Source organism: Bradyrhizobium centrolobii, from assembly GCF_001641635.1.
Taxonomy (GTDB): domain Bacteria; phylum Pseudomonadota; class Alphaproteobacteria; order Rhizobiales; family Xanthobacteraceae; genus Bradyrhizobium; species Bradyrhizobium centrolobii.
The window spans coordinates 47,242-104,025 of sequence record NZ_LUUB01000107.1; the positions used below are offsets into that span (position 1 = coordinate 47,242).

At 64.6% G+C, this 56,784-nt stretch carries 49 protein-coding genes and 1 pseudogene; 26 read left to right on the top strand and 24 right to left on the bottom strand.

What is annotated here, in order from left to right; genetic code table 11:
* Positions 1-415, bottom strand: a 415-nt coding sequence (gene ccmA, locus AYJ54_RS39360) for a heme ABC exporter ATP-binding protein CcmA (protein WP_245329242.1), incomplete at its 3' end; no start/stop codon positions are given.
* Positions 416-669: 254 nt separating this feature from the next.
* Between ccmA and acnA the strand changes: the two genes are divergently transcribed.
* The 3 genes from acnA to AYJ54_RS39375 all read left to right on the top strand — a co-directional run bounded on the left by acnA (position 670) and on the right by AYJ54_RS39375 (position 5,343).
* Positions 670-3,390 (top strand): aconitate hydratase AcnA, encoded by a 2,721-nt coding sequence (gene acnA / locus AYJ54_RS39365; protein ID WP_063707877.1) that lies wholly within the window; start codon positions 670-672, stop codon positions 3,388-3,390.
* A gap of 220 nt (positions 3,391-3,610) precedes the next feature.
* Positions 3,611-4,387 (top strand): DUF1223 domain-containing protein, encoded by a 777-nt coding sequence (locus AYJ54_RS39370; protein WP_063707878.1) that lies wholly within the window; start codon positions 3,611-3,613, stop codon positions 4,385-4,387.
* A 584-nt stretch (positions 4,388-4,971) separates the two neighbouring features.
* Entirely contained in the window at positions 4,972-5,343 is a 372-nt protein-coding gene (locus AYJ54_RS39375) for a DUF2794 domain-containing protein (protein ID WP_063707939.1), read from the top strand.
* 124 nt (positions 5,344-5,467) lie between these two features.
* Here AYJ54_RS39375 and AYJ54_RS39380 read toward each other — a convergent pair whose 3' ends face one another.
* The 4 genes from AYJ54_RS39380 to AYJ54_RS39395 all read right to left on the bottom strand — a co-directional run bounded on the left by AYJ54_RS39380 (position 5,468) and on the right by AYJ54_RS39395 (position 10,568).
* Positions 5,468-5,998 (bottom strand): GNAT family N-acetyltransferase, encoded by a 531-nt coding sequence (locus tag AYJ54_RS39380; RefSeq protein ID WP_063707879.1) that lies wholly within the window; start codon positions 5,996-5,998, stop codon positions 5,468-5,470.
* A gap of 217 nt (positions 5,999-6,215) precedes the next feature.
* Positions 6,216-7,007 (bottom strand): Bax inhibitor-1/YccA family protein, encoded by a 792-nt coding sequence (locus tag AYJ54_RS39385; RefSeq protein ID WP_063707940.1) that lies wholly within the window; start codon positions 7,005-7,007, stop codon positions 6,216-6,218.
* Between the two features lie 271 nt (positions 7,008-7,278).
* Entirely contained in the window at positions 7,279-9,849 is a 2,571-nt protein-coding gene (locus AYJ54_RS39390; protein WP_063707880.1) for an ABC transporter permease, read from the bottom strand.
* On the bottom strand, positions 9,846-10,568 hold the full coding sequence (locus AYJ54_RS39395) for an ABC transporter ATP-binding protein (RefSeq protein ID WP_063707881.1): 723 nt from the start codon (positions 10,566-10,568) through the stop codon (positions 9,846-9,848). Before AYJ54_RS39395 ends, AYJ54_RS39390 begins: the two co-directional genes overlap by 4 nt.
* A 55-nt stretch (positions 10,569-10,623) precedes the next feature.
* Between AYJ54_RS39395 and AYJ54_RS39400 the strand changes: the two genes are divergently transcribed.
* The 12 genes from AYJ54_RS39400 to AYJ54_RS39455 all read left to right on the top strand — a co-directional run bounded on the left by AYJ54_RS39400 (position 10,624) and on the right by AYJ54_RS39455 (position 24,702).
* Complete coding sequence (locus AYJ54_RS39400) at positions 10,624-11,268, top strand: arylesterase (protein WP_063707941.1); 645 nt, start codon at positions 10,624-10,626, stop codon at positions 11,266-11,268.
* A gap of 171 nt (positions 11,269-11,439) precedes the next feature.
* Positions 11,440-11,976 (top strand): RNA 2',3'-cyclic phosphodiesterase, encoded by a 537-nt coding sequence (gene thpR / locus AYJ54_RS39405; protein WP_063707882.1) that lies wholly within the window; start codon positions 11,440-11,442, stop codon positions 11,974-11,976.
* A gap of 106 nt (positions 11,977-12,082) precedes the next feature.
* On the top strand, positions 12,083-13,270 hold the full coding sequence (gene zapE, locus AYJ54_RS39410; protein ID WP_063707883.1) for a cell division protein ZapE: 1,188 nt from the start codon (positions 12,083-12,085) through the stop codon (positions 13,268-13,270).
* Between the two features lie 342 nt (positions 13,271-13,612).
* Positions 13,613-14,581: a malate dehydrogenase gene (mdh, locus tag AYJ54_RS39415; RefSeq protein WP_035702908.1), complete on the top strand. Its 969-nt coding sequence runs from the start codon at positions 13,613-13,615 to the stop codon at positions 14,579-14,581.
* A 213-nt stretch (positions 14,582-14,794) separates the two neighbouring features.
* Positions 14,795-15,991: an ADP-forming succinate--CoA ligase subunit beta gene (gene sucC / locus AYJ54_RS39420; protein ID WP_063707884.1), complete on the top strand. Its 1,197-nt coding sequence runs from the start codon at positions 14,795-14,797 to the stop codon at positions 15,989-15,991.
* A gap of 4 nt (positions 15,992-15,995) precedes the next feature.
* Positions 15,996-16,475 (top strand): DUF1579 family protein, encoded by a 480-nt coding sequence (locus AYJ54_RS39425; protein WP_063707885.1) that lies wholly within the window; start codon positions 15,996-15,998, stop codon positions 16,473-16,475.
* A 34-nt stretch (positions 16,476-16,509) separates the two neighbouring features.
* Positions 16,510-17,394, top strand: coding sequence for a succinate--CoA ligase subunit alpha (gene sucD, locus AYJ54_RS39430; protein WP_063707886.1), 885 nt, complete (start codon positions 16,510-16,512; stop codon positions 17,392-17,394).
* Between the two features lie 135 nt (positions 17,395-17,529).
* The gene (locus AYJ54_RS39435) at positions 17,530-20,484 is read left to right on the top strand and encodes a 2-oxoglutarate dehydrogenase E1 component (protein WP_063707887.1); all 2,955 of its coding nucleotides are present in this window, start codon (positions 17,530-17,532) and stop codon (positions 20,482-20,484) included.
* Between the two features lie 153 nt (positions 20,485-20,637).
* A complete protein-coding gene (gene odhB, locus AYJ54_RS39440) occupies positions 20,638-21,882 on the top strand; it encodes a 2-oxoglutarate dehydrogenase complex dihydrolipoyllysine-residue succinyltransferase (RefSeq protein WP_063707942.1) in 1,245 nt (414 codons plus the stop codon).
* A gap of 55 nt (positions 21,883-21,937) precedes the next feature.
* Positions 21,938-22,699, top strand: a complete 762-nt coding sequence (locus AYJ54_RS39445; RefSeq protein WP_136624245.1) for an SDR family oxidoreductase — start codon at positions 21,938-21,940, stop codon at positions 22,697-22,699.
* Positions 22,700-22,736: 37 nt separating this feature from the next.
* Entirely contained in the window at positions 22,737-24,137 is a 1,401-nt protein-coding gene (gene lpdA / locus AYJ54_RS39450; RefSeq protein ID WP_063707888.1) for a dihydrolipoyl dehydrogenase, read from the top strand.
* 34 nt (positions 24,138-24,171) lie between these two features.
* Entirely contained in the window at positions 24,172-24,702 is a 531-nt protein-coding gene (locus AYJ54_RS39455) for a hypothetical protein (RefSeq protein ID WP_063707889.1), read from the top strand.
* Positions 24,703-25,052: 350 nt separating this feature from the next.
* Here AYJ54_RS39455 and AYJ54_RS39460 read toward each other — a convergent pair whose 3' ends face one another.
* A complete protein-coding gene (locus AYJ54_RS39460) occupies positions 25,053-25,643 on the bottom strand; it encodes a DUF4337 domain-containing protein (protein WP_063707944.1) in 591 nt (196 codons plus the stop codon).
* Between the two features lie 82 nt (positions 25,644-25,725).
* Positions 25,726-26,691 carry a tyrosine recombinase XerC gene (locus AYJ54_RS39465; RefSeq protein WP_063707890.1) on the bottom strand — a complete coding sequence of 322 codons (966 nt, stop codon included), beginning with the start codon at positions 26,689-26,691 and terminating at the stop codon, positions 25,726-25,728.
* A gap of 110 nt (positions 26,692-26,801) precedes the next feature.
* Between AYJ54_RS39465 and AYJ54_RS39470 the strand changes: the two genes are divergently transcribed.
* A complete protein-coding gene (locus AYJ54_RS39470; protein ID WP_063707891.1) occupies positions 26,802-29,009 on the top strand; it encodes a primosomal protein N' in 2,208 nt (735 codons plus the stop codon).
* A 251-nt stretch (positions 29,010-29,260) separates the two neighbouring features.
* Here the strand turns inward: AYJ54_RS39470 and AYJ54_RS39475 are convergent, their stop codons facing one another.
* Positions 29,261-29,749: a septal ring lytic transglycosylase RlpA family protein gene (locus AYJ54_RS39475; RefSeq protein ID WP_063707892.1), complete on the bottom strand. Its 489-nt coding sequence runs from the start codon at positions 29,747-29,749 to the stop codon at positions 29,261-29,263.
* 637 nt (positions 29,750-30,386) lie between these two features.
* Between AYJ54_RS39475 and AYJ54_RS39480 the strand changes: the two genes are divergently transcribed.
* From AYJ54_RS39480 to AYJ54_RS39510, 7 genes and pseudogenes are all read left to right on the top strand, one after another.
* Positions 30,387-30,947, top strand: a complete 561-nt coding sequence (locus AYJ54_RS39480; protein ID WP_063707893.1) for a F0F1 ATP synthase subunit delta — start codon at positions 30,387-30,389, stop codon at positions 30,945-30,947.
* Positions 30,947-32,476, top strand: a complete 1,530-nt coding sequence (gene atpA / locus AYJ54_RS39485; RefSeq protein ID WP_063707894.1) for a F0F1 ATP synthase subunit alpha — start codon at positions 30,947-30,949, stop codon at positions 32,474-32,476. Before AYJ54_RS39480 ends, atpA begins: the two co-directional genes overlap by 1 nt.
* A 141-nt stretch (positions 32,477-32,617) precedes the next feature.
* Positions 32,618-33,493 (top strand): F0F1 ATP synthase subunit gamma, encoded by an 876-nt coding sequence (locus AYJ54_RS39490; RefSeq protein WP_063707895.1) that lies wholly within the window; start codon positions 32,618-32,620, stop codon positions 33,491-33,493.
* A gap of 15 nt (positions 33,494-33,508) precedes the next feature.
* A pseudogene (locus AYJ54_RS39495) lies at positions 33,509-33,884 on the top strand (Ohr family peroxiredoxin).
* Between the two features lie 28 nt (positions 33,885-33,912).
* A complete protein-coding gene (atpD, locus tag AYJ54_RS39500) occupies positions 33,913-35,355 on the top strand; it encodes a F0F1 ATP synthase subunit beta (RefSeq protein ID WP_063707896.1) in 1,443 nt (480 codons plus the stop codon).
* Positions 35,356-35,446: 91 nt separating this feature from the next.
* Positions 35,447-35,854: a F0F1 ATP synthase subunit epsilon gene (locus AYJ54_RS39505; RefSeq protein WP_063707897.1), complete on the top strand. Its 408-nt coding sequence runs from the start codon at positions 35,447-35,449 to the stop codon at positions 35,852-35,854.
* Positions 35,855-36,003: 149 nt separating this feature from the next.
* A complete protein-coding gene (locus AYJ54_RS39510) occupies positions 36,004-37,641 on the top strand; it encodes an adenylate/guanylate cyclase domain-containing protein (RefSeq protein ID WP_063707898.1) in 1,638 nt (545 codons plus the stop codon).
* Positions 37,642-37,653: 12 nt separating this feature from the next.
* Here the strand turns inward: AYJ54_RS39510 and AYJ54_RS39515 are convergent, their stop codons facing one another.
* From AYJ54_RS39515 to proB, 10 genes are all read right to left on the bottom strand, one after another.
* The gene (locus tag AYJ54_RS39515; protein ID WP_063707899.1) at positions 37,654-38,157 is read right to left on the bottom strand and encodes an RNA pyrophosphohydrolase; all 504 of its coding nucleotides are present in this window, start codon (positions 38,155-38,157) and stop codon (positions 37,654-37,656) included.
* Positions 38,158-38,268: 111 nt separating this feature from the next.
* On the bottom strand, positions 38,269-38,772 hold the full coding sequence (locus AYJ54_RS39520; protein WP_063707900.1) for an RNA pyrophosphohydrolase: 504 nt from the start codon (positions 38,770-38,772) through the stop codon (positions 38,269-38,271).
* 73 nt (positions 38,773-38,845) lie between these two features.
* Positions 38,846-40,045 carry a divergent polysaccharide deacetylase family protein gene (locus AYJ54_RS39525; protein WP_063707901.1) on the bottom strand — a complete coding sequence of 400 codons (1,200 nt, stop codon included), beginning with the start codon at positions 40,043-40,045 and terminating at the stop codon, positions 38,846-38,848.
* 146 nt (positions 40,046-40,191) lie between these two features.
* Positions 40,192-41,547, bottom strand: a complete 1,356-nt coding sequence (locus tag AYJ54_RS39530) for a S41 family peptidase (protein ID WP_063707902.1) — start codon at positions 41,545-41,547, stop codon at positions 40,192-40,194.
* Positions 41,544-42,854 carry a murein hydrolase activator EnvC family protein gene (locus AYJ54_RS39535; protein WP_063707945.1) on the bottom strand — a complete coding sequence of 437 codons (1,311 nt, stop codon included), beginning with the start codon at positions 42,852-42,854 and terminating at the stop codon, positions 41,544-41,546. The genes AYJ54_RS39530 and AYJ54_RS39535 overlap by 4 nt, the downstream gene beginning before the upstream one ends.
* A 32-nt stretch (positions 42,855-42,886) precedes the next feature.
* Entirely contained in the window at positions 42,887-43,369 is a 483-nt protein-coding gene (gene rlmH, locus AYJ54_RS39540; protein ID WP_063707903.1) for a 23S rRNA (pseudouridine(1915)-N(3))-methyltransferase RlmH, read from the bottom strand.
* Between the two features lie 97 nt (positions 43,370-43,466).
* Positions 43,467-43,823 carry a ribosome silencing factor gene (gene rsfS / locus AYJ54_RS39545; protein WP_063707904.1) on the bottom strand — a complete coding sequence of 119 codons (357 nt, stop codon included), beginning with the start codon at positions 43,821-43,823 and terminating at the stop codon, positions 43,467-43,469.
* 208 nt (positions 43,824-44,031) lie between these two features.
* Positions 44,032-44,676 carry a nicotinate-nucleotide adenylyltransferase gene (locus tag AYJ54_RS39550; RefSeq protein WP_063707905.1) on the bottom strand — a complete coding sequence of 215 codons (645 nt, stop codon included), beginning with the start codon at positions 44,674-44,676 and terminating at the stop codon, positions 44,032-44,034.
* Positions 44,677-44,692: 16 nt separating this feature from the next.
* Complete coding sequence (locus AYJ54_RS39555) at positions 44,693-45,988, bottom strand: glutamate-5-semialdehyde dehydrogenase (protein ID WP_063707906.1); 1,296 nt, start codon at positions 45,986-45,988, stop codon at positions 44,693-44,695.
* Positions 45,989-46,162: 174 nt separating this feature from the next.
* Positions 46,163-47,284, bottom strand: a complete 1,122-nt coding sequence (proB, locus tag AYJ54_RS39560) for a glutamate 5-kinase (protein ID WP_063707907.1) — start codon at positions 47,282-47,284, stop codon at positions 46,163-46,165.
* A 195-nt stretch (positions 47,285-47,479) separates the two neighbouring features.
* Between proB and AYJ54_RS39565 the strand changes: the two genes are divergently transcribed.
* A complete protein-coding gene (locus AYJ54_RS39565) occupies positions 47,480-48,445 on the top strand; it encodes a Bug family tripartite tricarboxylate transporter substrate binding protein (protein WP_063707908.1) in 966 nt (321 codons plus the stop codon).
* A gap of 170 nt (positions 48,446-48,615) precedes the next feature.
* Here AYJ54_RS39565 and AYJ54_RS39570 read toward each other — a convergent pair whose 3' ends face one another.
* The 3 genes from AYJ54_RS39570 to AYJ54_RS39580 all read right to left on the bottom strand — a co-directional run bounded on the left by AYJ54_RS39570 (position 48,616) and on the right by AYJ54_RS39580 (position 52,277).
* On the bottom strand, positions 48,616-50,250 hold the full coding sequence (locus AYJ54_RS39570; protein ID WP_063707909.1) for an alkaline phosphatase family protein: 1,635 nt from the start codon (positions 50,248-50,250) through the stop codon (positions 48,616-48,618).
* A gap of 249 nt (positions 50,251-50,499) precedes the next feature.
* The gene (obgE, locus tag AYJ54_RS39575; RefSeq protein ID WP_063707910.1) at positions 50,500-51,540 is read right to left on the bottom strand and encodes a GTPase ObgE; all 1,041 of its coding nucleotides are present in this window, start codon (positions 51,538-51,540) and stop codon (positions 50,500-50,502) included.
* A 257-nt stretch (positions 51,541-51,797) separates the two neighbouring features.
* The gene (locus AYJ54_RS39580; RefSeq protein ID WP_063707911.1) at positions 51,798-52,277 is read right to left on the bottom strand and encodes a MaoC family dehydratase; all 480 of its coding nucleotides are present in this window, start codon (positions 52,275-52,277) and stop codon (positions 51,798-51,800) included.
* A gap of 298 nt (positions 52,278-52,575) precedes the next feature.
* Here AYJ54_RS39580 and AYJ54_RS39585 point away from each other — a divergent pair, with 298 nt between their 5' ends.
* Positions 52,576-53,490 carry a DMT family transporter gene (locus AYJ54_RS39585; protein ID WP_063707912.1) on the top strand — a complete coding sequence of 305 codons (915 nt, stop codon included), beginning with the start codon at positions 52,576-52,578 and terminating at the stop codon, positions 53,488-53,490.
* Between the two features lie 209 nt (positions 53,491-53,699).
* Here the strand turns inward: AYJ54_RS39585 and AYJ54_RS39590 are convergent, their stop codons facing one another.
* The 3 genes from AYJ54_RS39590 to rplU form a co-directional block, all read right to left on the bottom strand.
* Complete coding sequence (locus AYJ54_RS39590) at positions 53,700-54,293, bottom strand: GNAT family N-acetyltransferase (RefSeq protein WP_063707946.1); 594 nt, start codon at positions 54,291-54,293, stop codon at positions 53,700-53,702.
* Between the two features lie 127 nt (positions 54,294-54,420).
* On the bottom strand, positions 54,421-54,690 hold the full coding sequence (rpmA, locus tag AYJ54_RS39595) for a 50S ribosomal protein L27 (protein ID WP_027523579.1): 270 nt from the start codon (positions 54,688-54,690) through the stop codon (positions 54,421-54,423).
* A 97-nt stretch (positions 54,691-54,787) separates the two neighbouring features.
* Positions 54,788-55,162, bottom strand: a complete 375-nt coding sequence (gene rplU / locus AYJ54_RS39600; RefSeq protein ID WP_063707913.1) for a 50S ribosomal protein L21 — start codon at positions 55,160-55,162, stop codon at positions 54,788-54,790.
* A 337-nt stretch (positions 55,163-55,499) separates the two neighbouring features.
* Between rplU and AYJ54_RS39605 the strand changes: the two genes are divergently transcribed.
* Positions 55,500-56,642 (top strand): ROK family protein, encoded by a 1,143-nt coding sequence (locus tag AYJ54_RS39605; RefSeq protein WP_063707914.1) that lies wholly within the window; start codon positions 55,500-55,502, stop codon positions 56,640-56,642.
* Positions 56,643-56,784 lie beyond the last annotated feature (142 nt).

A 56,784-nucleotide genomic window follows, 5' to 3' on the forward strand; every position in this document is an offset into this window, starting at 1 on the left:
GAGCCAGCGAGAGCCGGCGGCGCTGGCCGGCCGAGAGGAACGCGGCGGGCAGATGGGTGGCGTGGTCGAGGCCGACAGCGGCGAGGCTCTCGGAGGAGTCGAACCGCTCTCCGCCCAGGAAATCGGCCCAGAATGCCAGGTTTTCCGCCACGCTCAGCGCCGGCTTCAGAGCGTCGCGATGACCGAGATAGTGGCACTGCTCGGGGAGCGTCAGCTCGGCATCGCCGCCCTCCAACGCGATCGTTCCGCCCGCCGGAATCAGCAGGCCCGCGATCAACCGCAGCAGCGAGGTCTTGCCCGATCCGTTGCGGCCCACCACCGCCACCGCCTCGCGGGAGCCGGCTTCGAAATCGAGGCCGGCGAACACCTCGCGGCCGCCCCGCACGCATCTGAGCCCGCTGCCGGAGAGCCGCATCTCACCTCGTGTCGAAGCCCTCAACGGAGCCCCCAGGAAAACCCTAAGAAAATCTTGGGGTAGCGCATCAGAATTTTTGGCTCGCGAATTGCTGCGGTACGTTTGTGGCTGTGGCGGCGCGGTTAGAAAGCTTCTATAAGCCCCGAACTACTTGATGCAGCAACTCAACCTGCCCCTGCAAGCGACCCAGCCGGATTCGCTGACGGTGTTAAAATACCCCTTGCCGGGTATAACTAACAATTGGGATTTCCTACATGACCTCGCTCGACAGCTTCAAATGCAAAAAGACCCTCAAGGTCGGCGCCAAGACCTATGTCTATTACAGCCTGCCCACGGCCGAGAAGAATGGTCTGAAGGGAATTTCCAAACTTCCCTACTCGATGAAGGTCCTGCTCGAGAACCTGCTGCGCAATGAGGACGGCCGCTCGGTCAAGAAGGAGGACATCGTCGCGGTGTCCAAGTGGCTGCGCAAGAAGTCGCTGGAGCATGAGATCGCCTTCCGCCCGGCCCGCGTGCTGATGCAGGACTTCACCGGCGTGCCGGCGGTGGTCGACCTCGCCGCGATGCGCAACGCGATGCAGAAGCTCGGCGGCGATGCCGAGAAGATCAATCCGCTGGTGCCGGTCGATCTCGTCATCGACCACTCCGTGATCGTGAACTTCTTCGGCGACAACAAGGCCTTCGCCAAGAACGTGGTCGAGGAATACAAGCAGAACCAGGAGCGCTACGAGTTCCTGAAGTGGGGCCAGAAGGCTTTCTCGAACTTCTCGGTCGTGCCGCCCGGCACCGGCATCTGCCACCAGGTCAATCTCGAATATCTCGCCCAGACCGTCTGGACCAAGAAGGAGAAGATGACGGTCGGCAAGAAGACCGGCTCCTTCGAGGTCGCCTATCCCGACTCGCTGGTCGGCACCGACTCCCACACCACCATGGTCAACGGTCTCGCCGTGCTCGGCTGGGGCGTCGGCGGCATCGAGGCCGAAGCCTGCATGCTCGGCCAGCCGCTGTCGATGCTGCTGCCCAACGTCGTCGGCTTCAAGCTGAAGGGCTCGCTGAAGGAAGGCGTCACCGCGACCGATCTCGTGCTGACGGTCACGCAGATGCTGCGCAAGCTCGGCGTCGTCGGCAAGTTCGTCGAATTCTTCGGCCCCGGTCTCGATAACCTCTCGGTCGCCGACAAGGCCACGATCGGCAACATGGCGCCCGAATACGGCGCGACCTGCGGCTTCTTCCCCGTCGATGCCGCCGCGATCGACTACCTCAAGACCTCCGGCCGCGCCTCAGCGCGCGTCGCGCTGGTGCAGGCCTACGCCAAGGCGCAGGGGCTGTTCCGCACCGCCAAGTCGCCGGACCCGGTGTTCACCGAGACGCTGACGCTCGACCTCGGCGACGTCGTGCCGTCGATGGCCGGTCCGAAGCGTCCCGAAGGCCGCATCGCGCTGCCATCCGTGTCGGAAGGCTTCTCGCTGGCGATGACCAACGAGTACAAGAAGGGCGATGACGCAGAGAAGCGCTACGAGGTCGAGGGCAAGAAGTTCGATCTCGGTCATGGCGACGTCGTGATCGCGGCGATCACCTCCTGCACCAACACCTCCAACCCGAGCGTGCTGATCGGCGCCGGCCTGCTGGCGCGCAACGCGGCCAAGAAGGGCCTGAAGGCAAAACCCTGGGTGAAGACCTCGCTCGCACCGGGCAGCCAGGTCGTCGCCGAATATCTCGCCAATTCGGGCCTGCAGGCCGATCTCGACAAGGTCGGCTTCAACCTGGTCGGCTTCGGCTGCACCACCTGCATCGGCAATTCCGGCCCGCTGCCGGAGGAGATCTCGAAGTCGATCAACGACAACGGCATTGTCGCGGCCGCCGTGCTCTCCGGCAACCGTAACTTCGAAGGCCGCGTCTCGCCGGACGTGCAGGCGAACTATCTCGCCTCGCCGCCGCTCGTCGTCGCCCATGCGCTCGCGGGCAGCGTGACGAAGAACCTCGCCACCGAGCCGCTCGGCGAGGGCAAGGACGGCAAGCCGGTGTACCTGAAGGACATCTGGCCGACGACCAAGGAGATCAACGCCTTCATGAAGAAGTTCGTGACCGCGTCGATCTTCAAGAAGAAGTATGCCGACGTGTTCAAGGGCGACACCAACTGGCGCAAGATCAAGACGGTCGAGAGCGAGACCTATCGCTGGAACATGAGCTCGACCTATGTGCAGAACCCGCCCTACTTCGAAGGCATGAAGAAGGAGCCGGATCCGGTCACCGACATCGTCGAGGCGCGCATCCTCGCCATGTTCGGCGACAAGATCACCACCGACCACATCTCGCCGGCCGGCTCGATCAAGCTCACTTCGCCGGCGGGCAAATATCTCAGCGAGCACCAGGTGCGTCCCGCCGACTTCAACCAGTACGGCACGCGCCGCGGCAACCATGAAGTGATGATGCGCGGCACCTTCGCCAATATCCGCATCAAGAACTTCATGCTCAAGGGCGCCGACGGCAACATCCCGGAAGGCGGTCTGACCAAGCACTGGCCCGACGGCGAGCAGATGTCGATCTACGACGCCGCGATCAAGTACCAGCAGGAGAACGTGCCGCTGGTCGTGTTCGCCGGCGCCGAATACGGCAACGGCTCCTCGCGCGACTGGGCCGCGAAGGGCACGCGCCTGCTCGGCGTGCGCGCCGTGGTCTGCCAGAGCTTCGAGCGCATCCACCGCTCCAACCTGGTCGGCATGGGCGTGCTGCCGCTGACCTTCGAGGAAGGTACCTCGTGGCAGTCGCTCGGCTTGAAGGGCGACGAGAAGGTCACGCTGCGTGGCCTCGTCGGCGACCTCAAGCCGCGTCAGAAGCTTACCGCGGAGATCGTATCGGGCGACGGCTCGCTCCAGCGGGTCTCGCTGCTCTGCCGCATCGATACACTGGACGAGCTCGATTACTACCGGAACGGCGGCATCCTGCACTATGTGCTGCGCAAACTCGCGGCCTAAGCGCGGATTTGTGAACGATGGCTCACTGCGAAGTGAGTAGAAGGTTAAACGAAGGCGGCCTATCAAAAGGCCGCCTTCGCGCGTTGCGGCACGGTTCAGATGGGCCCGCCCGGCGGAAATCTCCGCTTTGGTCGGATAAATGTGCTGCGCCCCGTAAGACTACGGTGACCATCGAGCGATATGATTTTTCCCCCACGAACTAGGATGTGCGACGTTCGACATGACTGGAATGATGGCGACTAATCAGGTTTCACGCTGGTCTGGTGCATTCTGGTCGGGAGCACTCAGCGTCTGTGCCATCATCGCCATCATTCGTCCCGCCCACGCCGATCCCCGCGCCGTGGTCGAGCTCTTCACCTCGCAGGGCTGCTCCTCCTGCCCACCCGCGGACAAGATTATCGGCGAGCTTTCCAAGGATCCCTCGATCATCGCGATGAGCATGCCGATCGACTATTGGGATTATCTCGGCTGGAAGGACACGCTGGCCGACTCGCGCTTCTCGGCGCGGCAGCGCGCCTATTCGCGTATGCGCGGGGACCGCGAGGTCTATACGCCGCAGGTCGTGGTCAACGGCTCCGCGCACGTCATCGGCAGCGATCGCGACGGTATCGAAAGCGCGATCGGCAACACCATCAAGAATGAATCGGTCATGAGCGTGCCGGTGACGATGTCGCTCGCCGGCAAGCAGATCAACGTGTCGGTGGCCGCGAGCAAGGAGCCGGCCGTCTCGCATGGCGAGGTCTGGATCTGCTCGATCGCGAAGTCCGTGCCGATCTCGATCGCTCGCGGCGAGAATCGCGGACAGCAGATCACCTACCACAACGTGGTGCGCAACGTGCTCAAGGTCGGCGACTGGAACGGCCGTCCGGAAAGCTGGACGGTGCCGATCGAGAACTTGACCCGCGACGGCGTCGACGGGGCGGTGGTCTACGTCCAGGACGGCAACCGCGAGAAGCCCGGTCCGATGCTGGGCGCGGCGTACACGTCGCTGCACTGAAGCTCGCGCTTCGAATCTCCCAATAGTAGGCTGAACTTCTCAATCCTCATGGTGAGGAGCGCGCTTTTGCGCGCGTCTCGAACCATGCAGGCCCGGCCGATCCCGCGCGGCCTCGATCCGTCGAGACGCGCTTCGCGGCTCCTCAGGATGAGGAGAGAGCGTTCGTATTGATGTTCGGAAGGAGCGGGTTGTCGGACACGTCCCGACACCAACAAAAAAGGACCAACTCGCGTTGGCCCTCCTTGTCATGCGTACAGACCCGATCCTGACGACCCCGGGGGGCTGGGGGCTGAGGAATCCGGAACCGAAAGGACCGGGCCAACGCACATGATCCTTTTCGCAGTGCAGGGCGGCAGTCGCTGGGCGGAAAAGAGGCAAGACTAAGATTCCTGCTAACGATCCCGTGACGGTTTGCCGCTAAGGAGTTCCACCATTGCGTGTGCCTGATTCGGCTTCGATTTGAGGGGATTGGCCGGCAGGCCCTTGCAGTAGGGAACGGTTGGAGCAATCATGCAATTGTCATGATCCGCGGGTCCTGCGACGGTTTCGCGGAGGCGGTTATGCTGTGCGACAGGAGGCGCTCCATGAGTCTGATGCCGGAGGATGCCGATCCGAGCGAGCAGCGCGCAGTGGCGCGTGTCGCCGCTGCGAATGCCCAAGGGAGCCGGGTGACGTTCAACCGGCTTGAGCTGCATCGCATCCTCAATCTCTACGGCCGCATGGTCGCCGACGGCGAGTGGCGAGACTATGCCATCGACTTCCTCAAGGACCGCGCAGTGTTCTCGGTGTATCGCCGCGCCTCCGAAGTGCCGATCTATCGCATCGAGAAGGATCCGCGGCTGGCGCGCAAGCAGGGCATGTACAGCGTGATCTCGGCGACCGGCCTGATCCTGCGCCGCGGCCACGAGCTCGAGCGCGTGCTGCTGGTGATCGACCGCAAGCTGGCGGTGGTTTGACCCATCCTCCTCGTTCCGGGGCGCGCGTCAGCGCGAACCCGGAAGCCGGGTGTTGCGAGCGAACAATGCGGATCGAGATTCGGGGTTCGATGCTGCGCATCGCCCGGTATGACCGCGCGAAGGGTTACTTCCCCGGCACCGTGCTTGCGCCCTCGCCGAGGTCGCGCTGCATCATCACCGTGTCGAGCCAGCGGCCGAACTTCAGCCCGACGTTCGGGTGCGTGCCGATCATCTTGAAGCCGGTCCTGGTGTGGACGCCGATCGAGCCGGCATTGGCGGAATCGCCGATGACGGCGATCATCTGGCGGAAGCCGCGCGCCTCGCATTCGACGATCAGCCGCTCCAGCAGCAGCAGGCCGATGCCGCGGCGGTGGAAGGACGGATCGAGATAGATCGAGTTCTCGACCGTGAAGCGGTAGGCCGGTCGCGGCCGGTAGGCGCCGGCGTAGGCATAGCCCGCCACGCGTCCGCCGAGCGTGGCGACGAAATAGGGATAGCCTCCGTCCATCAGCGCGCGATAGCGGCGCGTCATCTCGGCGAGATCGGGTGGCTCTAGCTCGAACGTCGCGGTGCCCTCGCGGACGGCCTGCTGGTAGATGGCGGTGATGGCGGGAAGGTCGGCCTCGATTGCGGGCCTGATTTCAGGTGCGGACATGTGAGCAGCTTAGAGGCTTCCCACGGCGGCTGGAAGAGGTGCGGGCGCCTCCGCGGCGTCATTGCGAGCGCAGCGAAGCAATCCAGAAATGCATCCGCGGAGGGACTCTGGATTGCTTCGCTGCGCTCGCAATGACGATGCTTGTGGGGCCGACCACGCCCCAAACAAAAACCCCGGCCTTTCGGCCGGGGCTCGTGTCGTTCGCTCGGTCTATCGCTTAGTCGCGCTGGCCGAGGAGCTGCAGGAGCAGCGTGAACAGGTTGATGAAGTTCAGGTACAGCGACAGCGCACCGGTGATCGCCGCACGCTCGGCGATGTCACCGCCGGCTGACGCGTAGCCGTAGATGTAGTCGTTCTTCAGCCGCTGCGTATCCCAGGCGGTGAGGCCCGCGAACACCAGCACGCCCACCACCGACACGATGAACTGGAGCGCCGAGCTCGCCAGGAACAGGTTCACCAGGCTCGCGATGATGATGCCGATCAGGCCCATGAACAGGAACGAGCCCATCCCGGTCATGTCACGCTTGGTGGTGTAGCCGTAGAGGCTCAGCGCGCCGAACGTGGCCGCGGTGATGAAGAACACCCGCACGATCGATGTGTGCGTGAACACCAGGAAGATCGAGGACAGCGAGATGCCCATCAGCGCCGAGAACACCCAGAACAGGATCTGGGCGGTCGAGGGGGCCAGACGGTTGATGCCTGCCGAAATCACGAACACCATGGCGAGGGGCGCCAGCATGAACAGCCATTTCAGCGGGCTCACGAACATCGCGTAGCCGAATGGCGTCAGGAACAGCTTGCCGACGCGGACGGCTTCCGGCGTCGGAACGTCCGTCACGGCGGCCATGTAGACGCCGAGCGCGGCCAAGCCGGTGATGGCGAGGCCAATGCTCATGTAATTGTAGATGCGCAGCATGTAGGCGCGCAGACCGGCGTCGACCGTCGCGGCGTCAACACGCCCGGCGGCCCTGCCGAAAGGAGAAGCGTAGTTACGGTCTAGGTCCGACATGGTCGAATTCCCGTTGGTTGTCCGGTCCGGCACGAGGGTCTCCATGCCGCCGGTTCGTCAAAATCTATCTCGGATACCGATCTCTGCCGACATTAAATTTGGCTAACAATCGGGGATCCGAACCCGTTGGATATGTGGGAAACTAACACATTCGCTGCAACCGTCCACGCGCGGCTGAATGTCGCCCTCGGCGCGCAATCCCGGCGCGCAGACGTGGTTAATCGCAGGAATCGTGCGATTTGGCTACCGCGGGGCCGCCCGCTACATTTTGTCACAAATTCCGCAACACCGTGGCGGGCTTTTTGTTCAACGCCAACAGCGTTCCGGCGAGCCCGAGCCCGACCGTGACGACGAGGGCTGCCGCGACAACCGCGGCCGCGCTGCCGGCCTGCCAGACGAAACTCAGCGTCATCAACCGCGTCACGATCATCCAGGCGGCGATGCTTCCGGCGATCACGCCGAACACGGCGGTGGCGAGCCCGATCAGGAGGTATTCGAGCGCATAGGCGCCGAGCAGCCGCAGCCGCGTCGCCCCCAGCGTCTTCAGGATCACCGCATCGTAGACCCGGTGACGGTGGCCTGCGGCGAGCGCCCCGCCCAAGACCAGGATCGCCGAGATCAGGGTCACGGCGCTGGCGCCGCGGATCGCCAGCGCGAGATTGGTCACGACAGAGCCGACCGTCTCCATCACCTCGCGCACGCGCACGCTCGTCACCATCGGATAGGCATCCGCAACCTGCTTGATGATCTGACCATCGCCCGTGGCGTTGCCGCCCGCTTCCGTCAGCGTCGCGATATGGGTATGCGGCGCGCCCTTGAAGGCGTTCGGCGAGAACACGAGGACGAAATTGATGCCGAGCCCCTGCCAGTCGATGTTGCGCAGGTTGCTGATCTTGGCCGGGATGTCGCGCCCGAGCACGTTGACCACGACCTCGTCGCCGATCTTCAGGCCAAGCCCGTCGGCGATCTTCTTCTCCATCGAGACCAGCGGCGGGCCGGAATAGTCGGCGCCCCACCATGCGCCCTCGACCACCTTGGAGCCCTTCGGAAGTTCCCCGGTATAGGTCAGGCCGCGGTCGCTTTGCAGAACCCATTCCGAATCGGTCGTGGGCTTGAGGTCTTCGGCGCGGACGCCGCGCGCAGCGACGATACGTCCGCGCAGCATCGGCACGTCCTCGACCTTCGCGCCAGGCACGATCTGATGGAGATAGCCGTCGAACTGCGCCGCCTGCGTGCTCGGAATGTCGATGAAGTAGAAGGACGGCGCGCGATCGGGCAACGCCGCCAGAAACTGTCGGCGCAGATTGCCGTCGATCTGGGTGATGGTGACGAGAACGGCGAGCCCGAGCCCCAGCGACAGCACGACGGAGGGCGTCAGTGCGCCCGGCCGGTGGATGTTGGCGATCGCAAGCCGCAGCATCGGCAGCTGCGTGCGCGGCAGCCGTCGCGCGATCGCCATCAGCAGGGCGGCGATGGCGCGGAGCAGCGCGAACACGACCACGGAGGAGAGCACGAACACTGCGGCGATGCGCTTGTCGAAGGACAGGCCGATCACGACCGCGACGAGCAGCGCGATCACCGCGCCCATGAAGGCGAGATAGCGCCAGCGCGGCCGATGCCACTCTGCGCTGATGGTGTCGCGGAATAGCGCCGCGACCGGTACGTCATGCACGCGCCCGAGCGGCCACAGGCCGAAGGCGAGCGCTGTCAGGAGGCCATAGATGAAGGACAGCGCGAGCTCGTCGGCATGCACGGCCGGCACCACCGGCAGCGGGAGCAGCTTGCCGAACAGGCCGACGATCACGAAAGGCATCGCGGCGCCCAGCGCAAGTCCGATCACCGAGCCGATCCCGGCGAGCAGGATGACCTGCGCGAGATAGATGCCGAACACGTCGCGACCGGTGGCGCCGACGGCCTTGAAGGCCGCGATCACCTCGAGCCTGCGGTCGATATGACTCTTCACGGCATTGGCGACGCCGACGCCGCCGACGAGCAGTGCGGCAAGGCCGACCAGGGTGAGAAACTGTGTGAAGCGATTGATGTTGCGCTCGAGCTGCGGCGAGGCATTCGAGCGGCTGCGGATCTCCCAGCCCGCCTGCGGCGCGGCGTTGCGGGCATCGTCGATGAAGGCCTCGGTGGCGCGCTCGCTGTTGGCGGTGTCCGGCAACTTCACCCGATAGACCCAGCGCACCAGGCTGCCGGGCTGGATCAGGCCGGTCGCGCGCAGGGCCGCCTCGCTGACCAGGAAGCGTGGGCCGAAACCAATGCCGCCGGCGAGTTTGTCGGGCTCGGCTTCGACGGTGCTGCGGATCTGGAAGGTTGCCGCGCCAATGGTGACGCGGTCGCCGGTCTTGAGGGAGAGCCGCGCCAGCAGCGTCGGATCGGCGGCCGCGCCGAAGGCGCCGTCGCGTTCCGCGAGCAGATCGGACAGCGGCATCGGCGGCGCCAGCGTCAGCTGGCCGAGCATCGGATAGGTGTCGTCGACCGCCTTCATCTCGACCAGCGCGAGCTTGCCTTCGGCCGAGCGTGCCATGCCGCGCAGCGTGGCGGCGACGGAGACGGTGCCGCGTGAGCGCAGGAAGGCAACCTCCTCGGGGTTTGCCTCGCGCTGGAACAGCACGAAGGAAACGTCGCCGCCGAGCAGCGTGCGGCCTTCGCGCGCAAGACCGTCGCTGAGGCTTGCCGAGACCGAGCCGACGCCGGCGATCGCCATCACGCCAAGCGCGATGCAGGCGATGAAGACGTAGAAGCCGCGCAGGCCGCCGCGCAATTCACGCAGCGCGTAGCGCAGCGACAGCGCCGCCGGATTGGGCCGCGCGAACGGTTCGGTCGCGATGCTCATGCTTGCGAATGCTGCGTGTCGATGCGGCCCGAGCGCAGGCGGATCACACGATCGCAGCGATGCGCGAGCGAAGAGTCGTGCGTCACCAGCACCAGTGTCATGCCGCGCTCGGCATGCTTGGTAAAGAGCAGGTCGACGATCTGCTTTCCGGTGGCCTCGTCGAGATTGCCGGTCGGCTCATCGGCGACGAGGATCGCGGGATCGGGCGCCAGCGCGCGGGCGAGCGCGACGCGCTGCTGCTCGCCGCCCGAGAGCTGCGTCGGATAATGATGCAGGCGGTCGCCGAGTCCGACCGATTGCAGCTCTTGCTCTGCGCGCTTCGCGGCATCCGGATTGCCGGCGAGTTCGAGCGGCACCGCAACGTTCTCGAGCGCCGTCATGGTCGGGATCAGGTGGAAGGATTGGAAGACGATGCCGACCTGGCGGCCGCGGAAGCGCGCGAGCGAATCCTCGTCGAGGGCATTGAAAGGCGTGCCGTTGACCACCACCTCTCCACTATCAGGACGCTCCAACCCCGCCATCACCATCAGCAGCGTGGATTTGCCCGAGCCTGACGGGCCGATCAGGCCGATCGTCTCGCCCGAGGCGACGCGCAGGCTGATATCCTTGAGGATGTGAACGCGTGCCGCGCCCGTGCCCAATGAGAGATTGACGTTGGAGATGGCGATGGTGTCCGGCGCGGTGCCGGCGAGCGAAGAGGATTCGATGCGACTGTCCATGGTCCGGTCATATGGCAAGTCCGCCAGCCCGGTCGAGAGGCGTTACGGATTGTTCATGCACATAGCCGTGTTGATGTTCGCTTTGATGACGGCCGCCACGACGGCTTCGGCCGAGGGGCAAGCGGCGGCGAAACCGATCAAGCTCGTCGTGCTCGGGGATTCCTTGAGTGCCGGGCTTGGCCTTCCGGGCCAGGAGGCGTTCCCGGCGAAACTCCAAAAAGCGTTGCAGGACAAAGGGGTAGCCCTCGATATGACCAATGCCGGGGTGTCCGGCGATACCTCCTCCGGCGGCCGCGACCGGCTCGACTGGTCGGTGCCGGATGGAACCGACGGCGTGATCGTCGAGCTCGGCGCCAACGACGCGCTGCGCGGGATCGATCCTGATCTGACGCGGGCGGCGCTGAGCGACATCGTTGCGCGGCTCAAGGCGCGCAAGATCGCGGTGATGCTCTGCGGCATGCTGGCGCCGCCGAATTACGACGCCGACTACGCCGCGCGCTTCAATTCGATTTATCCGGATCTGGCGAAGAAATTCGACGTGCCGCTCTATCCGTTCTTCCTCGACGGTGTCGCGGCCGATACCAAGCTCAACCAGGCCGATGGCATCCATCCGACCGCGGCCGGCGTCGACATCATCATCAAGAACATCATGCCCACCGTGGAGGCATTTCTTGGCACGATAAGCGAGCAACGACGTTGAAAAGCAGGCAACGCTAACCCTAATTCCCAGGGTTTTCCCGGGGTGGGGCGCACCAAGCTTCGCAGAGTCACATAACTGCGATAGGAATCAGGTTACCGGTTGATTCGTCGCCGGCTCTAATTCGGATATGGTCCCGCTCAGGGGCTGTACCCAAGCATCGGGAGATGAACGATGCCGCGTTTGTTCACGGGTCTGGAAATCCCGGCCGAGGTCGGCCAAACGCTTTCCAACTTGCGGGGCGGCCTTCCCGGCGCCCGCTGGATCGATCCCGAAAATTATCACGTCACCTTGCGCTTCATCGGCGATATCGACGGCGCCTCCGCCAACGAGATCGCCTCGATGCTGTTTCGCGTCAACCGCAAGCCGTTCGAGGTAAAGGTGCGAGGCTTGACGAGCTTCGGCGGCCGCAAGCCGCGCGCAGTCGTCGCGGCGATCGAGCCGAGCAAGCCGCTGATCGAGCTGCAAGCCGAGCTCGAGCGGATGATGCAGCGGATCGGTCTCGATCCCGAGGGCCGCAAATTTATCCCGCATGTCACGCTGGCGCGGCTGCACGATGCGTCCGACCAGGACGTCGCCGACTATCTCTCATTGCGCGGCTACTTCCCGAGCAAGGTCTTCACCGCCGAGCGGTTCGTGCTGTTCTCCTCGCGCGCCTCGACCGGCGGTGGCCCGTACGTGGTCGAGGATTCCTACGACCTTTGCGCGTGATCTCTTAACCTCTCCCCGTAAGAACGGGGAGAGGGAGAAAAAGCGCATACCCCCTCGCACCAATTCTCGGCTTGCAATTTGCCGCCGTCTCTGGCGGTAAGATGGCATGCTCTCCACTCCCAGTTCCTCATTCCGCGCGGAATATCAGGCCGAGATCGCCTCCGGCGCGATCGAGCCGGATGCGGCGCAGGCCGAGGTCGCCGAGGCCTACGCGGCCTTGGACCAGCGGCTTGCAAACTACAAGCCGCAGCGCAAGCAGAGCCTGCTCGGCCGTCTCTTCAAAAACGGCGACAAGGACGAGGCGCCGCGCGGTCTCTACGTCCATGGCGAGGTCGGCCGCGGCAAGACCATGCTGATGGACCTGTTCTTCCAGCACTCCTCGGTCGAGCACAAGCGGCGCGCGCATTTCCACGAATTCATGGCCGACGTGCATGAGCGCATCTACGACTATCGGCAGAGTATTGCGCGCGACGAGATCGCCGATGGCGAGGTCATCGCGCTGACCGCGAATGCGATCTTCGAGGAGAGCTGGCTGCTCTGCTTCGACGAATTCCACGTCACCGACATCGCGGACGCGATGATCCTCGGCCGCCTGTTCGCAAAGCTGTTCGAGCTCGGCACCGTGGTGGTCGCGACCTCCAACGTCGCGCCCGATGATCTCTACAAGGGTGGTTTGAACCGCGCGCTGTTCCTGCCGTTCATCAAGCAGATCACCGACCATATGGACGTGCTGCGGCTGGATGCGCGTACCGACTTCCGGCTGGAAAAACTCCAGGGCGTGCCGATGTGGCTGACGCCGGCGGATGGCGACGCGGAGGCGGCGCTCGATCGGGCCTGGGCCAAAATGACCGGCGGCGCCAAATGCAAGTCGCGCGACATTTCGATCAAGGGGCGCACCCTGCACGTGCCGTGCTCGGCCCATGGCGTGGCGCGGTTCTCGTTCGCGGATCTCTGCGAGAAGCCGCTCGGCGCGTCCGACTATCTCAGGCTGGCGCACGACTATCACACCATCCTGGTCGACCATATTCCAGTGATGGAGTTCGCCCAGCGCAATGCCGCCAAGCGCTTCATCACGCTGATCGATACGCTCTATGACAATGCCGTGAAGCTGATGGCCTCGGCCGAGGCCAATCCGGTGTCGCTCTACCTCGCGGACGAAGGCAACGAAGCCAACGAGTTCAAGCGGACCGCATCGCGCTTGATCGAAATGAGCTCAAAATCCTACCTGGCACTGCCTCACGGCCGCAAGGATTCCACCGCCAGCGGCTCGACCAAGGGCCTGGTGGAGACTTAAGTCCTATTTCGCCATCCTCTCCGGCGTCATTCCGGGGCGTCGCGAAGCGACGAGCCCGGAATCCATACTCCCGGCGCGCTTGGCCCCTGGGCCATTCGCGCAAACGTAAGGGACTCGCGCCTTCTTCGATTTGCCGCGAATGCGGCAAGCCGCAAGCGCGGGCGTGGTTATCGATTCCGGGCTCGCGACTTCGTCGCGCCCCGGAATGACGGCAGTGACGTGATGGTTGCAATCTCGGCAAGCCCGACAATTGAGCATCCGGCGACTTGAACGGGGGAGGCGAAAGGGATAACCACCCGTCTCAGTTTTCCCCTCCTTCGGATGTCTAAAGGACAGGTTCACATGGCGCGCGACAAGATTGCTTTGATTGGCTCCGGCCAGATCGGCGGAACGTTGGCTCATCTCATCGGCCTGAAAGAGCTGGGCGACGTGGTGATGTTCGACATTGCCGAGGGCGTGCCGCAGGGCAAGGCGCTCGACATCGCGCAGTCCTCGCCGGTCGACGGCTTCGACGCACACTACTCCGGCGCCAACTCCTACGAGGCGCTCGACAACGCCAAGGTTTGCATCGTCACCGCCGGCGTGCCGCGCAAGCCCGGCATGAGCCGCGACGACCTCCTCTCCATCAACCTCAAGGTCATGGAGCAGGTCGGTGCCGGCATCAAGAAGTACGCCCCCGACGCCTTCGTCATCTGCATCACCAACCCGCTCGACGCGATGGTCTGGGCGCTGCAGAAGGCTTCCGGCCTGCCGCACAAGAAGGTCGTCGGCATGGCCGGCGTGCTGGATTCGGCGCGCTTCCGCTACTTCCTGGCCGATGAGTTCAACGTCTCGGTCGAAGATGTCACCGCCTTCGTGCTCGGCGGCCATGGCGACACCATGGTGCCGCTGGTGAAGTACTCCACCGTCGCCGGCATTCCGCTGCCCGACCTCGTCAAGATGGGCTGGACCTCGCAGGCGCGCCTCGACGAGATCGTCGACCGCACCCGCAACGGCGGCGCCGAGATCGTCAACCTGCTCAAGACCGGCTCGGCCTTCTATGCGCCGGCGGCTTCCGCGATCGCGATGGCCGAGAGCTATCTGCGCGACAAGAAGCGCGTGCTGCCCTCAGCTGCCTACCTCAACGGCGAATACGGCGTGAAGGACATGTATGTCGGCGTGCCCGTCGTGATCGGCTCCAAGGGCGTCGAGCGCGTGGTCGAGATCGAGCTCGCGGGCAAGGACCGCGAGGCCTTCGACAAGTCGGTCGGTGCGGTGCAGGGCCTGGTAGACGCCTGCAAGAAGATCGCCCCCGATCTTCTCGGCCGCTAAGCACGACAATTCCCGCCGAAGATCGAAAACCGGTCTTCGGCGGTTTCATTTCCGGGCCCGGCTGGCTAGCCGCCGGGCGGGTTCCGGGTCCGGCAGTCCAGAGATCTCGATGTCAAAGAATCCGGGTTGCAGTTCCTGTGGTATATGGTATGCCAGCCACAAGACTGAGGTGGGCCCATGGGGTCACCGCCCGCGGGTTCAGGGAGCGACCATATGAATATCCATGAGTACCAGGCCAAAGCGCTGCTGAATGAGTTCGGCGTGCCGATCTCCAAAGGCGTTCCGGTCCTGAAGGCCGCCGACGCCGAAGGCGCGGCCAAGACCCTGCCAGGCCCGGTCTGGGTGGTGAAGAGCCAGATCCATGCCGGCGGCCGCGGCAAGGGCAAGTTCAAGGAAGCCTCCGCCGGCGACAAGGGCGGCGTCCGCATCGCCAAGTCGACCGCTGAGGTTGCCGAGTTCGCCAGGCAGATGCTCGGAGCCACGCTCGTGACCGTGCAGACCGGCCCCGCCGGCAAGCAGGTCAACCGCCTCTACATCGAGGACGGCTCGGACATCGACAAGGAATTCTACCTCTCGATCCTGGTCGATCGCGAGACCTCGCGCGTCTCCTTCGTGGTGTCGACCGAAGGCGGCGTCAACATCGAGGACGTCGCGCACAACACGCCCGAGAAGATCGTCACCTTCTCGGTCGATCCGGCGACCGGCATCATGGCCCATCACGGCCGCACCGTTGCGAAAGCGCTGAACCTGTCCGGCGATCTCGCCAAGCAGGCCGAAAAGCTCACCGCGCAGCTCTACGCGGCCTTCGTCGCCAAGGACATGTCGATGCTGGAGATCAACCCGCTGGTCGTGACCAAGCAGGGCCAGCTCCGCGTGCTCGACGCTAAGGTGTCGTTCGACGACAACGCGCTGTTCCGTCATCCCGAGGTGCTCGCGCTGCGCGACGAGACCGAGGAAGATGCCAAGGAAATCGAGGCCTCGAAATACGACCTCAACTATGTCGCGCTCGACGGTAATATCGGCTGCATGGTCAACGGCGCCGGTCTCGCCATGGCGACCATGGACATCATCAAGCTCTACGGCATGGCGCCGGCGAACTTCCTCGACGTCGGCGGCAGCGCCAGCAAGGAGAAGGTCGCGGCCGCCTTCAAGATCATCACCGCCGACCCGAACGTGAAGGGCATCCTGGTCAACATATTCGGTGGTATCATGAAGTGCGACGTGATCGCCGAGGGCGTCACGGCCGCCGTGCGCGAGGTCGGCCTCAGCGTGCCGCTGGTGGTCCGCCTCGAAGGCACCAACGTCGAACTGGGCAAGAAGATCATCCGTGAATCCGGCCTGAACGTGGTGCCGGCCGACAATCTCGACGACGCCGCGCAGAAGATCGTGAAGGCCGTCAAGGGAGGCTAAGGCCATGACCCAAGACCATCTCGCCGCATCATCCCCGTTGCCGGAGCACGCGCGTCTTGCCGCGTTTGCCGGCGAATGGAATGGCGAGGAGATGGTCTTCCCGTCGCGCTGGACCGCCGGCGGGCCGGCCACCTCGCGCACCGTCGCACGCATGGATCTCAACGGCTTCTATCTGATCCAGGACAGTGTCCAGATGCGCGACGGCAAGGAGATCTTCGCCACCCACGGCATCTTCACCTACGATCGCGACGACCGGACCTACAAGCTGTTCTGGTACGACTCGCTCGGCTACACGCCGCCCTCGCCCGCCTCCGGCGGGTGGGTGGGCAAGACCCTGACGCTGGTGCGCGGCTCGCTGCGCGGCAACGCGCGCCACGTCTACGAGATCATCGACGACAATTCCTACTCGTTGAAGATCCAGTTCTCGCCGGACGCGGAAGGTTGGGCCGACGTGCTCACCGGCGTCTATCGCCGCATCCACTGACCTCTCACTCGTTAGTTTCGCGAAAGCAGACCTCATGTCCATCCTGATCGACAAGAACACCAAGGTCATCTGCCAGGGCTTCACCGGCAAGAACGGCACCTTCCACTCCGAAGCCGCGATGGCCTACGGCACCAAGATGGTCGGCGGCACCTCGCCGGGCAAAGGCGGCTCGACGCATCTGGGCCTGCCGGTGTTCGACACCGTGCGCGAGGCGCGTGAGAAGACCGGCGCGGATGCGTCCGTGATCTACGTGCCGCCGCCGGGCGCGGCCGATGCGATCTGCGAAGCCATCGACGCCGAGATCCCGCTGATCGTCTGCATCACCGAAGGCATTCCGGTCGTCGACATGGTCCGCGTGAAGCGTTCGCTGGCCGGCTCCAAGTCGCGCCTGATCGGGCCGAACTGCCCGGGCGTTATGACCGCCGGCGAGTGCAAGATCGGCATCATGCCGGCCAACATCTTCAAGACCGGCAGCGTCGGCATCGTCTCCCGCTCCGGCACGCTGACCTATGAGGCCGTGTTCCAGACCTCGCAGGAGGGTCTCGGCCAGACCACCGCGGTCGGCATCGGCGGCGACCCGGTCAAGGGCACCGAATTCATCGACGTCCTGGAAATGCTGCTCGCCGACCCCAAGACCGAATCGATCATCATGATCGGCGAGATCGGCGGTTCCGCCGAGGAGGACGCGGCCCAGTTCATCAAGGACGAGGCCAAGCGCGGCCGCAAGAAGCCGATGGTCGGCTTCATCGCCGGCGTCACCGCACCTCCCGGCCGCCGCATGGGCCATGCCGGCGCGATCATCTCCGGCGGCAAGGGCGACGCCAATTCCAAGACCGAAGCGATGAAATCGGCCGGAATCACCGTCTCGCCGTCGCCTGCACGCCTCGGGCATACGCTTGCCGAAAAATTGAAGGGCTAATTCACTCCTTCGTGCTTTTCCGGGCGAAGTTTCGCAGCAAATAGGGTAAATGGTGCCTGTCGCGCCGAGCCTCTGCCGGGAGCTCGGCGCCAGCGCCGTTTGTTATGCGCGAACCGAAATCGCCAGGAATCAAGTATGTCTCGCCAGGACGCGAACGCAGCCTTTGCCCTCTCATCCTTTTTGCAGGGCACCAACGCCACCTACATCGACGAAATCTACGCCCGCTACGAGAAGGATCCGTTCTCGGTCGACGCCGAGTGGCAGGAGTTCTTCAAGAGCCTGAAGGACCAGCCCGACGACGTTCGCAAGAACGCCGAAGGCCCGTCCTGGGAGCGCTCCAACTGGCCGCTGACGCCGCAGGACGACCTGACCTCCGCGCTGGACGGCAACTGGGCGGAAGTCGAGAAGGCGATCGGCGGCAAGATCGCCGCGAGGGCGCAGGCCAAGGGTGCCGATATCACCTCCGCCGACGTGCTCCAGGCGACGCGCGACTCCGTCCGCGCCTTGATGCTGATCCGCGCCTATCGCATGCGCGGCCATTTCCACGCCAAGCTCGATCCGCTCGGCATCGAGGCGCCGCGCAACCGCGAAGAGCTCGATCCGCGCACCTACGGCTTCAGCGAGGCTGATTTCGACCGCAAGATCTTCCTCGATCACGTGCTCGGCCTCGAATACGGCACGCTGCGCGAGATCGTCGCGATCTGCGAGCGCACCTACTGCCAGACGCTCGGCGTCGAATTCATGCATATCAGCAATGCAGCGCAGAAGGCCTGGATCCAGGAGCGCATCGAGGGGCCGGACAAGGAGATCTCGTTCACCCGCGAAGGTCGTCGCGCCATCCTGATGAAGCTGATTGAAACCGAAGGCTTCGAGAAGTTCTGCGACACCAAGTTCACCGGCACCAAGCGTTTCGGCCTGGACGGCGGCGAGTCGCTGATCCCCGCGCTCGAGCAGATCATCAAGCGCGGCGGCAATCTCGGCGTGAAGGAGATCGTGCTCGGCATGCCGCATCGCGGCCGCCTCAACGTGCTGACTCAGGTGATGGCCAAGTCGCACCGCGCCCTGTTCCACGAGTTCAAGGGTGGCTCGGCCAACCCCGAGGACGTCGAAGGCTCCGGCGACGTCAAGTACCACCTCGGCGCCTCCTCGGACCGCGAGTTCGACGGCAACTGCATCCATCTGTCGCTGACCGCAAACCCCTCGCATCTCGAGATCGTCGATCCCGTCGTGCTCGGCAAAGTCCGCGCCAAGCAGGACCAGCACGGCGATCCGCCGGACATGCGTATCTCGGTGATGCCGCTCTTGATGCACGGTGACGCGGCGTTCGCCGGCCAGGGCGTGGTCGCGGAATGCTTCAGCCTGTCGGACCTGAAGGGCTACCGCACCGGCGGCTCCGTGCACTTCATCGTCAACAACCAGATCGGCTTCACGACCTATCCGCGTTACTCGCGCTCCTCGCCCTATCCGTCGGACGTGGCGAAGATGATCGACGCGCCGATCTTCCACGTGAACGGCGACGATCCGGAAGCCGTCGTGTTCGCCGCCAAGGTCGCGACCGAATTCCGGCAGAAGTTCCACAAGCCCGTCGTCATCGACATGTTCTGCTACCGCAGGCATGGCCACAACGAGGGCGACGAGCCGGCCTTCACTCAGCCGGTGATGTACAAGAGGATCGCCGCGCATCCGTCGACGCTCGAGATCTACGCCCGCCGGCTCATCAGCGAAGGCGTGATCACTGAGGGCGAAGTCGACAAGGCCAAGGCCGACTGGCGCGCGCGGCTCGACGCCGAGTTCGAGGCCGGCGCCAGCTACAAGCCGAACAAGGCCGACTGGCTCGATGGCAAGTGGTCCGGCTTCAAGATCGCCGATCAGGAAGAGGACGCGCGGCGCGGTGTCACAGGCGTCGATCTGACGGTGCTGAAGGACATCGGCCGCAAGATCACCAAGGTGCCGGACGGCTTCCGCGTCCACCGCACCATCCAGCGTTTCCTCGAGAACCGCTCGAAGGCGATCGACGGCGGCAACGGCATCGACTGGGCGACCGGCGAGGCCTTGGCGTTCTGCTCGCTGCTGCTCGAAAACCACCATGTGCGCCTGTCGGGGCAGGACTCCGAGCGCGGCACCTTCTCGCAGCGCCATTCGGTGCTGATCGACCAGGAGGACGAGAGCCGCTACACGCCGTTCAACCATCTCGGCGCCGACCAGGGGCACTACGAGGTCATCAACTCGCTGCTCTCGGAAGAGGCGGTGCTCGGCTTCGAATACGGCTACTCGCTGGCCGAGCCCAACACGCTGACGCTGTGGGAAGCGCAGTTCGGCGACTTCGCCAACGGTGCGCAGGTCGTGTTCGACCAGTTCATCTCCTCGGGTGAACGCAAATGGCTGCGCATGTCCGGCCTCGTCTGCATGCTGCCGCATGGCTATGAGGGCCAGGGTCCGGAGCACTCCTCGGCGCGTCTTGAGCGTTACCTGCAGATGTGCGCCGAAGACAACATGCAGGTGGTCTATCCGACCACCCCGGCGAACTACTTCCACGTGCTGCGCCGCCAGCTCCACCGCGAGATACGCAAGCCGCTGATCCTGATGACGCCGAAGTCGCTGCTGCGTCACAAGCGCGCGGTGTCGCGTCTCGAAGAGCTCGCCAAGGGAACGACCTTCCACCGCATCCTCTACGATGACGCCCAGATGCTGCCGAACGAGGCCAAGCTCGTTCCGGACGAGAAGATCCGCCGCATCGTGCTCTGCTCCGGCAAGGTCTATTACGACCTCTACGAGGAACGCGAGAAGCGCGGCATCGACGACATCTATCTGATGCGCGTCGAGCAGCTCTATCCGGTGCCGCTGAAGGCGCTGGTCGCCGAGCTGTCGCGCTTCAAGAAGGCGGAAGTGGTCTGGTGCCAGGAAGAGCCGCGCAACATGGGTGCGTGGCACTTCATCGAGCCATATCTGGAATGGGTGCTGAACCAGGTGAACGGCGTGAGCCGGCGGCCGCGCTATGTCGGCCGCGCCGCCTCTGCCGCGACCGCCACCGGCCTGATGTCGAAGCATCAGGCGCAGCTGAAGGCGTTCCTGGACGAAGCATTGAGCTGAACTTTTTCGAACTGAGTCATGCCCCGCGCAAGCTGGGCATCCAGTACGCCGTGTCGTCGTGAATACGAACGTCCCGGCTCGCTGGATGGCCCGCTTTTTGCGGGCGATGACACCTACTTTATGACCGCACTGGCGATCCCTAAGGAAAAGACCATGACTGAAATTCGTGTGCCGACGCTCGGCGAATCCGTCACCGAGGCCACCATCGGCCGCTGGTTCAAGAAGGCCGGCGATCCCGTCGCCGTCGACGAGCCCCTGGTGGAGCTCGAGACCGACAAGGTCACCATCGAAGTCCCCGCGCCCTCCGCCGGCACGCTGAGCGAGATCATCGCCGCCGATGGTGCGACCGTTGCCGTTGGCGCACTGCTCGGACAAATCACCGACGGTGCTGGCGCCACGAAGCCGGCTGCCGCGCCTGCCAAGCCCGCGGCCGCTACCGCCGCAGCGGCTCCTGCTGCTGCACCGGCTCCAACCGCGCCCAAGGCGCCGCCGGCTGATGCGCCGCTCGCCCCGTCCGTGCGCAAGCTCTCCGCCGAGACCGGCATCGACGCCTCGACAGTTCCGGGCTCCGGCAAGGACGGCCGCGTCACCAAGGGCGACATGCTCGCCGCGATCGAGCGTGCGGCTTCCGCCCCGACTCCGGTCAACCAGCCGGCCGCTGCCGTGCAGGTGCGCGCACCGTCGCCGGCCGATGACGCCGCCCGCGAAGAGCGCGTCAAGATGACCCGCCTGCGCCAGACCATCGCGCGCCGCCTGAAGGACGTGCAGAACACCGCGGCCATGCTCACGACCTTCAACGAGGTCGACATGACCAACGTCATGGCGCTGCGTGCGCACTACAAGGACGCGTTCGAGAAGAAGCATGGCGCCAAGCTCGGCTTCATGGGCTTCTTCACCAAGGCCGTCGTCCAGGCGCTGAAGGACATCCCGGCGGTCAACGCCGAGATCGACGGCAGCGACCTGATCTACAAGAACTACTACCACATCGGCGTCGCCGTCGGCACCGACAAGGGCCTCGTCGTGCCGGTGGTGCGTGACTGTGACCACAAGTCGATCTCCGACATCGAGAAGAGCATCGCCGATTACGGTCGCCGCGCCCGCGACGGCCAGCTCAAGATCGACGAGATGCAGGGCGGCACCTTCACCGTCACGAATGGCGGCATCTACGGCTCGCTAATGTCGACGCCGATCCTGAATGCGCCGCAGTCCGGCATTCTGGGCATGCACAAGATCCAGGAGCGGCCGATGGTCGTCGGCGGCAAGATCGAAGTCCGCCCGATGATGTATCTGGCGCTGTCCTACGATCACCGCGTGATCGACGGCAAGGAAGCGGTCACCTTCCTGGTTCGCGTCAAGGAGAGCCTGGAAGATCCGGCGCGCCTCGTGCTCGATCTCTGATCCCTGATGCTTTGAAAACGCCGTCGCCTGCATGCGCGACGGCGTTTGTCGAAAGATGGAGACGAACGTGACGGACAAGGTTGCGATCATCACCGGCGGCAGCCGCGGCATCGGGCGGGCGACTGCAATCGCCGCGGCCGCGCGCGGTTTTCGCGTCGTTGTCGGCTATGCCAGCAACAAGAAGGCCGCCGACGAGGTGGTTGCCCAGATCGAGGCCTGCAATGGCAAGGCCATCGCGGTGAAATGCGATGTCGCCGAGGAAAGCGATATCCTTGCGCTGTTCAAGGCGGCGGACAAGTTCGGTACGCTCGGCGCCCTCGTCAACAATGGCGGCATTGTCGGCAAGAGCGGCGTGCGCGTCGACGAAATGTCGGCCGAGCGCATCCAGCGCGTGATGGCGGTCAATGTCACCGGCTCCATCCTCTGCGCGCGCGAGGCGGTGAAGCGGATGTCGACCAAGCATGGCGGCAAGGGCGGCGTCATCGTCAATTTGTCGTCGGTCGCTGCCAGGCTCGGCGCACCCAACACTTATGTCGATTACGCCGCCTCCAAGGGCGCGGTCGATTCCTTCACCGTCGGCCTCGGCTATGAGGTCGCGGGCGAAGGCATCCGCGTCGCAGCGATCCGTCCGGGCCTGATCGACACCGAAATCCACGCCGCCGGCGGCGAGCCCGACCGCGCCCATCGTCTGGCCCATATGGTGCCGATGAAGCGCGTCGGCACCGCCGAAGAAATCGCCAACGCCATCGTCTGGCTGATGTCGGACGAGGCCTCCTACGTCACCAGCGCCATTCTCGACGTGTCCGGCGGACGCTGACACGTCTCCTTACGCTCAACTTACGGGACTTCCTCTCATGGCTACCTACGATCTCGTCGTCATCGGCACCGGCCCGGGCGGTTATGTCTGCGCGGTGCGCGCAGCGCAGCTCGGCATGAAAGTCGCCGTGGTGGAAAAGAACCCCACCCTCGGCGGCACCTGCCTGAACGTCGGCTGCATGCCCTCCAAGGCGCTGCTGCACGCCTCCGAGATGTTCGAGGAAGCCGCGCACTCCTTCGCCAAGATGGGCGTGTCCGTCTCCGCGCCGAAGCTCGACCTGCCCTCGATGATGACCTTCAAGCAGCAGGGTATCGACGGCAACGTCAAGGGCGTCGACTTCCTGATGAAGAAGAACAAGATCGACGTCCTGAAGGGCACCGGCAAGATCCTCGGCACCGGCAAGGTGGAAGTGTCCGCCGACGGCAAGTCGCAGGTGGTCGAGACCAAGAACATCGTCATCGCCACCGGCTCGGACATCGCGCAGCTGAAGGGCATCGAAATCGACGAGAAGCGCATCGTGTCGTCAACCGGCGCGCTGTCGCTGGAGAAGGTGCCCGGCAGGTTGCTGGTCATCGGGGCCGGCGTGATCGGCCTCGAGCTCGGCTCGGTGTGGCGCCGACTCGGCTCCGAAGTCATGGTCGTCGAATTCCTGGACCGCATCCTGCCAGGCATGGACGGCGAGATCGCAAAGCAGTTCCAGCGCATCCTGGAAAAGCAGGGCTTTGCATTCAAGCTGGGCTCGAAGCTCACCGGCGTCGAAGCGAACAGCAAGGCACTGCTCGCGAAGATCGAGCCGGCCGCGGGCGGTGCGGCCGACACGATCGAAGCCGACGTCGTGCTGGTCTGCATCGGCCGCGTGCCCTACACGAATGGGCTGGGCCTGAAGGAAGCCGGCGTCGCGCTCGACAATCGCGGCCGCGTGCAGATCGATCCGCATTTCGCGACCAGCCTCAAGGGCGTCTATGCCATCGGTGACGTCGTCGCAGGTCCCATGCTCGCACACAAGGCCGAGGATGAAGGTGTTGCGGTCGCGGAGATCATCGCGGGCCAGGCTGGCCACGTGAACTACGACGTTATCCCAGGTGTCGTGTATACCACGCCGGAAGTGTCCTCCGTCGGAAAGACCGAGGAGGAGCTGAAGCACGCAGGCGTGGCTTATACGGTAGGTAAGTTTCCGTTCACCGCCAACGGCCGATCCAAGGTCAACCAGACCACGGACGGCTTTGTGAAGATTCTCGCAGATGCGAAGACCGATCGTGTGCTCGGCGTGCACATTGTCGGCCGCGAAGCCGGCGAAATGATCCATGAGGCGGCCGTTCTCATGGAGTTTGGTGGTAGCGCGGAAGATCTCGCCCGCACCTGCCACGCGCATCCGACTCGCTCGGAAGCGATCAAGGAAGCCGCGCTTGCGGTCGGCAAGCGGGCCATCCATATGTAGGCGACGCCCCGAGCCGAATCGGGCGGGACAACACATGCTGCGCCGCCTACTTCAACCGGTCTGGGTCCTGCTGGCGATCATCTTCCTGATCGAAGCCTGGCTGTGGGACCATCTCGAACCGATCGTCGCGCGGGTCGTCGCAGCCATCCCGCTCGCCCGGTTCAAGCAATGGCTGACCGAGCGCGTCGATGCGCTGTCGCCGGCCATGACGCTGATCGTGTTCGCCGTTCCCATCATTCCGCTGTTTCCGCTCAAGCTGGTCGGCCTGTGGCTGCTTACGCACGAGTACTGGTTCAGCGCGGCCTTCACGATCCTGTTCGCAAAACTGCTCGGTGTCGGCGTCACCGCCTTCGTCTTCGACGTGACGCGCGACAAGCTTTTGGAGATGGTCTGGTTCGAGCGACTCTATGAGCTGGTCTTGAGGCTGCGCGCCAAGGCCGCCGAGCTCGTCGACCCGATCAAGCGGCGCATCAAGGAGCTCATCACCGGCAACGGCGAAGGCTGGTCCTCCCGCACGCTGCGCCTGATCCAGCGCTTCCGCAAAAGCGTCCACGAGGCGCGCTGATTGTCGCCAGTAATGAACGCTGCGTAGCCCGGATGAGCGAAGCGACATCCGGGATTTGTCATCGCGGCACCCCGCATGTCGCTACGCTCATGCGGGCTACGAATCGGATCGCAGTCATTGCTACGAACGAATTCGCTTCCAACGGCAACGTTTGGCAGGGGCTCGCGCCAGATCCCCAGGCGTCGTCCCCGCGAAGGCGGGGACCCATAACCCCAAGAAGAAGTTTGGCGAAGGCTCGTCGTCCGGTACTCCTGCCATCCGCTACCGATAAATCACGCGGATGGGTCCCGGCCCCCGTGCGCAATTGCGCACTAGGCCGGGACGACGGTGGAGCAAGGTGCGTCAGCGCATCAATGCAGATGCAAGAGATGCGGCCACCACAGGCCGAGGCCGGTCATGACGAGGCCGGCGAGCGTCAGGATGCCGCTGACGTAAGCGAGCGCGATCATGCCGGTGATGATGGTGGCTGATGCCAGCACGATGCCGATCTGAAAGGCGGCGGACCCAAGCTCGAAGTGGTGGTATTTCGCAGTCGCCTCGTCGCGCTCATGCTCGGCGTGCTTGGCCTTCTCGGCGAGCTGCTCGGTGCCCTCTCCGGTCTCGGGTTCGGAGCGGTAGCGCGCCGCGGTCTTCTGCCATTCGTCGATCTGTTTCTGCACCGCCGCCTTGGTGGCGTCGTCGGTGGTCGATCCCAGCGTGAGCTTGCCCTGCTCGGCCGCGGTCTGCACCACGGTCCGGCGGATGCTCTTGGCCTGGAAGAAGGCCCAGAGGTTGGCCGATTCGACATTCTTGCTGATGGCTTCGGTCTGCGCGCCCTTGCCGAGGGTCTCCGAGATCGCCAGGAATAGCGCGAGCACCGCGATCAGCAGAGCGATCTTCCTGTTCTCGCCGGACGCGTGTTCGGCGTGCTCGGCGTGCTCCATGCTTTCATGTGCGCTCATATTTCCCTCCTGGAATCCGCCGGTACGATTGACCGAACCGCGGTCGCCGCGCAAGAGGCAAGCAAGTTATGACGTCAGTGTGTCACCGCCGCGGATGCGCGCTGGCGTAGACTTCGAGCAGCCGTTCGGAGTCGATGCCGGTGTAGACCTGCGTGGTCGAGAGCGAGGAATGGCCGAGCAATTCCTGGATCGCGCGCAGGTCGCCGCCGCGTGACAGAAGATGTGTGGCAAAGGAATGCCTGAGCGCGTGCGGCGTGGCGCTGTCGGGCAGGCCGAGCGCGCCGCGCAGCCGCTCCATCGCGAGCTGGATGATGCGCGGGCTCAAGGGGCCGCCGCGCGCGCCGACGAAGAGCGGCCCTTCGGCGGGAAGCGCATGCGGGCACATCGCGACATATTCGTCGATCAGCGCCAGCACGTTTTGCAGCACCGGCACCATGCGGGTCTTGTTGCCCTTGCCGGTGACGACCAGTACGTCGCCTTCGCCGGGCCGCGGCACCTCGCGGCGCTTCAGCCCCAACGCTTCGGAGATGCGCAGGCCCGAGCCGTAGAGCAGCGCCATCACCGCGGCATCGCGCACCAAAATCCAGGTCTCGCGCTCCTCGCCGGCGCGCTCGTCGGCATCGGCGAGCCGTTTTGCGGAGGCCATCGGCAGCGGTTTGGGCAGGCTTTTTGCGACCTTCGGCGCGCGGATCGCCGACAGCGCCCCGACCTTGCCTTTGCCTTCGCGTTCGAGGAAGCGGCCGAAGGAGCGCAGGCCCGCAAGCGCCCGCATCAGCGAGCGGCCGGCAATATCGTCGGCGCGGCGCATCGCCATGAAGGCGCGGATGTCGGTTGCTTCAAGCGCGGCGAAGCGCTTAAGCGTGACGCGCTCGCCCCAATGGGCGCAGAGGAAATCCAGGCACTGCCGCAAGTCGCGGCCATAGGCCTCCAGCGTCTTCGGCGACAGCCGCCGCTCGGCGCCGAGATGCGACAGCCAGCGCGCCATCTCCTGCGTGATCGTCGCGTCGGCGCTCGGAAGCTCGATCTGTGGGGCGGCGGCTTTCTTCATGGCTCTGGACGCAATGATTCCGCACAGTATATCGCATCACACCCGTTTATCGTTCGCTAAGGCCGGCCCATGGGGCTAGCCTTGATGTCCCAGGTTCCGATTCTCCGTCCATGGATCACACGCCGCGCACCTCATCCCAGGCCACGTCGACCCGCATGGTCGACGTGCTGGTGCCGGTCGCGCTCGACCAGACCTATTCCTACCGCGTGCCGCGCGGCATGGAGCTGAAGGCGGGCGATCTCGTCGGCGTGCCGCTCGGCCCGCGCGAGGTGCTCGCCGTTGTCTGGGCGGAGAACACCAATCCTGATCCACGCCTGCACAACCGCCTCAAGGACGTCAGCGAGAAGCTCGATATCCCGCCCTTGAAGCCCGAGCTGCGTTCGGTCGTCGACTGGGTTGCCAACTACACGCTGAGCCCGCGCGGCATGGTGCTGCGCATGTGCCTGCGCATGGGCGAGAACCTCGGCCCTGAACGGCTTCGCGCCGGCGTGCGCCTGATCGGCGATCCACCGCGGCGGCTGACGCCGGCGCGGCGCCGCCTCATCGAGGTGCTGTCGGACCGGCTGCTGCACGGCAAATCCGAGGCCGCCAAGGAAGCCGGTGTCTCGGCCGGCGTGATCGACGGCCTCGTCGACGAGGGCACGCTGGTGGTCGAGCCGCTGCCGCCGCCTCCACCGCCGCCGGCACCCGATCCGGCCTTTGGCCGGCCGGATTTCACGCCGCTCCAGCTTTCCGCAGTCGACGCGATGCGGGCGCTTGCCGCCAACGGCACCTTTCACGTCGCGCTGCTCGACGGCGTCACCGGCTCGGGCAAGACCGAGGTCTATTTCGAGGCCGTTGCGGAGGCCATCCGCCGCGGCAAGCAATCGCTGATCCTGATGCCGGAGATCGCGCTGACCGGCCAGTTCCTCGACCGCTTCGCGCAACGCTTTGGTGTGCGGCCGCTGGAATGGCATTCGGAGCTCACCCCGCGCACCCGCGCGCGCAACTGGGCGGCGATCTCCGAAGGCAGCGCGCCGGTCGTGGTCGGCGCGCGCTCGGCGCTGTTCCTGCCCTACGCCAATCTCGGGCTCATCGTGGTCGATGAGGAGCACGACCAGGCCTACAAGCAGGACGACGGCGTGCACTATCACGCCCGCGACATGGCGGTGGTGCGCGCACATATCGCAAAAATTCCGATCGTGCTGGCCTCCGCGACACCCTCGGTCGAATCCGAGGTGAACGCGCGCAAGAACCGCTATCAGCGCATCGCGCTGCCCTCGCGCTTTGGCGGCCAGCACATGCCGCATATCGAGGCGATCGATCTGCGCCGCGAGCCGCCCGCGCGCGGCCGCTTCATCTCGCCGCGTCTCGCCGGCGAGATCAGGACGGCCATCGAGCGGCGCGAGCAGGCGCTGCTGTTCCTCAATCGCCGCGGCTATGCACCGCTGACCCTGTGCCGCGCCTGCGGCCATCGCTTCGCCTGCACCATCTGTGACGCTTGGCTCGTCGATCACCGCTTCCGTCAGCGGCTGGTCTGTCATCACTGCGGCTTCTCGATGCCGCGCCCCCATATTTGCCCGAACTGTTCGGCGGAGGAATCGCTGGTCGCGGTCGGGCCCGGCGTCGAGCGCTTGCAGGAGGAGGCGGCCGCGCTGTTCCCGGAAGCGCGCACCATGGTGCTGTCGAGCGATCTCATCACCTCGATCGAGACGATGCGATCGGAACTCGCCGAGATCGCGGAAGGCCGCGTCGACATCATCATCGGCACCCAGCTCGTGGCCAAGGGCCATAATTTTCCGCGGCTCAATCTGGTCGGCGTGGTCGATGCGGATCTGGGCCTCAGCAATGGCGATCCGCGCGCGGCGGAACGCACCTGGCAGCTGCTCAACCAGGTGATCGGCCGCGCCGGGCGCGAGCAGGGCCGCGGCGTCGGCTATCTCCAGACCCACCAGCCCGACCATCCCGTGATGAAGGCTCTGATCGCCTGCGACCGCGAGGCCTTCTACGACAGTGAGATCGATCTGCGCGAGCGCACGCTCTATCCACCGTTCGGGCGGCTCGCGAGCCTGATCATTTCGGCGGGCGACCGGCCGAGCGCCGAAGGCTTTGGGCGGAGGCTCGTTGCACTCGCGCCGCGCGATGAGCGCGTGCAGGTGTTGGGGCCCGCGGAAGCCCCGCTCGCGGTGATCAAGGGCCGCTACCGCTTCCGCATCCTGGTGAAGTCGGCGCGCGGTTTTGACCTGTCGGACTATTTGCGCAACTGGCTCGCCGTCAGCCCGAAGCCGAAGGGTAACCTGAAACTCGAAGTGGACGTCGATCCGCAGAGCTTTTTGTAGAGCTGTAGCCCCATCCTCAACCGTCATTCCGGGACGCGCCGGTAGGCGCGGGCCCGGAATCCATTTCTCCGCAGACTTTGCGGCCCGATGGATTCCGGGCTCACGCTTCGCGTGCCCCGGAATGACGGAGAATAAGAAAAGCCCGCCGTCCCCCAAGACGGCGGGCTCGTTTCACGCGCGCATCAAGCTGCTCACGTCCTTGCGGACATTACCTGGTGCTGCGCTTGTGAGGAGAGGCGCTGGTAGCGCCGTTAGGAGACGACTTCAGCGGTGACGCGGCCGACGCCGGCGCCCGTGAGGCCGATGGCGCGGGCTGCGCCGGTGGAGAGGTCAAGGACACGGCCGCGAATGAACGGGCCACGGTCGTTGATGGTGACGATCACGCTACGGCCGCCATGGGTGACGCGCAGCTTGGTGCCGAATGGCAGCGAACGGTGCGCCGCGGTCAGGGCGTTCTGGTTGAAGCGCTGGCCCGACGCGGTCCGGCTGCCGGACTCATTGCCGTAGAAGGAGGCCATGCCGGAGAAGCTGTGTCCGGTGCCCGACGACGGCGTCATCGCCGCATTGGCGTTGCGCCAATCGGAATTGGTGTCGTTCTGGGCGTGGTGGCGGTGATGGTGGTGATGCCTCGATTTGGCGGAGGCCTCGGTGGCGGTTCCGCCGACGAGGAGAGTTGCGGCGACGAAAGCAATCGTCGTGCGAGGCCGGGTTACGCATCCCAGCATCTTCAATGACAGCATTTAGTGGTCCCTGCGCTAGTATTGCCACATATGTGGCTAGTGGAGCCCCCATCAGGTTGTGAGCGGGTTGGCGTTTCGTTTCGCATTGCGGCGTGAATTGGGCAGTAGTTCCGCTACGGCTGCGATTGAAACATCTTGTTACTCGAGCCGGTATTCGAGCGGAGTTCCGTAGTATTCCGATTTAACGATTTATTAACTGATCTAATACTTGCGAATACTGTAAAACGAAGTCATTTCGTCCGATGTTCGGAATTCAGTAAGTATTCGGCGAGTGGAACCGGCGTGGTCGATTTCACGCCTCTGCGAGCCGTGTTCATGGCCGCTATGCGCTGAGAGCAGGGAACGAATGGCGGGCGGGCGCGCCGCGCGCGCTGTCAATTCCGTGACATGGCAGGTCGGCGTCGCGGGATCGTGACATGCGACGAACTGGCGACGGAACGCGGTGCCTTTAATTTGGCGTCATGTTGCACCTGCGCGCCTGCCATGCTAGCAAAGCCGCGATTTTAACGAACCCGGCACTTCCTGTGTCGGTCGAAAATCGAAGTCCCGCTTGAATTCCAAGGGCTTGGATCGCTTGGCGCCGCTTCCGTGGCGACGGTTTTTCCCTTGCGAGTTTGACAGCTAAAAGAGCGCGTCTGTGGCTGCAGAAGATACGTCCGTTTCAGGTGTGTCCGGCCGTTATGCAACGGCCTTGTTTGAACTGGCCCGTGACCAAGAAGTGGTCGACGAGGTCAAAGCCGATCTCGATAAGTTCGATGCCTTGCTGAGCGAGAGTGCCGATCTGAAGCGCCTCGTCCGCAGCCCGGTATTCGCGGCCGATACCCAGTCCAAGGCCCTCTCGGCCGTGCTGGACAAGGCCGGTATCGCCGGCATCTCCGCCAATTTCCTGAAGGTTTTGACCGCCAACCGCCGCCTGTTTGCGGTGGCTGACGTCATCCGCGCCTACCGCGCCCTCGTCGCCAAGTTCAAGGGCGAGGCAAGCGCCGATGTTACGGTGGCGGAGGCGCTCTCGGACAAGAATCTCGACGCCCTCAAGGTTGCCCTGAAGTCGGTGACCGGCAAGGACGTCGCGCTGAACGTGAAAGTCGATCCCTCGATCATCGGTGGCCTCGTGGTCAAGCTGGGCAGCCGCATGGTCGATAGTTCGCTTCGCACCAAACTCAATTCGATCAAGCACGCGATGAAAGAGGCAGGCTGATGGACATCCGCGCCGCGGAAATTTCCGCGATCCTCAAGGACCAGATCAAAAATTTCGGCCAGGAAGCTGAAGTCTCCGAAGTTGGACAGGTGCTGTCTGTCGGTGACGGCATCGCCCGCGTCTACGGTCTGGACAACGTCCAGGCCGGTGAAATGGTCGAGTTCGAGAACGGCACCCGCGGCATGGCGCTGAACCTCGAAACCGACAACGTCGGCGTCGTTATTTTCGGCACCGACCGCGAGATCAAGGAAGGCCAGACCGTCAAGCGCACCCGCGCCATTGTGGACGCGCCGGTCGGCAAGGGCCTGCTCGGCCGCGTCGTCGATGCGCTCGGCAACCCGATCGACGGCAAGGGTCCGATCCAGGCCGACAAGCGCATGCGCGTCGACGTCAAGGCGCCCGGCATCATTCCGCGCAAATCGGTGAACGAGCCGATGGCGACCGGCCTCAAGGCGATCGACGCCCTGATCCCGATCGGCCGCGGCCAGCGCGAGCTGATCATCGGCGACCGCCAGACCGGCAAGACCGCGATCGCGCTCGACACCATCCTGAACCAGAAGCCGCTCAACGCGCAGACCGACGAGAACATCAAGCTGTATTGCGTCTACGTCGCGATCGGCCAGAAGCGTTCGACCGTCGCCCAGTTCGTGAAGGTGCTGGAAGAGCAGGGCGCGCTTGAGTATTCGATCGTGGTCGCGGCCACCGCGTCCGATCCGGCGCCGATGCAGTACCTCGCGCCGTTTACGGGCTGCACCATGGGCGAGTACTTCCGCGACAACGGCATGCACGCGGTCATCATCTATGACGACTTGTCCAAGCAGGCCGTCGCCTACCGCCAGATGTCGCTGCTGCTGCGCCGCCCGCCGGGCCGCGAAGCCTATCCGGGCGACGTGTTCTACCTGCACTCCCGCCTGCTCGAGCGTGCGGCGAAGCTCAGCAAGGATCACGGCTCGGGCTCGCTGACCGCGCTGCCGGTCATCGAAACCCAGGCCAACGACGTGTCGGCCTACATTCCGACCAATGTCATCTCGATCACCGACGGCCAGATCTTCCTGGAGACCGATCTGTTCTTCCAGGGCATCCGTCCCGCGGTGAACGTCGGTCTGTCGGTGTCGCGCGTGGGTTCCTCGGCGCAGACCAAGGCCACCAAGAAGGTCGCCGGCAAGATCAAGGGCGAGCTCGCGCAGTACCGCGAAATGGCGGCGTTCGCGCAGTTCGGCTCCGACCTCGACGCCTCGACCCAGCGCCTGCTCAACCGCGGCTCGCGCCTGACTGAGCTTCTGAAGCAGCCGCAGTTCTCGCCGCTGAAGATGGAAGAGCAGGTTTGCGTGATCTGGGCCGGCACCAACGGCTATCTCGATCCGCTGGCGCTCAACAAGGTGCGCGCGTTCGAGGACGGTCTGTTGTCGCTCCTGCGCGGCAAGAACGTCGAGATCCTCAACGCGATCCGCGACAGCCGCGATCTGTCCGACGACACCGCCGCCAAGCTGAAGTCGGTGGTCGAAGGCTTCGCCAAGACCTTCGCCTGATGCTGCATGGCCGGGTCCTCCGGCCATGACCGCGTCGCGAGAGGCAAAACAATAACAGGCATGCCCGGCGCCCGGCCGGGCATTGCGATAGGGATAGGCTAGCGGTCCGACGTCCAGTCGGGCTGTCGGGGTGAACGAAGAATGGCGTCACTTAAAGACATGCGGGTCCGCATCGCCTCCACCAAGGCGACGCAAAAGATCACGAAGGCCATGCAGATGGTGGCGGCCTCGAAGCTGCGCCGCGCGCAGACCGCTGCGGAAGCTGCTCGTCCCTATGCGGACAAGATGGCCGCCGTGATCGCCAATATCGCCAGTGCCGCGGCGGGTTCTCCCGGAGCGCCTGCGCTGCTCACGGGCACCGGCAGGGATCAGGTGCACCTGCTCCTGGTCTGTACCGGCGAGCGCGGCCTTTCGGGCGCGTTCAACTCCTCGATCGTGCGCCTTGCGCGCGAGCGCGCACTGGCGCTGATGAACGAGGGCAAGGAAGTCAAATTCTTCTGCGTCGGTCGCAAGGGCTATGAGCAGCTCCGCCGCCTGTTCGAAAAGCAGATCGTCGAGCACATCGATCTGCGCAGCGTTCGCCTGCTCGGCTTCGTCAACGCCGAGGATATCGCCAAGAAGATCCTCGCTCGCTTCGATGCCGGCGAATTCGACGTCTGCACGCTGTTCTACTCGCGCTTCCGCTCGGTCATTGCCCAGATCCCGACGGCGCAGCAGGTGATCCCGCTGGTTGTCGAGGAGACGGCGGCCGGTGCAAGCACGACGTCCTACGAATACGAGCCGGAAGAGGACGAGATCCTCGCGCGTCTCCTGCCGCGGAATCTCGCTGTTCAGATCTTCCGTGCGCTGCTCGAGAACAACGCCTCGTTCTACGGCGCGCAGATGAGCGCGATGGACAACGCGACACGCAACGCCGGTGAAATGATCCGCAAGCAGACGCTGATCTACAACCGAACCCGCCAGGCGATGATCACCAAGGAACTGATCGAAATCATCTCCGGCGCCGAGGCGGTCTAACCGAGGGAGCGCGACATGGCATACGTCACATCGGCGACCACCAAGGGCGGGCGGAACGGTCGGGCTCAGCTCGACAATGGCGGCCTCGCGCTCGCAATGGCGCTGCCGAAGGAGCTTGGCGGCGCCGGCGACGGCCACAATCCCGGCCTGCTTTGGACAAGCGATCCTCGTCATCGCCAAGAAGCACGGCATCGATGGCCAGGCCGCCAAGGTCACCGCGGACGTCACGCTCAACACCGACGACGGCTTCTCGCTGGCGGTCGAGCTGAAAGTTTCCGTTCCCGGAGCCGACAGGGACAAGGTCCAGGCGCTGGTCGAAGAAGCTCACACGGTGTGCCCCTATTCCAAGGCCACCAAAGGCAACATCCCGGTCAAGCTGACCGTGGTCTAAGAATTTCGGATCGAAGGAGATAGAGTTCATGGCTACAGCAGCCAACCAGATCGGTCGCGTCACCCAGGTCATGGGCGCCGTTGTTGACGTGCAGTTCGAAGGCCACCTCCCGGCCATTCTCAACTCGCTCGAGACCAAGAACGGCGGCAACCGCCTGGTGCTCGAAGTCGCCCAGCACCTCGGCGAATCCACCGTCCGCACGATTGCGATGGATGCCACGGAAGGTCTGGTTCGCGGACAGGAAGTCACCGACACTGGCGAGCCGATCCGCGTTCCCGTCGGTGAAGGCACGCTCGGCCGCATCATCAACGTCGTCGGCGAGCCGATCGACGAGGCCGGTCCGATCAAGGCCGAAGGCCTGCGCGCGATCCACCAGGAAGCGCCGACCTACACCGACCAGTCGACCGAGGCTGAAATTCTCGTCACCGGCATCAAGGTCGTCGACCTGCTCGCGCCCTACGCCAAGGGCGGCAAGATCGGCCTGTTCGGCGGCGCCGGCGTCGGCAAGACCGTGCTGATTCAGGAGCTGATCAACAACGTCGCGAAGGCGCATGGCGGTTACTCCGTGTTCGCCGGCGTCGGCGAGCGTACCCGCGAGGGCAACGACCTCTATCACGAGTTCATCGAGTCCAAGGTCAATGCTGATCCGCACAATCCGGATCCGAGCGTGAAGTCGAAGTGCGCGCTGGTGTTCGGCCAGATGAACGAGCCGCCGGGCGCCCGCGCCCGCGTCGGCCTCACCGGTCTCACCGTCGCCGAGCACTTCCGCGACCAGGGTCAGGACGTGCTGTTCTTCGTCGACAACATCTTCCGCTTCACGCAAGCGGGCTCGGAAGTGTCGGCGCTGCTCGGCCGTATTCCTTCGGCGGTGGGTTATCAGCCGACGCTCGCCACCGACATGGGCGCGCTCCAGGAGCGCATCACCACCACGCAGAAGGGCTCGATCACCTCGGTGCAGGCGATCTACGTGCCGGCGGACGACTTGACCGACCCGGCGCCCGCGACCTCCTTCGCGCACTTGGACGCCACCACCGTGCTGTCGCGCGCGATCTCGGAAAAGGGCATCTATCCGGCGGTGGACCCGCTCGACTCGACCTCGCGCATGCTCTCGCCGCTCGTCGTCGGTGAGGAGCACTATCAGACCGCGCGTATGGTCCAGCAGGTGCTCCAGCGCTACAAGTCGCTCCAGGACATCATCGCCATTCTCGGCATGGACGAGCTTTCGGAAGAGGACAAGCTGACGGTGGCCCGCGCCCGCAAGATCGAGCGCTTCCTGTCGCAGCCGTTCCACGTCGCCGAAGTCTTCACCGGCTCGCCCGGCAAGTTCGTCGAGCTCGCAGACACCATCAAGGGCTTCCGCGGCCTCTGCGAAGGCAAGTATGACCACCTCCCGGAAGCCGCCTTCTACATGGTCGGCACCATCGAAGAGGCGGTCGAGAAGGGCAAGAAGCTGGCTGCGGAAGCGGCCTAAGCTAGCGAATAGCGAATAGGGAGTAGCGAATAGCCGCTCCCTATCCTCGCTACCCGCCATTCGCTACTCATCATTCGCAGGTTTCCTTTCCATGGCCACCTTCCACTTCGATCTCGTCTCTCCCGAAAAGCTCGCATTCTCGGGCGAGGTCGATCAGGTCGACATTCCCGGCGCCGAAGGTGATTTCGGCGTGCTCGCGGGTCACGCGCCGGTCGTGGCTGCGGTTCGCCCCGGTATCCTGACCATCACCACCGGCGGCGCGCATCAGAAGATGATCGTGCTCGGCGGGCTCGCCGAAGTTTCGGAGAACCGCCTCACGGTGCTCGCCGACGTCGCCACCTCGATCCAGGAGATCGATCGCGCGCAGTTCGCCGAGACGATTGCCGAGATGGAAGCAAAGCTCGCCGAGAAGGAAGGGTCGGAACTCGATCACGCGATCGAGCGGCTTGACCACTTCAAGAGCATCCAGGGTGTGCTCAACACCACGGCCATGCATTAAGCCCCGGGGTACCGCTCCGGGGCTCAAACAAGAGATCTCTGAATAAGTTCAGCGCTCGTCACCACCGTGGCGGGCGCTGAAACTTTGTTGCACCGCGTCGCCGATAACGGCATTCTGCGCCCGCGAATTTTGTTCCGGGGCTGGTGCAGATGAAACGCAAGATCGCAGCGATTTTCGCGGCCGATATTGCCGGGTACTCAAGGCTGGTCGCGGAAGACGAGGAAGAGACGCTGCGGCGTCTGGCGTCCTATCGCGAGGTCGTCGACGACTTCATTGCGAAAGCGGGCGGGCGCATCTTCAACACGGCGGGCGATGCTGTGCTCGCGGAATTCCCGAGCGCGGTGGATGCGGTGCGCTGCGCGATCGACATCCAGGAGTCCTTGCGAACCCGCAACATGGCCTATCCGCCGAGCCGGCAGATGTCGTTCCGCATCGGCATCACCATCGGCGACGTGGTCGAGCGCGACGGCGATCTGCTGGGCGACGGCGTCAACATCGCGGCGCGGCTGGAGGGCCTGGCCGAGGTCGGCGGCATCTGCGTCTCCCGCGCCGTCCACGAGCAGGTCGCCAACAAGCTCTCGGTGCAGTTCGCCGACATCGGAGCGCAGGAGGTCAAGAACATCCCGACGCCCGTGCATGCCTACATGGTGGCGATGCGGCGCGAGGACGGCACCTACGCCACGCCGCAGGTGAAGAAGGTGGCCAAGGCTGTGCCCGCGCCGAACTGGATGTGGCCGCTGGTGGTCGGCGTCGTCTCCGTCGTCGCCATTGGCGTCGGTGGCTTTCTCTATTTCACCAAGCTCGAGACCACCAAGGTACCGTCAGCCGTCGCTGCGACCACGCCGACCCCGGCGTCGAGTGCGGTGGCGCCCAGCCCGACGCCCACGATGGCTGCGAAGGCGCCGATGCCGACGCAGAGCGCCATGGCCGCGGCGACCCCAGCGCCGACGCCGGCCGCCGCCGGCGGCAAATTCCCGGCCGACATGGTGCCCTTCATCGGCGAGCGTGTGCGTGCCTATCTCTCCAACGAATACTCCGTTGCCGGCGACTACAAGGCCTTCGCCCTCAACATCGGTGGCTTCGTCGGCTACGGCCTCAATCAGCCGAACGAGGAGGCCGCGCGCAACACGGCGCTCGACCAGTGCCAGAAGCGCGCGGATGCCGCGCAGTCGCCGCGGCGCTGCGAGCTCTACGCGGTCGGCGACACGGTCGTTTACTCGCATGGCAAGCCGCCGATGCCGCCGCAGCCATGGGTTCGGCATGACGCCATGACCGAGCGGCCGTTCGCGTCGAAGGACTTTCCGATCGTGCGCGATCCCGCCAAGGTCCGGCTCGAGAACCTGTATGCGCCGGCCGCGAAGTCCCGCTCGGTCGCGCTCGGCCCTGGCGGTCAGTATTTCATGGTGATGGGGGCATCGTCCGTCGACGAATCGGCGCGGCGCTCGCTGGAATCCTGCGGCGCGATTGCCGGCGTTGTCTGCATGATCGTCGCGGTTGACGACAATTTCGTCGTGCCGATCCCGACCCTGCTCAGGATCACCGGCTTTTTCCACGCCGCCTCCAACGCCTCGATCGTGGCCGACGCGCGCGACGAGGTTGTGCGCAAGCTTGGCGATGGCATGGGCTGGAATGCGGTCGCCGTCGGCACCACTGGTCGCCCGGGTCTCGGCCTGAAAGCCGCTGACGAGCAAACGGCCGTCAATTCGGCACTAGCCGACTGCGCCAGGCGCGACAGCGATTGCCACGTGATTGCGATCGGACCCTTTACGGTGGGGCCGACGAACTAAGGTTGTTTCTGCCTAACGTGCGAACACCGAGAACTGCTGCGCGACGGCGCGGTAGACGTCGCGGCGGAACGGCACCACGAGATCGGCAACGCGATCGAGATTCTCCCAGCGCCACGCATCGAACTCCGCGGGCTGGTCGTTGCGTGGCGTCAGCGGGTCGATCTCCTCCTCGCGCCCCGTGAAGCGCAGCGCGAACCATTTCTGGCGCTGGCCGCGGAATTTTGCGAGGCGATGCGTCTGCGGCCCGTCATAGGGCGGAAATTCGTAGGTGAGCCAATCGGTCTCGCCGAGATAATCGGCGCTGGTGACGCTGGTCTCCTCCCAGAGCTCGCGCATCGCCGCATCGCGAAGGTTTTCGCCCTCGTCGACGCCGCCCTGTGGCATCTGCCAGTCGAGGCCGGGCAGGATGATCTCGGGTCCATCGCCCTTAAAACGGTGGCCGATCAGAACGCGGCCGTCGGCGTTGAAGAGCGCGATCCCGACATTGGGGCGGTAGGGCTTGTTGTTGCTCGACATCCTCTCACTTGCCCGATCGTCATTCCGGGATGGTCCGAACGATCAGACCCGGAATCTCGAGATTCCACAATTCGCAATTGCGAATTGGGGTCCCCGGGATGACGATGCAAGTCATTCATCCGCCAGCGCGGAAAATTCCTTGACCACGCGCTCATAGACCGGGCGCTTGAACGGAATGATCAGCTCGGGGAGGTTCTTCATCGGTTCCCAGCGCCAGTTTACGAACTCGGCCTTGTGGCCGCCGCCGGGATGCTCGACGTTGATCTCGCTGTCCTTGCCGGTGAAGCGCACCGCGTACCATTTCTGGCGCTGACCGCGGTAGCGGCCCTTCCAGGCACGGCCGGCGACCGTGCGCGGAATGTCGTAGATCAGCCAGTCCGGAACCTCGCCGAGCCGTTCCACCGAGCGTACGCTGGTCTCCTCGTAGAGCTCGCGCTTGGCGGCCTCCCAGGTGTCCTCGCCGGGATCAACGCCGCCCTGCGGCATCTGCCAGACATGGCTCTCGTCGACCTGATCGATGCCGCCGGCGCGGCGGCCGATGAACACCAGCCCCTTCTTGTTGATCAGCATCACGCCGACGCAGGTTCGGTAGGGCAGATCCTCGTAACGCGCCATTCCGCCAAACCTCTCGCATCCTGCCGGCAGGCACACCGGACCGCTGAGACCCGTGCCGAACCAATCCGTTGATTTAGCTGGATTTTGATTTCAGCATCGCGGTTGTCAATGGCACCAAAAGGATACCCCGGTCACCCAGCGTCTTGATCCAGGTGCCGATCCGCTCGATCGAGACGGGAAGCGCCGAGGCGGTGCCGACGGCGACGCCGCGTTCGCGCGCGACCGATTCGAGCTTGCTCAGGGCGCGGTCGATCTCGGTCGGGGTCGGCACCGCGTCGAGCGCGATGTCGCCCTTGCCGAACGGCATCGACTGGCCGCCTGCGACCTGCGAGGCAATGCTGCGGGGTGAGGAGCCATCGTCGAAGAAGCCGAGCCCGCGCTTGGCCGCCTCGCGGATGATCGGCTGCATCGCAGCGTCGGTCGCGACGAATCGCGCCCCCATGAAATTGGTGATGCCGGCGTAGCCCTGCATCCGGCTCAGATGCCAGTACAGGCGATCCATGTTTTGATCCTGGCTAAGGGACGTCAGCAGCGTCTGGGGCCCCGGATCGTTGTCGGGGAAGTCGTAGGGTTCCATCGGGATCTGAAGGAAGATCTCGTGACGCTGGGCGCGGGCGCGCTCGGCGAGCTTGCCGGGATCCGCGCCATAGGGCGTGAACGCCAGCGTCACCGCCGGCGGCAGCTTCATGATCGCATCGGTGGTCTTGGCGGCGCCGACGCCGAGACCGCCGATCACGATCGCGACCACCGGCATCTTGGCGGCCTTGGCGCGGTCGGCATCCGCCGCATAGACGTTGAACGGCTTCACCCCGTCCGCGACCACGGGAATCATGCCGTAGCGCGACTTCTCCAGGAGCTTCTGATCGATCCCGGCCATGACGGGCGGCGCGGCGGACGCCGCCTCGTTCTTGTCGCCTGCCTCGCCGCCGCCGATCACCACGTCGTGGCGTGCGCCGGTCGAGCCGTCGATCATGGTGACGGTCTTCTGTTCGCCGGGGGCGGCCTGCTTCGGCGCTTCCTTGGTCTCGTGGCCGGCGGCGGCGGGCGCCGGCTTGTCCTCGGTGGCCCTCGGCTCGCGAATCGCGATCCGGGTTATCGGTTCGCCGCCGAGCGGGTCCTTGTTGAAGATGGCAAAGCCGGCAAAGGTGACGAGGAACAGTCCGAGCATGACGGCCAGGGCCTGCATGCCGGTGAACGGCAGCCGCAGCCGGCGTTTGCGGCGCGGCGTGTCCCGTCCGAGCGGGGCGCTCAGATCATCGGCCGTCTCAGTCATGCGCGATCCCGAATCACTCGGCAATGACGATACCACGCCGTGGTCAAGCCGCGGCAGGCCGGGATTGGCCGGGGGTGAGGTGCCGATGCCGCAAACAAAAAGGGCGGCTCCGGGAGCCGCCCTTTTCGACAGGTATCGTGCTGCGCTTAGTTTGCCGCTTTGGGCTTGTCGGCCGCGGCCTTGTCGGCGCCCGGCGTCGGCGCTGCGGAGGCACTGTTCTTGATGCCGTGAAGCAGGTCGTCGGCCATCTTGAGCGCCTTGTCGTCCTTGGCATCCGGCGGGACGTAGGACTGCGAGCCGGTCTTCTCGTCGCCGTCGTTCTTCAGGTGGCCGCGCAGCGAGGCCTCGCCCTTGGTGTCGGTGCGCGACTTCAGCTCGTCCGGCACGTCCTGCAGCACTTCGATGTCGGGCACGATGCCCTTGGCCTGGATCGACTTACCCGACGGCGTGTAGTAGCGCGCCGTGGTCAGCCGCAGCGCGCCGTTGCCCGAGCCGAGCGGAATGATGGTCTGCACCGAGCCCTTGCCGAAGGAGCGCGTGCCGACGATGGTCGCGCGCTTGTGGTCCTGCAGCGCGCCGGCGACGATTTCCGACGCCGAGGCCGAGCCGCCGTTGATCAGCACGATCACCGGCTTGCCCTTGGTCAGGTCGCCCGCATGGGCGGTGCGGCGCTGGGTTTCCTCAGCATTGCGGCCGCGGGTCGACACGATCTCGCCCTTCTCCAGGAACGAGTCGGACACGGTCACTGCTTCTTCCAGCAGGCCGCCCGGATTGTTTCTGAGGTCGATGATGAAGCCCTTGAGCTTGTCGCCGATCTGGTTGGAGAGGTTCGCGACCTCCTTCTTCAGGCCTTCGGTGGTCTGCTCGTTGAAGGTGGTGATGCGGATATAGCCGATGTCGTCGGCCTCGACGCGCGCGCGCACCGAGCGGACGCGGATGTTGTCGCGCACCAGCGTGACGTCGATCGGATTGTCCTGTCCCTTGCGGATGATCTTGAGCTTGATCTTGGTGTTGACCGGACCGCGCATCTTCTCGACCGCCTGGTTCAGGGTCAGGCCCTGCACCGCCTCGTCGTCGAGATTGGTGATGATGTCGTTGGCCATGATGCCGGCGCGCGAGGCCGGGGTGTCGTCGATCGGCGAGACCACCTTGATCAGGCCGTCTTCCATGGTGACCTCGATGCCGAGGCCGCCGAACTCACCGCGGGTCTGCACCTGCATGTCGCGGAAGCTCTTGGCGTCCATGTAGCTCGAATGCGGATCGAGGCCGGAGAGCATGCCGCTGATGGCGGATTCGATCAGCTTGGTGTCGTCGGGCTTCTCGACATAGTCGGAGCGCACGCGCTCGAAGACATCGCCGAACAGATTGAGCTGGCGATAGGTATCCGCGGTCGCGGCCCGTGCGCTCGAGCCCATGAACACCGCGCGCGGCTGGGTCACGAACAGCGTCAGCGCCGCACCGGTGGCCGCGCTGAGAAGAATTACTGAAGTCTTGCGCATCATCCGCGAACCTTCTCGCCTTCATTTGCGGCCCACCATGGGCCTGGATCGATTGGAGTGCCGTCCTTGCGGAACTCGACATACAGCACAGGTTGACTCGCATTGGTGGCGAGAATGGAGGCGACTTGCGATGTCGACCCCATCGTCGCGACAGGCTCCCCCGTGAGCACAAACTGTCCGATATTGACCGAAATGCGCTCCATCCCGGCGATCAGGACATGATACCCGCCACCGGCGTTGAGGATCAAGAGTTGTCCATAGCTGCGGAAGGGGCCGGCATAGACGACCCAGCCGTCACACGGCGTTGTGACCTGGGAGCCAGGCCGACTTGCCAAAGAAATACCCTTTTGGATGCCGCCGACGCCGTCGGAACCGCCGAAATCCCTGATCTTGTTACCGTTAACGGGTAAAGGCAGCAGGCCTTTGGCCGATGCGAAGGCGATCGCGGGGCTGGTCCGGGAGCGGTCTTTGAAAGCGGCCGGGCCGGACTTGGCGCTGGCGGTCGCCGCGGCCTGCTTTGCGGCCTCAGCCGCCTTGGCGGCGCTTTGCAGGTCCTGCTCCATCTTGGCGATCAGGCCCTGGAGGTCACCCACCTGCCTGGAGAGCGCGATGGCGCGCGTCTTCTCGGCGTCGAGATCCTTTTCCCGCGACGCCTGCTGGCGCTGCCGCTCGTTGACCAGGGCTGTGAGCCGGGTCTCGTCATTGCGGATCTTGTCGCGGTCGGCGGCGAGCTGGTCGCGCTCGGCGGCGATGTTCCTGCGCAGATTGACGAGCTCGCCGAGCTCGCTCGCGATCTTCTCGGCGCGGCCGCGCAATTCCGGCACCACGGCGCCGAGCAGCATGGCGGTGCGCAGCGACTGAAGCGCGTCCTCGGGGCGCACCAGGAGCGCCGGCGGCGTGCGCCGGCCGGCGCGTTGCAGCGCGGCCAGCACCTCGACGATGTCGGCGCGACGCGAATCAAGCGAGGTGCGCATTTCCCGCTCGCGGCCGTTGAGGGTTTGCAGCCGGGTCTCGGCTTCGCCGACCTTGGTCTCGACCGTGCGCACGTTGGCGGCGGTGTCGATCAACTGCTGATTGAGCTGAGTGCGGTCCTGGCCGAGCGCGGTGATCTCGGCCTTGAGCTTGGCCTGCGCCTCTTCCGCGCTCTTCTGTTGCGCGCGGGCGGCTTCCAGCTCCTGCTCGCGCTGCTTGATCGCGTCGGACGAGAGTGCCGCTGCCTGCGGTGCCGGCGTCGCCGTCTGGGCTTGCGCGAGGCTTGCGCCGGCGAAGCCCGCAATCAGCAACAGGTTGAGAAACGGCGCGCGCTGCATCGATCGATAGAAACGTTTCGTCCGGGCGCGGATCACGCGCGATGATAGGGATGGCCGGCCAGGATGGTTGCGGCCCGATAAAGCTGTTCCAGAATCATGATGCGGACCATTTGATGCGGCCAGGTCGCCGAGCCGAACGCGATCGCGAGCTTGGCCTTACGGCGCAATTCGGGCGAAAGTCCGTCCGCCCCTCCGATCACGAAGACAGTATGGCCGACGCCCTCGTCGCGCCAGCGCCCGAGATTCCGCGCGAATACGGTGGAATCGACATTCTGTCCGCGCTCGTCCAGCGCCACCAGGATCGACTTGTCCGGAATGTGCGCAGCGATCGCCGCGGCCTCTTCGGCCATTCGCGTCGCTGCATCGCGCGCGCGGCTTTCGGAAATCTCGTGGACAGTGAGCTCGCGGAAACCGAGCTTGCGACCGATTTCGTCGAACCGCGCGAAATAGCGGTCGGCAAGCTCCCGTTCGGGGCCCTGCTTCAGCCGGCCCACCGCAATGACAGCAACACGCATGACGTCTTCAGGGTCGCGTTTTCAAGACCGCGCGCATCTCGCGCGCGCACGACGCTAGCATGCGCGTCAGCCGATTCGAAATCGGCTCGTTCCGCCTCTAGATCGCCTTCGCCGCCCCAGGGCCCTGCGTGTACAATCTCTCGAGATTGTAGAACTCACGGACCTCGGGTCTGAACACGTGCACGATCACATCGCCGGAATCGATCAGCACCCAGTCGCAATTGGGCAAGCCCTCGACATGGATGTTCTTGATGCCGGTTTCCTTGAGGCCCTTCGTGACGTTGTCCGCGATCGCGCCAACATGCCGGTTAACCCGGCCGGTGGTGACGATCATGTAGTCGGAGTATGCGGATTTGCCGCGAAGGTCGATGGTGACCGTCTCTTCCGCCTTCATATCCTCGAGGCGGGAGAGGATCAGGCTCAGCGTCTTGTCGGCGTCGGGTTGCGCCTTCAAGGCCGCAGCTTGGGTCGATGTTTTACGCGTCGGTTTCGCTACCTTGGGTAAAACAGACTTGGACAATACAGACGTGGCCAGGGACCATTCCTTTCACTGTATCGCGAACGCCGAATCCGACGCTCACCGGTTACACTACATCATGTGGGGTTAAGGGTTTCAATATGCCAGGGAGCCCTAAATCCGCACACTCCGTCTCAACTGCGCCTCACTTCGTACCTTTCCAGCTTCCGTCCGGGTTCCGCAGGCCGGTTGAGGAGAGGTGCAGCTTCAACCCTGTGAGGAAGACCCAGGCCGGCGCCGGCCGATCCGCAAGCAACGCTGCCTCTGCCTCGGGCACACGGTAGCGTGCAAGTGCCTTTGCGGCGGGCGAGGCGAGGGCGCGAAAGCTCTGCGGCGGGCGATCGATGACTGCAATCGGCACCTGCGCGGCGATGCGCCGCCAGTCCTGCCAACGATGGAATTGAGCGAGGTTGTCGGCGCCCATAATCCAGACAAAGCGCAAGCCACTGAGGCGGCGGCGCAAGGTGTTGATCGTGTCGATAGTGTAGCGCGTACGGATGACGGATTCGAGACAGCTCACCTCGATCCGCGGATCGTTCGCGACGTCGCGCGCCGCCTGCATGCGTGCGCCGAGCTCATGCAGCGTGCCGTTCTCCTTGAGCGGATTGCCCGGCGTCACCAGCCACCAAACGCGATCGAGCTGCAGGCGCGTCAGCGCGAACCGGCTGATCGCGCGATGCGCCTGATGCGGCGGATTGAACGACCCGCCGAGCAGGCCGATGCGCATGCCCTCGGTGTAGGGCGGGATCGCTTGCGCCACGAAACGCGGCACGACGAATTTGTTGCTCAATGCCCGCCCTGCGACGTTACGGCCGCGTCTGCCCGGTGCCGTGGACGCGATACTTGAAACTCGTCAACTGCTCGGCGCCGACCGGACCGCGGGCATGAAAGCGGCCGGTGGCGATGCCGATCTCGGCGCCGAACCCGAATTCGCCGCCATCGGCAAACTGCGTCGAGGCGTTGTGCAGCACGATCGCGGAGTCGACCTCGCTCAGGAATTTCTTCGCGGCGGTCTCATCCTGGCTCACGATCGCATCGGTGTGATGCGAGCCGTGGTTCTGGATGTGCGCGATCGCGCCGTCGACGCCGTCGACTACCTTCGCTGCGATGATCGCATCGAGATATTCGGTGTTCCAGTCGTCCTCGCCCGCAGGTTTTACACGCGGATCCGTGCCTTGCACTGCCTCGTCGCCGCGCACTTCGCAGCCGGCGTCGATCAACATCTCCACCAGCGGCTTCAGACTCTTTGCAGCGCCCGCGCGATCGACCAGCAGCGTCTCGGCCGCGCCGCACACGCCGGTGCGGCGCATCTTGGCGTTGAGCACGATCGACTTCGCCATGGCGAGATCGGCGCTGGCATCGATGTAGACGTGATTGACGCCTTCGAGATGCGCGAACACCGGCACGCGCGCTTCCGCCTCGACGCGCGCGACGAGGCTCTTTCCCCCGCGCGGCACGATCACGTCGATCGCGCCGTTCAATCCGGACAGCATCATGCCGACCGCCGTGCGGTCGCGCGTCGGCACCAGCGTGATCGCGGCTTCCGGCAGGCCCGCTTCGCGCAGGCCCTGCACCATGCATTCATGGATCGCGCGGCAGGAGCGGAAACTGTCGGAGCCGCCGCGCAGGATCACGGCATTGCCCGACTTCAGGCATAGCACGCCAGCGTCCGCCGCGACGTTGGGCCGGCTCTCGAAGATCACGCCGACGACGCCGAGCGGGACGCGCACGCGCTCGATGGTCATGCCGTTCGGCCGCTGCCAGCTCTCGGTGACGACGCCGATCGGATCGGCGATGCCGCGCACGATGGCAACGCCCTCGGCCATCGCATCGACGCGCGCCTGCGTCAGCGTCAGGCGGTCGATGAAAGAGGAGCTCATATTGCTGGACGCGCGGGCCTCCGCCACGTCCTCGGCATTGGCGGCAAGAATGGCCGCCGCATTCTGGCGGATCGCCCGCTCCATGGCCTCCAGCGCCCGGTTCTTCTGTTCCGGCGGCGCCAGCGCCAGCACGCGCGCGGCAGCGCGGGCTTTGGCGGCGAGATCGGACATCAGCGCCTGGAGATCGGCATTGCCGTCGACGGCTTTGAGGGGGGCGGCCATGGTGGTTCAACCTTCTGCTAAGGGCGTGTCCTAGCACGGAAATCCCGCGGCTGCGAAGGGCGGGGAGGGTATGGCTGGTCTCCCCATGCGCGCCGGCTAGGTCGGTGGCCTAGTTCTCCGGGGCGTCACGGTCGGGACAAGCCCGGGCATGACGGCCTGGATAACGTCCCGGCCTTACCCACCCACCACCAGATCGTCGCGGTGGATCATCTCGGACCTCCCGCTGATGCCGAGGATGGCCATCACGTCCGGGGACGAGCGGCCCTTGATCCGTTCGGCATCCTCGGCGTCGTAGGCAATCAGGCCGCGGCCGACCTCGCTGGTGTCGGGGCCGCGCACGATCACGGCATCGCCGCGGGCGAACTGGCCCTCGACCTTGATCACGCCGGCCGGCAACAGGCTGGCGCCGGCGCGCAGCGCCGCGACCGCGCCGGCATCGATCGTAATCGTGCCCTTCGGCTCCAGCGAGCCCGCGATCCAGCGCTTACGCGAGGTGATGGGATTGGCTGGTGTCAGGAACCAGGTGCAGCGGCCGCCATCGGCGATCGCCTGCAAAGGATGCTCGATCTTGCCCGAGGCGATCAGCATGTGCGTGCCGCCTGTGGTGGCGATCTTGGCCGCCTCGACCTTGGTGCGCATGCCGCCGCGCGACAATTCGGACCCGGCGTCTCCCGCCACTGCCTCGATCTCGGAGGAGATGCTGTCGACGACCGGAATCAGCTTTGCGTTCGGATTGTTCTTGGGCGGGGCGTCGTAGAGCCCGTCAATGTCGGACAGCAGCACCAGGAGGTCGGCGCTCGCCATGGTGGCGACGCGCGCGGCGAGGCGATCATTGTCGCCATAACGAATCTCGTTGGTCGCGACCGTGTCGTTCTCGTTGATCACGGGGATCGCACGCCATTCCAGCAGCTTGCCGATGGTGGAGCGTGCATTGAGATAGCGGCGGCGCTCTTCGGTGTCCTGCAGCGTCACCAGGATCTGGCCGGCGCCGATACCGTGAGCGCCGAGCACCTCCGACCAGATCCGCGCCAGCGCGATCTGGCCGACGGCGGCGGCGGCCTGGCTCTCCTCCAACTTCAGCGCGCCGCGCGGCAGTTTGAGCCGGCTGCGGCCGAGCGCGATCGAGCCCGAAGAGACGACGAGGACATCGCGACCCTCACGGTGCAGCCTGGCCATGTCGTCGGCGAGCGCGGCGAGCCAGGACGCGCGCACCTCGCCCTTGTCGGAATCGACCAGCAGCGCGGAGCCGACCTTGACGACGATGCGGCGGAATTGACTGAGTTGCGGGCTGGCCATGACGCGTGCGACGAATTGCTCGGGATTGGTGACGGCGGACCAAAAAGCCGGCGCCGATGAGGCCTGCTTTTGCAGCAGGACGATGGCCGGCGCAAGGCGGCCGGCATGGTAAACGGCATGAACGTCGGCCTTGTCCGGGACGTCCGGCAGGCTCTAATGCCGCCGACCATAATGGGCTCAAGAAGGGGGACACGAATGGATCGCCGCAAGTTCATGGCCGGATGTCTCGGGCTGCCGCTGCTGGCGCAGGCTGGGGGCGTACAAGCCCAGGCCGGGCTGACCAAGATCATCTTTCCGTTCGCGGCAGGTGCAGGCGGCGACACGCTGTGCCGGCTGGTTGCGCAGGAAATGGCGCCGGTGCTGCAACGGACCATCGTGGTCGAGAACCGCACCGGCGGCGATGGCCTGATCGGCATCAAGGCGGTGAAGGGCGCCAGCGCCGACGGCAGCATGGTGCTGGTGACGACGGGGCCCACCATGTACCTGCTGCCGATGGTGGAGACGACGCCGAGCTTCGACACGGCCAGGGACTTCATGCCGGTGTCGCTGCTGGCGCGGTTCGAATTCGCGCTGGTGATTGGTCCCGCAATTGATGTCGCAGATTTCAAGGGATTTGTAGCGTGGCTTAAGGCCCATCCGGACAAGACCTCGTTCGGGGTGCCGAGCAACGGCACCATTCCGCATTTCGCCGGCTCGAAGCTGGAGAAGGATATCGGCATTCCGCTGACGCGCGTGCCCTATCGCGGCAGCGCGCCGATCCTCAACGACCTCATCGGCGGCCACATCTCGTTCGGGATCACGACATTGGCGGATGCGCTGCCGCAGCATCGCGCCAAGGGCGTGAAGATCATTTCTGTCTCGAGCGCCGAACGTTCGCCCTTCGCGCCTGACGTTCCCACTCTTAAGGAGAGCGGCATCGATCTCGTCGCCGATGCCTGGTACGGCATGTGGCTTCCGGCCGGCAGCCCGCCGGAGTTCGCAAGCAGGCTCAGCGCGGCGGCAAGTTCGGCGCTCGTCAAGCCCGAAGTGAAGGAGAGGCTCACGGGAATCGGCCTGATCCCGGTCGGCAGCACGGCGGACGGCTTGCGCAAGGAACTCGCCGCGAACACGGCGTTCTGGCAGCCGATCGTGAAGGCGACGGGGTACAAGATCGAGAATTGAGGCGCTGACTCTTCTGCCTCTCCCCGTTCTTACGGGGAGAGGGTTGGGGTGAGGGGCTGCGTCCGCAATCACGGCGAGAGCTAGACTCGCGAAGAGTCCCCCTCACCCGGAATCCGCGCTTTCAGCGCGCATTCCGGCCTCTCCCCGCACGCGGGGAGAGGCAAAGAACCTCACATCTTCGCGCGCTGATCGATCTTGTCGCGGATTGCCGCGAGCTCGGCTTCGTCCCAGATGCCGATCAAGATGCCGCCCTTCACCTGGAGCTGGTTGTCGGCATAGGCTGCGATCTTCTCGCGGGGCGTGGTGATGTGGTCGTTCGGATGTAGCGCCCAGTCGAACAGCTCCGCCTGGAGCCGCGCGATGATGCCGGCGCAATCGGGGTCGTCGCCGCGATCGACGAATTCCTGCGGATCGGTCTCGAGATCGTACAGCATCGGACGGAAGCCGGAGGCGTGGATGTATTTCCAACGGCCGTCGAACACCATGAACAGACGGCAGCGCTCGATCGGCTGGTTCAGTTTCAGCCGCACATCCTGCATGGCGTAGTCATATTCGGAGAACGCGACCTTGCGCCAGTCTGGCGGCGTCGGCCCGCGCAGCAGCGGCAGCAGCGAACGCCCCTCAAGGATATGCGCCGGCACCTTGCCGCCGAAGTAATCGACAAAGGTGGGCGCGAGATCGATGGCCTCCACCAGCGCATCGCTGCGCGTGCCGCGCGTAGCGTCAGCTTCCCTGGAGGGATCGATGATGATCAGCGGAATCTTCGCCGACTGCTCGTGGAACAGGTCCTTCTCGCCCATCCAGTGATCGCCGAGATAGTCGCCATGATCGGAGGTGAACACGATCATGGTCGTTTCCAGGAGGCCGCGTGCCTCCAGGAATTTCATCAGTACGCCCATCTGGTCGTCGATCTGGCTGATCAGGCCCATATAGGTCGGGATCACCTTCTCGCGGGCGTCGTCGCGCGCCATGTTGCGGGAGTAGCGCATGTCCATATAGGCGCCGAACACCGGATGCGGGTTCTGCCGCTCGCGCTCGGAGCGGATCACCGGGATCATGTCCGCCGTCGAATACATGCTGGCATAGGGTTCGGGCGCGATGTAGGGCCAGTGCGGCTTGATGTAGGACAGATGCAGGCACCACGGCGTGCCATCGGTCTCGGCCTCGCTGATGAAATCCATCGCACGTCGCGTCATGTAGGGCGTCTCGGAATGCTCGTCCGGCACGCGCGCGGCCTTGTCGGCGTGCACCAGCAGCCAGCCGTTCTGCAAGGAGCCGTCGTCGGCGGCGCCGGAATTGGCCCAATGCTCCCAGGGGTTCGTCGCCTCAAATCCCTGCTGGCGCAGATACTCATCGTATTTCGGCCGCGGGCGTCCCGTCGGGTGCAGGCCGTCATCGCGCTCATAAGGCTCGAAGCCGCACTCGGCGACATGCACGCCGATGATCGACTCCGGCGGAATTCCGAGCATCTTCATGCCTTCGAGGTCGGGCGCCATGTGGGTCTTGCCGACCAGCACGTTGCGCACGCCGATTTTCTTCAGGTGGTCGCCGAGTGTGGGTTCGCCGACGCGGAGCGGCCAGCCGTTCCAGTGCGAGCCGTGCGAGCGCATGTAGCGTCCGGTGTAGAACGACATCCGCGACGGGCCGCAGATCGGCGACTGCACATAGGCGTTGGTGAAGAGCACGCCACGCTTCGCCATCGCGTCGATGTTGGGCGTCTTCAGCGAGGGATGGCCGGTGCAGCCGAGATAGTCGTAGCGAAGCTGGTCGCACATGATCCAGAGAACGTTCTTCGCGCGCGCCATGCTTCGCCCCTGCTTTTCTTGATTGTTTGATGCTGCGCCATCGAGGGCGCGATGGCAACCTGCCAGTGATGCGCGTGCCCGCGGCCGTACATTCCAACGTCGTCCCGGCGAAGGCCGGGACCCATACCGCGTGATTTGTCGGTTGCGGATGGTCGTAGTACCGAACGACGAGTCTTCGCCAAACTACGTCCTGGGGTTATGGGTCCCGGCCTTCGCCGGGACGACGTTGGTGAGAGAGCGCCGCTCCCTTTAAGCCGACCACGGCTCCGCTTCGGCCGCGCTCTTGGCCTTGCTGGACACCGGGCTCTCGCCGATCACATCGGCAAGCGCGCGCAGCGCTTCCTTGACACCCTGGCCGGTCGCGCCGGAGAGCAGCAGCGGCGTCTTTTTGGCGGCGCGCTTCAGCCGGTCCTTCTGCTTCTTCAATTCGTCCGGCTCGACCGCGTCGATCTTGTTCAGCGCGACGATCTCGATCTTGTCGGTGAGCTGCCCGCCATAGGCCTCCAGCTCCTTGCGCACGGTCTTGTAGGCCTTGCCGGCGTGCTCGCAGGTCGCATCGACGAGATGCAGCAGCACGCGGCAGCGCTCGATGTGGCCGAGGAAGCGATCGCCGAGACCCGCGCCTTCGTGCGCGCCTTCGATCAGACCTGGAATGTCCGCCAGCACGAATTCGCGGCCGTCAGCATTCACGACGCCGAGCTGCGGATGCAGCGTGGTGAAGGGATAGTCGGCGATCTTTGGCTTTGCCGCACTGACCTTGGAGAGGAAGGTCGACTTGCCGGCATTGGGGAGCCCAACCAGGCCGGCATCCGCGATCAGCTTCAGCCGCAGCCAGATCCAGCGTTCCTCGCCCGGCTGGCCGGGATTGGCGTTGCGCGGCGCCCGGTTGGTCGAGGATTTGAAATGCGCGTTGCCGAAGCCGCCATTGCCGCCTTCGGCGAGTACGAACTTTTCGCCGACCTTTGTGAAGTCGTGGATCAGCGTCTCGCGGTCTTCGTCAAAGATCTGCGTGCCTACGGGCACCTTGAGCACGATCGCCTTGCCGTTGGCGCCGTGGCGGTCCGAGCCCATGCCGTTCTCGCCCTTCTGGGCCTTGAAGTGCTGCTGGTAGCGGTAATCGATCAGCGTGTTCAGCCCGTCGGCAACCTCAATGACGACATTGCCGCCGCGGCCGCCATTGCCGCCGGAAGGTCCGCCGAATTCGATGAACTTCTCGCGGCGGAACGCCACGCAGCCGTTCCCGCCGTCACCGGAGCGGATATAGACCTTTGCTTCGTCGAGGAATTTCATGGGCCATAGGTAGGCCAGCCGGGCACGCGCGGCAACCCGAACTTGCCCGTGAATCGGCGGAAATTCCGCGATTTTGGGCCCTTGCTTAACCCGGTGATCGCGCCGGCCGGCGGCTTCTACTCGTCGTCCCGGACAAGCGAAGCGCAGATCCGGGATCCATAACCACAGGGCGTGGTTTGGCGAAGACTGGCAATTGCTATCTCGTGACACAAAACACAGGCCTGTGATTATGGGTCCTGGCTTTCGCCAGGACGACGTCAGAGGGGCCGGCGGCGGATCAGGAATTTCTGCGTGCCTTCCAGCACCAGCTGCTTGCGCTGGTTGAACACGGTGCTTGTCAGCGTCACCACGCCGGTCGAGCGTCCCGGCACGAGCTCGGTGACCTCGAGCGCGGGATAGATGGTGTCGTCGGCGAACACGGGCTTGAGGAACCGGCTCGACTGCTCGAGGAAGCCGACCAGGGACTCCTCGACCATGAACGGAAACAGGCCCGCGCCGGGCGCGGTGTGAATCAGCGTCTGAAAACCGTGCGCGAGCAGATGCGGCATGCCGCGGGCGCGGCAATATTCGACATCATAGTGCACCGGATGGGTGTCGCCGCTCGCGGTCTGGAACGCCGCGAACACCGCCGAGGTCTGCGTGCGGCTGGGCAGCACGAAGCGCTCGCCGACCACGAAATCCTCAAACCAGCGTTGCCGGGAGATCATGCGATGCTGGGTCGGATCGAACTCGGTCATGTCTTTGGCTCTTTCGTCGGTGAACCACCTATCGCTACCGCGATGCGAAGGGTGCGACAATCCGTTCAATTCGCCCGACGCGGGCTTGTCCCGCGCGTCTGCGCCATTAAAACAACCGCAAGCGAGTCTACTCGCCGGTTCATGATGCTCCCTCCGCCCGTCATTGCGAGGAGTTCTTGCGACGAAGCAATCCAGTTTGTTTCCGCAGAGACAGACTGGAGCGCTTCGCTTCCGCCTTCGCTCTTTGAGCTTCGGCGGACAAGTCGCTCGCAATGACGGATTTCTACGAACGACAGCAATGCCCATCTTCAAGAATCTCTCCGCCTATGACGACCGCTCCGCGCGCCTCGCCGGCGTCGCGCTGATGGTGCTGTCGATCTTCATGTTCTCGTTCGGCGATGCCATGGGCAAGTTTTTGGTCGGGACCTATTCGGTAGGGCAGCTTCTGTTCCTGCGCGCCTGCGCGGCGCTGCTGCTGCTCTCGCCCCTGGTCTGGCGGCAGCGTCGTGCTTTCCTGAACTTGGAGCGGCCGTGGCTGCAGCTCATTCGCGTCACGCTGTCGACGCTCGAGGTTGCGGCCTTCTTCCTCGCGACCGTCTATCTGCCGCTTGCCGACGTCATCACCTATTATCTCGCCGGTCCCATCTTCGTCACCGCGATGTCGGCGATCTTCTTAGGGGAGCGGGTGGGCTGGCGGCGCTGGACCGCGATCCTGATCGGCTTCTGCGGCGTCTTGATCGCGCTGCGCCCCTCGGCACAGACCGTCAGTCTGCCGGCCCTAATCGCGCTCGGCGGCAGCCTGTCATTTGCGACGCTGATGCTGATCACGCGTAGCCTGCGCAAGACGCCCGATATCGTGATGGCATCCTCGCAATTCGTCGGCACCTTCCTGTTAGGTGCGGCGCTGTCGGCATTTCACTGGGTGCCGCCGACCAAGGGCAGCCTCGTGATCTTCGCGCTGGCAGGCTGCGTCTCGGTGACGGCGCTGTTCTGCGTCAACCGTTCGCTCAAGCTCGCGCCGGCCAGCGTCGTGGTGCCCTACCAATATTCGATGATCGTCTGGGCCGTGATCTTCGGCTTCGTCGTGTTCGGCGACGTGCCGTCGATCGCCACCATCGTCGGCGCCGCCATCATCATCGGCGCGGGCTTCTATATATACTTGCGCGAACGCGATCTCGGACGGCAGGACGGGCAGGTGAATCCGCCAGCTTAAACGCAGCCGAAAAATTCAATCGTCGTCCCGGACAAGCGCAGCGAAGCGGAGCGCAGATCCGGGACCCATACCCCCAGGGAGGAGTTTTGCGAAGACTCGGAGTGGGAGCCTCGCCCCACAACTTCTGCCTGGGGTTATGGGTCCCGGCCCCCCGTGCGCAATTGCGCACTAGGCCGGGACGACATTTGTATTTGAGGCCGCGCTTCCGCCTACCTCACCTTTCGCGCGCTGCTCCAGCTCTTCAGCGACGACCACACACCGCGCGTCAGGCGGAAGCAGTCGACGGGCGTGGAGGAGCCCAGCGCCAGGAAGCGGTGCAGCTCGACGCCGCTCCACTGGAAGCCGCACTTCTCCAGCACGTTGCGGGAGGCCGGGTTGGTGACGCGTGCGCCGGCATAGAGGTGGTCCTCGTCGAACTCCTCGAAGAAGAAGTCGATCGCACCGCGCGCCGCTTCAGTGGCGAAGCCCCGGCCCCAGTGCTCGACGCCGAGCCAGTAGCCGAGCTCGGCATTGTCGGGAGTCGAGCAGTCGATGCCGACCATGCCGATCGGCGTGGTGTCGTGCTCGATCAGGAACACGGTCTCGCTGCCGAGCGCGGCGGTGGCGCGGACGAATTCGACGGCGTCGTCGGGCGAATAGGGATGTGGCAGGCGGCGGGTGTTCTCCGCGACGCGGCGGTCGTTGGCGAGCTGGGCGATGGTTCTGACGTCGGCGAGCGTCGGCCGACGCAATGTCAGTCGCTCGGTGGCGACGACGTTCGGTCTCGCTTCGCGCAAGGTCGCACTCGAAAAATCCTGCAACATCTTCAGCTCCGTCAAAGTCACCAATCAAAAGATTAAGGGGAGGCCGGTTTCCCGCCTCCCCTTGGAGCCTTCTCGTGGACTCCGCCGGTTTGGTCAGGACCCGGCGGACTCCAAATTGATCCACCGTCTATTCAGCCGCCTCTGCGATCGGAAGCACCGATACAAAAGTGCGGCCGTTCGCTTTAGCCTGGAACGCAACACGACCCTCAACTTTGGCGAACAAAGTGTGGTCCGTGCCCATGCCGACATTAAGGCCGGGATGCCAGGTCGTGCCGCGCTGACGCGCAATGATGTTGCCTGGAATCACATGCTCCCCGCCGAACACCTTGATGCCAAGGCGCTTGCCCTTTGAATCGCGTCCGTTACGCGATGAACCGCCTGCTTTTTTGTGAGCCATGGCTCGTCTCCGAAATCCTACGTATCTCTAGATCAATTCCTTGACGGAATCATTTCACAATTTCTCACGCATCAATTCGTGAATTGGCGTGATCAACTTATGCGGCGGCGTCCTTCGCGACCTTTTCCTTCTTCGGGCGCGGCCCCTTGGTGGGCTTGGCGTTGTCCGTCAGGATCTCGGAGACCCGCAGCACCGTGATCTCGTCACGGTAACCGCGCTTCCGGCGCGAGTTCTTGCGGCGGCGCTTCTTGAACGCGATGACCTTCGGTCCGCGCTTGTGCTGGAGCACCTCGACCGCAACGGATGCACCGGCAACCGTCGGGACGCCCAGGACCGGCGTGTCGCCGCCGACCACGAGAACTTCATTCAACTGCACGATCGTGCCGACTTCGCCGGCGATCTTGCCAACTTCCAGGACATCATCCGGAACGACACGGTACTGCTTGCCGCCGGTTTTGATGACTGCGAACATCGTTTTCTTCCTTCGTGTTCAATCCCGGCCTCGAGACGCGGAGGCGTCCGGGTCGGCTTTTTGTCAGTCGCTATGGGTTTACGATTTTTGCGTGGCTGGGTTATCCCATTGAAAAACCACGCAAAAGCAAGCGGCGCGAGAACTCCCGCGCCGGATGGCGGGACTTATAGCCGCTCAAGGCCCTGAGTCAAGGAAAACCCGGGCGAAAACGGCCAGAATCTGAAGGATTTGGCCGAATCTCGCGGCTCCAGACCGGCTTACGGAAATTGGCCGCAGCTGCAACCAACAGGTTCCCCCGCCGTTGTCACCCGGCATTTTCAAGCGGGCAAGGGCTCCCATGGCAACAGACGAGCTGGTGAAGACGACGGGCATCGCCAACCACGGCGCAGGCCGCCTGCCGTCGGTGGATGTCGACAGCTTCAACATCGAGATGAAGGACGAGGAGGGCTTTCTCGGCGACCGCGCCAGCAAGGGGGCGTTCCGCGAGATCCTCGACCACTGGCGCAAGCCGCTGCGCAAGACCGGGGAGGACCCGTTCGGCAAGGAGCCGTCGGAGAACATCAGTAAGAAGACGCTGGATGCGATGCTGGTCGGGGACGACACCGAGGCGTCCGCGGTGGTGCACAGCACGATCGAGGACTTTGCCCAGGAGCTCGCCTATGTCACGCGCCGCTTCCTCAAGTCGAAGGCCTGGGCCAGGACCGAGCGGATCGTGGTCGGCGGCGGCTTTCGCGATTCCCGCCTCGGGGAGCTCGCGATCGCGCGCGCTGAGATCATCCTGAAATCCGAGGGCTTCAAGATCGACATGCGCCCGATCCGCCATCATCCGGACGAGGCCGGCCTGCTCGGCGCGCTGCATCTGGCGCCATCCTGGATTTTCGAGGGTTACGACGGCATTCTCGCCGTCGATATCGGCGGGACCAACATCCGCTGCGGCGTGGTGGAAACCTCCTGGAAGAAGGCGAAGGACCTCGCCAAAGCCTCGGTCTGGAAGTCCGAACTGTGGCGCCATGCCGATGACGAGCCCAAGCGTGAAGGTGCGGTGAAGCGGCTCACCAAGATGCTGAAGGGACTGATCGCGGACGCCGAGAGCGACGGCCTCAAGCTCGCGCCCTTCATCGGCATTGCCTGTCCCGGCGTGATCGACGAGGACGGTTCGATCGAGAAGGGCGCGCAGAACCTGCCGGGCAATTGGGAGAGCAGCAAATTCAACCTGCCGGCGAGCCTGATCGAAGCCATCCCGCAGATCGGCGAGCACGACACCGCGATCCTCATGCACAATGACGGCGTGGTTCAGGGCCTTTCGGAGGTGCCGTTCATGCAGGACGTCGAGCGCTGGGGCGTGCTCACCATCGGCACCGGGCTTGGCAACGCGCGCTTCACCAATCGCCGCAAGGACGGCGGCAACGGAAAAGACCGTGACTCTACGGAGAACGGCAAGAAAAAGGGCAAGGAAAGCAACAAGAACGGCAAGGAGTAACCTTGACTGGTTAGGTTAAGAGCCGGTTTGCGTTGCGGGACACCAGCCACACGCTACGGTCGAATCGTCGCTTCACCTGGCTGGCGAAGCCGCCCTTCCCGGCCAGCATTTCGATGAGCGGCACGGGACCGCCAGTGTTTAC

Excerpts from the sequence above, each read along its gene's own strand:
- acnA (WP_063707877.1), top strand. The coding sequence starts at position 670 with ATGACCTCGCTCGACAGCTTCAAATGCAAAAAGACCCTCAAGGTCGGC.
- AYJ54_RS39370 (WP_063707878.1), top strand. The coding sequence starts at position 3,611 with ATGACTGGAATGATGGCGACTAATCAGGTTTCACGCTGGTCTGGTGCA.
- AYJ54_RS39375 (WP_063707939.1), top strand. The coding sequence starts at position 4,972 with ATGAGTCTGATGCCGGAGGATGCCGATCCGAGCGAGCAGCGCGCAGTG.
- AYJ54_RS39380 (WP_063707879.1), bottom strand. The coding sequence starts at position 5,998 with ATGTCCGCACCTGAAATCAGGCCCGCAATCGAGGCCGACCTTCCCGCC.
- AYJ54_RS39385 (WP_063707940.1), bottom strand. The coding sequence starts at position 7,007 with ATGTCGGACCTAGACCGTAACTACGCTTCTCCTTTCGGCAGGGCCGCC.
- AYJ54_RS39390 (WP_063707880.1), bottom strand. The coding sequence starts at position 9,849 with ATGAGCATCGCGACCGAACCGTTCGCGCGGCCCAATCCGGCGGCGCTG.
- AYJ54_RS39395 (WP_063707881.1), bottom strand. The coding sequence starts at position 10,568 with ATGGACAGTCGCATCGAATCCTCTTCGCTCGCCGGCACCGCGCCGGAC.
- AYJ54_RS39400 (WP_063707941.1), top strand. The coding sequence starts at position 10,624 with ATGCACATAGCCGTGTTGATGTTCGCTTTGATGACGGCCGCCACGACG.
- thpR (WP_063707882.1), top strand. The coding sequence starts at position 11,440 with ATGCCGCGTTTGTTCACGGGTCTGGAAATCCCGGCCGAGGTCGGCCAA.
- zapE (WP_063707883.1), top strand. The coding sequence starts at position 12,083 with ATGCTCTCCACTCCCAGTTCCTCATTCCGCGCGGAATATCAGGCCGAG.
- mdh (WP_035702908.1), top strand. The coding sequence starts at position 13,613 with ATGGCGCGCGACAAGATTGCTTTGATTGGCTCCGGCCAGATCGGCGGA.
- sucC (WP_063707884.1), top strand. The coding sequence starts at position 14,795 with ATGAATATCCATGAGTACCAGGCCAAAGCGCTGCTGAATGAGTTCGGC.
- AYJ54_RS39425 (WP_063707885.1), top strand. The coding sequence starts at position 15,996 with ATGACCCAAGACCATCTCGCCGCATCATCCCCGTTGCCGGAGCACGCG.
- sucD (WP_063707886.1), top strand. The coding sequence starts at position 16,510 with ATGTCCATCCTGATCGACAAGAACACCAAGGTCATCTGCCAGGGCTTC.
- AYJ54_RS39435 (WP_063707887.1), top strand. The coding sequence starts at position 17,530 with ATGTCTCGCCAGGACGCGAACGCAGCCTTTGCCCTCTCATCCTTTTTG.
- odhB (WP_063707942.1), top strand. The coding sequence starts at position 20,638 with ATGACTGAAATTCGTGTGCCGACGCTCGGCGAATCCGTCACCGAGGCC.
- AYJ54_RS39445 (WP_136624245.1), top strand. The coding sequence starts at position 21,938 with ATGGAGACGAACGTGACGGACAAGGTTGCGATCATCACCGGCGGCAGC.
- lpdA (WP_063707888.1), top strand. The coding sequence starts at position 22,737 with ATGGCTACCTACGATCTCGTCGTCATCGGCACCGGCCCGGGCGGTTAT.
- AYJ54_RS39455 (WP_063707889.1), top strand. The coding sequence starts at position 24,172 with ATGCTGCGCCGCCTACTTCAACCGGTCTGGGTCCTGCTGGCGATCATC.
- AYJ54_RS39460 (WP_063707944.1), bottom strand. The coding sequence starts at position 25,643 with ATGAGCGCACATGAAAGCATGGAGCACGCCGAGCACGCCGAACACGCG.
- AYJ54_RS39465 (WP_063707890.1), bottom strand. The coding sequence starts at position 26,691 with ATGAAGAAAGCCGCCGCCCCACAGATCGAGCTTCCGAGCGCCGACGCG.
- AYJ54_RS39470 (WP_063707891.1), top strand. The coding sequence starts at position 26,802 with ATGGATCACACGCCGCGCACCTCATCCCAGGCCACGTCGACCCGCATG.
- AYJ54_RS39475 (WP_063707892.1), bottom strand. The coding sequence starts at position 29,749 with ATGCTGTCATTGAAGATGCTGGGATGCGTAACCCGGCCTCGCACGACG.
- atpA (WP_063707894.1), top strand. The coding sequence starts at position 30,947 with ATGGACATCCGCGCCGCGGAAATTTCCGCGATCCTCAAGGACCAGATC.
- AYJ54_RS39490 (WP_063707895.1), top strand. The coding sequence starts at position 32,618 with ATGGCGTCACTTAAAGACATGCGGGTCCGCATCGCCTCCACCAAGGCG.
- atpD (WP_063707896.1), top strand. The coding sequence starts at position 33,913 with ATGGCTACAGCAGCCAACCAGATCGGTCGCGTCACCCAGGTCATGGGC.
- AYJ54_RS39505 (WP_063707897.1), top strand. The coding sequence starts at position 35,447 with ATGGCCACCTTCCACTTCGATCTCGTCTCTCCCGAAAAGCTCGCATTC.
- AYJ54_RS39510 (WP_063707898.1), top strand. The coding sequence starts at position 36,004 with ATGAAACGCAAGATCGCAGCGATTTTCGCGGCCGATATTGCCGGGTAC.
- AYJ54_RS39515 (WP_063707899.1), bottom strand. The coding sequence starts at position 38,157 with ATGTCGAGCAACAACAAGCCCTACCGCCCCAATGTCGGGATCGCGCTC.
- AYJ54_RS39520 (WP_063707900.1), bottom strand. The coding sequence starts at position 38,772 with ATGGCGCGTTACGAGGATCTGCCCTACCGAACCTGCGTCGGCGTGATG.
- AYJ54_RS39525 (WP_063707901.1), bottom strand. The coding sequence starts at position 40,045 with ATGACTGAGACGGCCGATGATCTGAGCGCCCCGCTCGGACGGGACACG.
- AYJ54_RS39530 (WP_063707902.1), bottom strand. The coding sequence starts at position 41,547 with ATGATGCGCAAGACTTCAGTAATTCTTCTCAGCGCGGCCACCGGTGCG.
- AYJ54_RS39535 (WP_063707945.1), bottom strand. The coding sequence starts at position 42,854 with ATGCAGCGCGCGCCGTTTCTCAACCTGTTGCTGATTGCGGGCTTCGCC.
- rlmH (WP_063707903.1), bottom strand. The coding sequence starts at position 43,369 with ATGCGTGTTGCTGTCATTGCGGTGGGCCGGCTGAAGCAGGGCCCCGAA.
- AYJ54_RS39555 (WP_063707906.1), bottom strand. The coding sequence starts at position 45,988 with ATGGCCGCCCCCCTCAAAGCCGTCGACGGCAATGCCGATCTCCAGGCG.
- proB (WP_063707907.1), bottom strand. The coding sequence starts at position 47,284 with ATGGCCAGCCCGCAACTCAGTCAATTCCGCCGCATCGTCGTCAAGGTC.
- AYJ54_RS39565 (WP_063707908.1), top strand. The coding sequence starts at position 47,480 with ATGGATCGCCGCAAGTTCATGGCCGGATGTCTCGGGCTGCCGCTGCTG.
- AYJ54_RS39570 (WP_063707909.1), bottom strand. The coding sequence starts at position 50,250 with ATGGCGCGCGCGAAGAACGTTCTCTGGATCATGTGCGACCAGCTTCGC.
- obgE (WP_063707910.1), bottom strand. The coding sequence starts at position 51,540 with ATGAAATTCCTCGACGAAGCAAAGGTCTATATCCGCTCCGGTGACGGC.
- AYJ54_RS39580 (WP_063707911.1), bottom strand. The coding sequence starts at position 52,277 with ATGACCGAGTTCGATCCGACCCAGCATCGCATGATCTCCCGGCAACGC.
- AYJ54_RS39585 (WP_063707912.1), top strand. The coding sequence starts at position 52,576 with ATGCCCATCTTCAAGAATCTCTCCGCCTATGACGACCGCTCCGCGCGC.
- AYJ54_RS39590 (WP_063707946.1), bottom strand. The coding sequence starts at position 54,293 with ATGTTGCAGGATTTTTCGAGTGCGACCTTGCGCGAAGCGAGACCGAAC.
- rpmA (WP_027523579.1), bottom strand. The coding sequence starts at position 54,690 with ATGGCTCACAAAAAAGCAGGCGGTTCATCGCGTAACGGACGCGATTCA.
- rplU (WP_063707913.1), bottom strand. The coding sequence starts at position 55,162 with ATGTTCGCAGTCATCAAAACCGGCGGCAAGCAGTACCGTGTCGTTCCG.
- AYJ54_RS39605 (WP_063707914.1), top strand. The coding sequence starts at position 55,500 with ATGGCAACAGACGAGCTGGTGAAGACGACGGGCATCGCCAACCACGGC.